Source organism: Vibrio thalassae, from assembly GCF_900089835.1.
GTDB classification, from domain to species: domain Bacteria; phylum Pseudomonadota; class Gammaproteobacteria; order Enterobacterales; family Vibrionaceae; genus Vibrio; species Vibrio thalassae.
Genome location: NZ_OANU01000029.1, coordinates 1 through 57671 on the forward strand (window position 1 = coordinate 1; position 57671 = coordinate 57671).

General features: G+C 44.6%; 51 protein-coding genes, 3 tRNA genes, 2 pseudogenes and 1 riboswitch (1 of these 57 running past the window's edge). Of the genes and pseudogenes, 25 read left to right on the forward strand and 31 right to left on the reverse strand.

What is annotated here, in order from left to right:
• A pseudogene (locus VTH8203_RS25680) lies at positions 1–112 on the reverse strand (IS982 family transposase); the annotation flags it as partial.
• 484 nt (positions 113–596) lie between these two features.
• Here VTH8203_RS25680 and glpT point away from each other — a divergent pair.
• Positions 597–1967, forward strand: a complete 1371-nt coding sequence (gene glpT / locus VTH8203_RS10930; protein ID WP_096993714.1) for a glycerol-3-phosphate transporter — start codon at positions 597–599, stop codon at positions 1965–1967.
• Between the two features lie 39 nt (positions 1968–2006).
• Here the strand turns inward: glpT and VTH8203_RS25685 are convergent.
• A pseudogene (locus VTH8203_RS25685) lies at positions 2007–2177 on the reverse strand (IS982 family transposase); the annotation flags it as partial.
• Between the two features lie 539 nt (positions 2178–2716).
• The gene (locus VTH8203_RS10940) at positions 2717–2905 is read right to left on the reverse strand and encodes a hypothetical protein (RefSeq protein ID WP_096993715.1); all 189 of its coding nucleotides are present in this window, start codon (positions 2903–2905) and stop codon (positions 2717–2719) included.
• 355 nt (positions 2906–3260) lie between these two features.
• Between VTH8203_RS10940 and VTH8203_RS10945 the strand changes: the two genes are divergently transcribed.
• Entirely contained in the window at positions 3261–3725 is a 465-nt protein-coding gene (locus VTH8203_RS10945; RefSeq protein ID WP_096993716.1) for a low molecular weight protein-tyrosine-phosphatase, read from the forward strand.
• 50 nt (positions 3726–3775) lie between these two features.
• On the opposite strand, the gene ansA is transcribed toward VTH8203_RS10945, so the two are convergent.
• Both ansA and sppA read right to left on the reverse strand, forming a co-directional pair.
• Positions 3776–4789 (reverse strand): asparaginase, encoded by a 1014-nt coding sequence (gene ansA, locus VTH8203_RS10950; RefSeq protein WP_096993717.1) that lies wholly within the window; start codon positions 4787–4789, stop codon positions 3776–3778.
• A gap of 113 nt (positions 4790–4902) precedes the next feature.
• Positions 4903–6756 carry a signal peptide peptidase SppA gene (sppA, locus tag VTH8203_RS10955; RefSeq protein ID WP_096993718.1) on the reverse strand — a complete coding sequence of 618 codons (1854 nt, stop codon included), beginning with the start codon at positions 6754–6756 and terminating at the stop codon, positions 4903–4905.
• Between the two features lie 298 nt (positions 6757–7054).
• On the opposite strand from sppA, the gene VTH8203_RS10960 reads away from it, so the two are divergent.
• From VTH8203_RS10960 to VTH8203_RS10970, 3 genes are all read left to right on the forward strand, one after another.
• Positions 7055–9058, forward strand: coding sequence for an NADPH-dependent 2,4-dienoyl-CoA reductase (locus tag VTH8203_RS10960; RefSeq protein WP_096993719.1), 2004 nt, complete (start codon positions 7055–7057; stop codon positions 9056–9058).
• A 91-nt stretch (positions 9059–9149) separates the two neighbouring features.
• A complete protein-coding gene (locus VTH8203_RS10965; protein WP_096993720.1) occupies positions 9150–9698 on the forward strand; it encodes an NAD(P)H nitroreductase in 549 nt (182 codons plus the stop codon).
• Between the two features lie 99 nt (positions 9699–9797).
• Positions 9798–11750 carry a DNA topoisomerase III gene (locus tag VTH8203_RS10970; RefSeq protein WP_096993721.1) on the forward strand — a complete coding sequence of 651 codons (1953 nt, stop codon included), beginning with the start codon at positions 9798–9800 and terminating at the stop codon, positions 11748–11750.
• 18 nt (positions 11751–11768) lie between these two features.
• Here the strand turns inward: VTH8203_RS10970 and VTH8203_RS10975 are convergent, their stop codons facing one another.
• Positions 11769–12455, reverse strand: a complete 687-nt coding sequence (locus VTH8203_RS10975) for an SDR family oxidoreductase (RefSeq protein WP_096993722.1) — start codon at positions 12453–12455, stop codon at positions 11769–11771.
• Positions 12456–12509: 54 nt separating this feature from the next.
• Between VTH8203_RS10975 and VTH8203_RS10980 the strand changes: the two genes are divergently transcribed.
• From VTH8203_RS10980 to VTH8203_RS10990, 3 genes are all read left to right on the forward strand, one after another.
• Positions 12510–13439, forward strand: a complete 930-nt coding sequence (locus VTH8203_RS10980) for a histone deacetylase family protein (protein WP_096993723.1) — start codon at positions 12510–12512, stop codon at positions 13437–13439.
• Entirely contained in the window at positions 13436–13924 is a 489-nt protein-coding gene (locus tag VTH8203_RS10985) for an NUDIX domain-containing protein (RefSeq protein ID WP_096993724.1), read from the forward strand. Before VTH8203_RS10980 ends, VTH8203_RS10985 begins: the two co-directional genes overlap by 4 nt.
• A 186-nt stretch (positions 13925–14110) precedes the next feature.
• Positions 14111–14299: a DUF2986 domain-containing protein gene (locus VTH8203_RS10990; protein ID WP_096993725.1), complete on the forward strand. Its 189-nt coding sequence runs from the start codon at positions 14111–14113 to the stop codon at positions 14297–14299.
• 609 nt (positions 14300–14908) lie between these two features.
• Here VTH8203_RS10990 and VTH8203_RS10995 read toward each other — a convergent pair.
• From VTH8203_RS10995 to VTH8203_RS11010, 4 genes are all read right to left on the reverse strand, one after another.
• Positions 14909–14999 (reverse strand) — tRNA-Ser (locus VTH8203_RS10995).
• A 160-nt stretch (positions 15000–15159) separates the two neighbouring features.
• Positions 15160–15236: transfer RNA gene (locus tag VTH8203_RS11000), tRNA-Pro, on the reverse strand.
• Between the two features lie 63 nt (positions 15237–15299).
• Positions 15300–17123, reverse strand: coding sequence for a DUF3413 domain-containing protein (locus VTH8203_RS11005; RefSeq protein WP_096993726.1), 1824 nt, complete (start codon positions 17121–17123; stop codon positions 15300–15302).
• A gap of 26 nt (positions 17124–17149) precedes the next feature.
• Positions 17150–17377: a YejL family protein gene (locus VTH8203_RS11010; RefSeq protein ID WP_096993727.1), complete on the reverse strand. Its 228-nt coding sequence runs from the start codon at positions 17375–17377 to the stop codon at positions 17150–17152.
• A gap of 84 nt (positions 17378–17461) precedes the next feature.
• Between VTH8203_RS11010 and yejK the strand changes: the two genes are divergently transcribed.
• From yejK to asd, 3 genes are all read left to right on the forward strand, one after another.
• Complete coding sequence (gene yejK / locus VTH8203_RS11015) at positions 17462–18460, forward strand: nucleoid-associated protein YejK (RefSeq protein WP_096993728.1); 999 nt, start codon at positions 17462–17464, stop codon at positions 18458–18460.
• A gap of 254 nt (positions 18461–18714) precedes the next feature.
• Positions 18715–19917: a chemotaxis protein gene (locus VTH8203_RS11020; protein WP_096993764.1), complete on the forward strand. Its 1203-nt coding sequence runs from the start codon at positions 18715–18717 to the stop codon at positions 19915–19917.
• Between the two features lie 173 nt (positions 19918–20090).
• A complete protein-coding gene (gene asd / locus VTH8203_RS11025) occupies positions 20091–21209 on the forward strand; it encodes an aspartate-semialdehyde dehydrogenase (RefSeq protein WP_096993729.1) in 1119 nt (372 codons plus the stop codon).
• A 68-nt stretch (positions 21210–21277) separates the two neighbouring features.
• Here the strand turns inward: asd and VTH8203_RS11030 are convergent, their stop codons facing one another.
• Positions 21278–22123, reverse strand: a complete 846-nt coding sequence (locus VTH8203_RS11030; protein ID WP_096993730.1) for an ion transporter — start codon at positions 22121–22123, stop codon at positions 21278–21280.
• 135 nt (positions 22124–22258) lie between these two features.
• The gene (locus VTH8203_RS11035) at positions 22259–22897 is read right to left on the reverse strand and encodes a YchE family NAAT transporter (RefSeq protein WP_096993731.1); all 639 of its coding nucleotides are present in this window, start codon (positions 22895–22897) and stop codon (positions 22259–22261) included.
• Positions 22898–23556: 659 nt separating this feature from the next.
• On the opposite strand from VTH8203_RS11035, the gene adhE reads away from it, so the two are divergent.
• Complete coding sequence (gene adhE / locus VTH8203_RS11040) at positions 23557–26256, forward strand: bifunctional acetaldehyde-CoA/alcohol dehydrogenase (protein ID WP_096993732.1); 2700 nt, start codon at positions 23557–23559, stop codon at positions 26254–26256.
• A 115-nt stretch (positions 26257–26371) separates the two neighbouring features.
• Here adhE and VTH8203_RS11045 read toward each other — a convergent pair whose 3' ends face one another.
• The 3 genes from VTH8203_RS11045 to sodB all read right to left on the reverse strand — a co-directional run bounded on the left by VTH8203_RS11045 (position 26372) and on the right by sodB (position 28466).
• Positions 26372–27046, reverse strand: a complete 675-nt coding sequence (locus tag VTH8203_RS11045) for an SDR family oxidoreductase (RefSeq protein WP_096993733.1) — start codon at positions 27044–27046, stop codon at positions 26372–26374.
• A 209-nt stretch (positions 27047–27255) separates the two neighbouring features.
• Entirely contained in the window at positions 27256–27759 is a 504-nt protein-coding gene (locus VTH8203_RS11050; RefSeq protein WP_096993734.1) for a VC2046/SO_2500 family protein, read from the reverse strand.
• A 122-nt stretch (positions 27760–27881) separates the two neighbouring features.
• Entirely contained in the window at positions 27882–28466 is a 585-nt protein-coding gene (gene sodB / locus VTH8203_RS11055; RefSeq protein WP_096993735.1) for a superoxide dismutase [Fe], read from the reverse strand.
• A gap of 300 nt (positions 28467–28766) precedes the next feature.
• Between sodB and VTH8203_RS11060 the strand changes: the two genes are divergently transcribed.
• Positions 28767–29105, forward strand: coding sequence for a Grx4 family monothiol glutaredoxin (locus tag VTH8203_RS11060; protein ID WP_031493434.1), 339 nt, complete (start codon positions 28767–28769; stop codon positions 29103–29105).
• A gap of 93 nt (positions 29106–29198) precedes the next feature.
• Here the strand turns inward: VTH8203_RS11060 and VTH8203_RS11065 are convergent, their stop codons facing one another.
• Positions 29199–30524, reverse strand: coding sequence for a Na+/H+ antiporter family protein (locus VTH8203_RS11065; RefSeq protein ID WP_096993736.1), 1326 nt, complete (start codon positions 30522–30524; stop codon positions 29199–29201).
• 26 nt (positions 30525–30550) lie between these two features.
• Positions 30551–31204 carry a ribonuclease T gene (rnt, locus tag VTH8203_RS11070; protein WP_096993765.1) on the reverse strand — a complete coding sequence of 218 codons (654 nt, stop codon included), beginning with the start codon at positions 31202–31204 and terminating at the stop codon, positions 30551–30553.
• Between the two features lie 299 nt (positions 31205–31503).
• Here rnt and motY point away from each other — a divergent pair, with 299 nt between their 5' ends.
• Positions 31504–32388: a flagellar protein MotY gene (gene motY / locus VTH8203_RS11075; protein WP_096993737.1), complete on the forward strand. Its 885-nt coding sequence runs from the start codon at positions 31504–31506 to the stop codon at positions 32386–32388.
• 71 nt (positions 32389–32459) lie between these two features.
• Here motY and gloA read toward each other — a convergent pair whose 3' ends face one another.
• The 9 genes from gloA to VTH8203_RS11120 all read right to left on the reverse strand — a co-directional run bounded on the left by gloA (position 32460) and on the right by VTH8203_RS11120 (position 40088).
• Positions 32460–32876, reverse strand: coding sequence for a lactoylglutathione lyase (gene gloA, locus VTH8203_RS11080; RefSeq protein WP_096993738.1), 417 nt, complete (start codon positions 32874–32876; stop codon positions 32460–32462).
• A 17-nt stretch (positions 32877–32893) separates the two neighbouring features.
• Positions 32894–33535 (reverse strand): endonuclease III, encoded by a 642-nt coding sequence (gene nth / locus VTH8203_RS11085; protein ID WP_096993766.1) that lies wholly within the window; start codon positions 33533–33535, stop codon positions 32894–32896.
• 95 nt (positions 33536–33630) lie between these two features.
• Positions 33631–34320 carry an electron transport complex subunit E gene (locus VTH8203_RS11090; protein WP_096993739.1) on the reverse strand — a complete coding sequence of 230 codons (690 nt, stop codon included), beginning with the start codon at positions 34318–34320 and terminating at the stop codon, positions 33631–33633.
• Entirely contained in the window at positions 34317–34949 is a 633-nt protein-coding gene (rsxG, locus tag VTH8203_RS11095) for an electron transport complex subunit RsxG (protein WP_096993740.1), read from the reverse strand. Before rsxG ends, VTH8203_RS11090 begins: the two co-directional genes overlap by 4 nt.
• Before the next feature lie 5 nt (positions 34950–34954).
• Positions 34955–36001 carry an electron transport complex subunit RsxD gene (rsxD, locus tag VTH8203_RS11100; protein WP_096993741.1) on the reverse strand — a complete coding sequence of 349 codons (1047 nt, stop codon included), beginning with the start codon at positions 35999–36001 and terminating at the stop codon, positions 34955–34957.
• Positions 36001–38589, reverse strand: a complete 2589-nt coding sequence (rsxC, locus tag VTH8203_RS11105; RefSeq protein ID WP_096993742.1) for an electron transport complex subunit RsxC — start codon at positions 38587–38589, stop codon at positions 36001–36003. The genes rsxD and rsxC overlap by 1 nt, the downstream gene beginning before the upstream one ends.
• 8 nt (positions 38590–38597) lie before the next feature.
• A complete protein-coding gene (gene rsxB / locus VTH8203_RS11110; RefSeq protein ID WP_096993743.1) occupies positions 38598–39179 on the reverse strand; it encodes an electron transport complex subunit RsxB in 582 nt (193 codons plus the stop codon).
• Positions 39179–39760, reverse strand: a complete 582-nt coding sequence (rsxA, locus tag VTH8203_RS11115; RefSeq protein ID WP_096993744.1) for an electron transport complex subunit RsxA — start codon at positions 39758–39760, stop codon at positions 39179–39181. The genes rsxB and rsxA overlap by 1 nt, the downstream gene beginning before the upstream one ends.
• A gap of 252 nt (positions 39761–40012) precedes the next feature.
• Positions 40013–40088, reverse strand: a tRNA-Asn gene (locus tag VTH8203_RS11120).
• Positions 40089–40562: 474 nt separating this feature from the next.
• Between VTH8203_RS11120 and uvrB the strand changes: the two genes are divergently transcribed.
• From uvrB to luxU, 3 genes are all read left to right on the forward strand, one after another.
• On the forward strand, positions 40563–42593 hold the full coding sequence (uvrB, locus tag VTH8203_RS11125) for an excinuclease ABC subunit UvrB (protein ID WP_096993745.1): 2031 nt from the start codon (positions 40563–40565) through the stop codon (positions 42591–42593).
• Between the two features lie 132 nt (positions 42594–42725).
• Positions 42726–44123, forward strand: a complete 1398-nt coding sequence (luxO, locus tag VTH8203_RS11130) for a quorum-sensing sigma-54 dependent transcriptional regulator LuxO (protein ID WP_096993746.1) — start codon at positions 42726–42728, stop codon at positions 44121–44123.
• Positions 44120–44467 (forward strand): quorum-sensing phosphorelay protein LuxU, encoded by a 348-nt coding sequence (gene luxU / locus VTH8203_RS11135; protein ID WP_096993747.1) that lies wholly within the window; start codon positions 44120–44122, stop codon positions 44465–44467. The genes luxO and luxU overlap by 4 nt, the downstream gene beginning before the upstream one ends.
• 52 nt (positions 44468–44519) lie before the next feature.
• Here luxU and yvcK read toward each other — a convergent pair whose 3' ends face one another.
• A complete protein-coding gene (yvcK, locus tag VTH8203_RS11140) occupies positions 44520–45404 on the reverse strand; it encodes a uridine diphosphate-N-acetylglucosamine-binding protein YvcK (protein WP_096993748.1) in 885 nt (294 codons plus the stop codon).
• Between the two features lie 171 nt (positions 45405–45575).
• A riboswitch (molybdenum cofactor riboswitch) is annotated at positions 45576–45713 on the forward strand.
• Here yvcK and moaA point away from each other — a divergent pair.
• From moaA to moaE, 5 genes are all read left to right on the forward strand, one after another.
• Positions 45702–46691, forward strand: a complete 990-nt coding sequence (gene moaA / locus VTH8203_RS11145) for a GTP 3',8-cyclase MoaA (protein ID WP_096993749.1) — start codon at positions 45702–45704, stop codon at positions 46689–46691. Its footprint overlaps the riboswitch before it by 12 nt.
• Before the next feature lie 44 nt (positions 46692–46735).
• Complete coding sequence (gene moaB / locus VTH8203_RS11150; RefSeq protein ID WP_006072950.1) at positions 46736–47248, forward strand: molybdenum cofactor biosynthesis protein B; 513 nt, start codon at positions 46736–46738, stop codon at positions 47246–47248.
• 16 nt (positions 47249–47264) lie between these two features.
• Entirely contained in the window at positions 47265–47744 is a 480-nt protein-coding gene (gene moaC / locus VTH8203_RS11155; RefSeq protein WP_096993750.1) for a cyclic pyranopterin monophosphate synthase MoaC, read from the forward strand.
• Positions 47741–47986, forward strand: coding sequence for a molybdopterin synthase sulfur carrier subunit (gene moaD, locus VTH8203_RS11160; protein ID WP_096993751.1), 246 nt, complete (start codon positions 47741–47743; stop codon positions 47984–47986). The genes moaC and moaD overlap by 4 nt, the downstream gene beginning before the upstream one ends.
• Before the next feature lies 1 nt (position 47987).
• Complete coding sequence (moaE, locus tag VTH8203_RS11165; RefSeq protein WP_096993752.1) at positions 47988–48446, forward strand: molybdopterin synthase catalytic subunit MoaE; 459 nt, start codon at positions 47988–47990, stop codon at positions 48444–48446.
• A gap of 41 nt (positions 48447–48487) precedes the next feature.
• Here the strand turns inward: moaE and VTH8203_RS11170 are convergent, their stop codons facing one another.
• Positions 48488–49291 (reverse strand): Cof-type HAD-IIB family hydrolase, encoded by an 804-nt coding sequence (locus VTH8203_RS11170; protein ID WP_096993753.1) that lies wholly within the window; start codon positions 49289–49291, stop codon positions 48488–48490.
• Between the two features lie 512 nt (positions 49292–49803).
• Here VTH8203_RS11170 and VTH8203_RS11175 point away from each other — a divergent pair.
• Positions 49804–50790, forward strand: coding sequence for a glycosyl transferase family protein (locus VTH8203_RS11175; protein ID WP_096993754.1), 987 nt, complete (start codon positions 49804–49806; stop codon positions 50788–50790).
• A gap of 49 nt (positions 50791–50839) precedes the next feature.
• On the opposite strand, the gene VTH8203_RS11180 is transcribed toward VTH8203_RS11175, so the two are convergent.
• Together VTH8203_RS11180 and VTH8203_RS11185 are read right to left on the reverse strand one after the other, a co-directional pair.
• Positions 50840–52207: a TrkH family potassium uptake protein gene (locus VTH8203_RS11180; protein WP_096993755.1), complete on the reverse strand. Its 1368-nt coding sequence runs from the start codon at positions 52205–52207 to the stop codon at positions 50840–50842.
• On the reverse strand, positions 52204–52866 hold the full coding sequence (locus tag VTH8203_RS11185) for a potassium channel family protein (protein ID WP_096993756.1): 663 nt from the start codon (positions 52864–52866) through the stop codon (positions 52204–52206). The genes VTH8203_RS11180 and VTH8203_RS11185 overlap by 4 nt, the downstream gene beginning before the upstream one ends.
• Positions 52867–53130: 264 nt before the next feature.
• Here VTH8203_RS11185 and VTH8203_RS11190 point away from each other — a divergent pair, with 264 nt between their 5' ends.
• Positions 53131–53874 carry a phospholipase A gene (locus VTH8203_RS11190; protein ID WP_244181197.1) on the forward strand — a complete coding sequence of 248 codons (744 nt, stop codon included), beginning with the start codon at positions 53131–53133 and terminating at the stop codon, positions 53872–53874.
• Positions 53875–53951: 77 nt separating this feature from the next.
• Here the strand turns inward: VTH8203_RS11190 and VTH8203_RS11195 are convergent, their stop codons facing one another.
• The gene (locus tag VTH8203_RS11195; RefSeq protein WP_096993758.1) at positions 53952–56456 is read right to left on the reverse strand and encodes a molybdopterin oxidoreductase family protein; all 2505 of its coding nucleotides are present in this window, start codon (positions 56454–56456) and stop codon (positions 53952–53954) included.
• Between the two features lie 426 nt (positions 56457–56882).
• Between VTH8203_RS11195 and cobA the strand changes: the two genes are divergently transcribed.
• Positions 56883–57671 carry the 5' portion of a uroporphyrinogen-III C-methyltransferase gene (gene cobA, locus VTH8203_RS11200; RefSeq protein ID WP_244181198.1) on the forward strand. Its footprint extends 18 nt past the window's final position, so only the first 789 of its 807 coding nucleotides appear in the window; it begins with the start codon at positions 56883–56885; the stop codon falls past the right edge of the window.

Genomic DNA, 57671 nt, shown 5'->3' on the forward strand with positions numbered 1-57671 from the left:
CTTTGCGATTACGCTTCCGTACGCCGCTCTCAAGCTGAAGTTTTTGCCACTGGGGTAGAAAAGCCTGACAAAAGTCATCGACATGGCAAAATAAGTCCACTAATTTGTGCATAGCTGGTTCCTTGTGATAAGTCTCTCTTGGTCGAAAGATCTGATCGCAGAACCAGCTTTTAGTTCCCTTCTTTTTTTATCCCGAGTTCAGGTTAATTAGGTATTGCTTATTGTCTTTGTGCCATACTTTCTTGGATGAGTCATGGCGTCCGCCATTACGACAAAGCCACAAAACTATCCCGAATTCGTAAAAAACACGCTCTAATACCCAATCTATTTAGTCAGAATTACATGAGGTATTATATTTTGGTGTTCGAATTCACACATTAAATGAGTGTTTATTTTTCTAAAAAACTGGTTTAATGAAAAATAAATGGTCAAAATTTATCATTAATGTGGAGTTTCATAGTATATATTTGCTATATATTAAGAATATTTGTCGATAAAATATCATCTAATGCATATAATATCCCAGCTTTCGAATGTGCATCAATTTTTTCGTTCGAGCATTTATTCTTTCCTTAGCCCAATACTATGAGGTTCCGATGTTTGGGATATTTAAACCTATGGCGCATATCGACCGTTTATCTTCAGATAAGATCGATAGCACTTACACACGACTACGATGGCAACTGTTCATCGGTATTTTTGTTGGCTACGCGGGTTATTACCTAGTCCGCAAAAACTTTAGTTTGGCAATGCCCTATATGATTGAACAGGGTTTCAGTCGCGGTGAGCTGGGGGTGGCTTTGGCTGCTGTTTCTATTGCTTATGGCTTATCTAAGTTTTTGATGGGGAGCGTTTCTGACCGCTCTAACCCACGTTATTTCTTAAGTGGCGGCTTGTTAATGTCAGCGCTCGTCATGTTCTGCTTTGGTTTCATGCCTTGGGCCACCGGCAGTATTACCGCGATGTTTATCCTTCTTTTCCTGAACGGCTGGTTCCAGGGTATGGGTTGGCCAGCATGTGGACGAACTATGGTGCATTGGTGGTCACGTAAAGAGCGTGGCGAGATCGTATCCGTATGGAACGTTGCTCACAATGTGGGTGGAGGATTGATTGGTCCAATGTTCATATTGGGTCTGTGGGCTTTTAACGACGATTGGCGCACCGCCTTTTATGTTCCTGCATTTTTTGCCATTCTCGTCGCTATTTTCATCTGGTTTACGGTAAGAGATACCCCTCAATCCTGTGGTCTACCACCTATTGAAGAATACAAAAACGACTACCCAGATGATTACAATAAATCTCACGAAACCGAGATGACAGCGAAAGAGATCTTCTTTAAGTATGTATTCAATAACAAACTGTTGTGGTCTATCGCTATTGCAAACGCGTTCGTTTACCTAATTCGTTATGGTGTGCTTGACTGGGCACCTGTTTACCTAAAAGAAGCGAAAGATTTCTCAGTGGACAAATCTTCTTGGGCTTACTTCTTGTATGAGTGGGCAGGTATACCGGGCACGTTATTGTGTGGTTGGATCTCAGATAAGTTATTCAAAGGTCGCCGCGCTCCTGCTGGTATCTTGTTTATGGTTCTGGTCACCATTGCAGTTCTGGTTTACTGGTTTAATCCTGCAGGTAACCCAACCGTTGATATGTTAGCTCTTATTGCGATTGGCTTCCTAATTTATGGGCCAGTAATGCTTATCGGTCTGTACGCACTTGAACTAGCACCTAAGAAAGCTGCGGGTACGGCGGCTGGTTTAACGGGTTTGTTCGGCTACTTGGGCGGTGCGGTTGCAGCTAACGCAGTACTTGGCTTCATGGTTGACCATTTCGGCTGGGATGGTGGATTCTCTATCTTGGTTAGCGCTTGTGTCGCCTCAATCATCTGTCTGCTGTATGCGTTAGTCGGCGAGCGCAAGCACCATAAAGAGAAAAGCCTCGAGCGAGAGAAAGAAGCACTAGCCTGAGACCACCACTTTTAACTTTCTTATTAACCTCAGATCTGGTTAAGCCAACACTAGGTAATTACTTTCTAACAGCTCAAATTCTTGAGCTGTTAGAGCCAAGTGAGGTGCTTCATCTATCAGGCAGTAGGCAATGAGCACTCCCATCAGATTCAAGATAAATCCGTGCATGCTGCGGTGTCGGGAGTGTTCGTTGTACGAGATATGTTCAATCGCGTGACTCCGTAACGAAGAACGGCTCCCAATCGAGAGCCGTTTTTCCGTCTAAATCTGAGTGCGCATAAAACTTAAGTTAAATGTTGAATGATCACAAATGTTGAATGATTGGACTCCAGCCAGACTGGACAGTTCATTAAGCGACATTTTGCTGTTCAAAGTTAACTGGGTGGGTATCGTTATTTAGTTATATAGAGACCTCGAACTTGTTTACTATTCACAAGCACCTGCTTTATAGACTAAAATTTTTGTATCCTTGACGTGATAATTGGCCAAAATTAGGTGTTAACTATATGAATAATAAAAATAAACCATCGATTCTAGTTGTGTGCATGGGCAGCACAGCTGGTTCTATTAACTGATTGAAAAATATAAGTAAACTTACGTTTCCAAAATTGCTCCAATGGAAGTTCTCCAAAATGTGAGAGTGTTTTTGGTGTGCTTCAAGGGTGTTATAGGTGGCTAAGTATGAGTTACTGGGTCACGTATAGTTTTCGAAGACATAAAGCCTCTAACCTTTTACCGCTAGATTTTTGCTAGAGATAGTGTGGAAACCGATAGCTTTGAGTTTGGTCTTGGTAAAATACCCAGTTTGGTTCATGGTTTGACTCCTTGGTGTTAACGCCAGGTTCGATGGTGCTTCCGATAGCTTCGTAACTGCGCATTTTGGTTACCAAAAACAAACCAAAGATGACTAAAGCCAGTAAAGTAAAAATGCCGCTCATACTTCCTCCCCTTGCTTGGATTGAGATAAGTTGGAGAACACTCTGCTCCTTTCATCGCTGATGCTAACACCCAGCCAAGCGCCAAGAGTCCGTTTGGTGATTACTTTTTGCTCTTCAAGATAAATAAAACTGACAAGCAGCCTTGTGCACGCGTTGAAATTTATAATGTACTATTTTTCAATTAGTTATGTGAAATTGAGTTTGTTGGGAGGGTTTTCACAGCGATACTGAAAGGTCGTTTTGAGGGCAAATTCGCTCCAAAATCCCTCCAAAACTATTCACAAGTACCTGATTTATCGACTAAAATTTTTTGTATCTTTGACGTGAAAATTTGCCAAAATTAGGTGTTAACTCTATGAATAATAAAAAGAAACCATCGATTCTAGTTGTATGCATGGGCAATATTTGTCGCTCGCCAACGGGCGAAGCGGTATTACGCTCTAGAGCCGCGAATCAAGGAGTTGAGGTCCTTATCGATTCAGCAGGGACGATTGGCTACCATCAAGGTGACGCCCCTGATAAGCGAGCTCAGGGCGCTGGCGAAGCTCGTGGTTACTCGTTTTCTGGAATAAAAGCGCGACAAGTGACAGATGAAGACTTTGAGATCTTTGACGTGATTCTAGCCGCAGATAAGGATAACTTGGCCGACCTTAAACAACGTTGTCCTCAACATCTCAAGTACAAACTTTCGTTATTTCTTAGCCATGGCTCTTCATCCTATAGTGAGATCCCAGACCCTTATTATGGAGGAGAGCAGGGCTTTGAGTTGGTGTTGGATCTCATTGAAGAAGCGGCCGATGCAGTGTTAGCCAAAGTCTAATGGCAAAAACGCAGCTTAACTGCGTTTTTAGAATGATCAATAGTAAGGATTTATTTGCTCATTTCGCCACGTAGCACTTCTAACATTTTCGCTTTGACTTCTTCGTAGCCCAAGTTTTGGCTAAGTAGATAGTGTAGCTTGGCTAGAGCCGCTTCTGGGGTCATGTCAAAACCGCTGATAACTCCGGCATCGGCTAGGGCACAGCCAGTAGCATAACCGCCCATATTGACTTTACCTGCTAGACATTGGGTGAGGTTGACCACAATCACGCCACGTTCAGAAGCTTCTTTTAGGTGTGCAAGAAGTTCGGGGTTTTGCGGGGCATTACCAACACCAAAAGTGAGCAATATCATAGCGTTAACAGGTTGAAGTAGCGTGTTACGAATCACTTCATGTGAGATGCCTGGGTACATAGTAATGACCCCAATAGGCTGTGGTGTAATGTCGTGTACTTTAAACTTGCCCTCAGGCATTTTGTTCAGTTCTACACCACTACCTAACTGAATATTGATACCCGCTTCTAAGATCGGCGCCATGTTTGGAGAGGTAAACGCGTTAAAACCATCGGCGTGAGATTTGGTACTGCGGTTACCACGCATGAGCTGGTTGTTGAAAAATAGCGTTACTTCATTAATGGGATAATTTGCGGCAATGTGCAGGGCATTTAGAAGGTTAGCTTGTCCATCTGAGCGAAGCTCCGCCAACGGTATTTGCGAGCCAGTGACAATAACAGGTTTGCCTAGATTTTCTAGCATAAACGACAGTGCCGACGCGGTATAAGCCATGGTATCGGTACCATGTAAAATCACAAAACCGTCATAGTGGTTGTAGTTATCGCGAATATCGTCCGCAATCTGCTGCCAATCCGCAGGTGTCATGTCTGAAGAGTCAATCAACGGCTCGTATTCGTGAATCGTGAACTCTGGCATTTCGGGGCGATGGAATTCCGGCATACTAGCCAGTTGCTTTTCCATAAAACCCGCGACTGGAATATAGCCGTGATCGGACTTTTGCATGCCGATGGTGCCACCAGTGTATGCAATATAGATGTGTTTTCTTGTCATGCCAGGAATCGCTTTGTTATCAAAGGGAACAGATGCTGGCGATTATAACCAAAACCAACAAAAGAGCCACCGATTGGTGGCTCTGGATAAGGGAATTTGTTAGCCCGTGATACTTACTCGATGTTACAGGTCAAACACAGCACGTATTGACCTTTCGGATCGTTGAAGCTTTCTAGCAAACTAGCGTGTTGCTGCAATTGAGTCGCAACTGGCAGTAAGCTCTGTGGAACCCAAGCGGATAGGTCGAGTCCAAGACTCACTTTTACTTGCTGCATGATATCTTGCACGAATTGTTGTGCTGGGCTGAGCGGTTCTTCCACCCAATAGATATCGTATTTCTCCATTCCGCCGAGCTCAGCGGCAAGAGCGACCGCATCGTCAAAGTCACCAATCTTGTCTACAAGGCCACGTTCTAACGCATCTTTACCAGTCCAAACGCGCCCTTGAGCGACAGAGTCGACATCCGTGACCGACATGTTGCGGTTATTTGCAACTAACGTAATAAAGCGCTTATAGCCATTTTCTATGCCCATTTGGAATGCTTTAGAAGCACCTTCACTGATGCCAGTGGTAACGCCAACGCCTGAGAATGGGGATGTACCCACACCATCGGTATTAATCCCAATATTGTTTAACCCTTTCTCGAACGTTGTCACCACACTAAAGATTCCGATAGAGCCGGTAATCGTTGTCGGCTGAGCCATAATCTTGTTCGCGTTCATAGAAATCCAATAACCGCCGGAGGCAGCAACACTCGACATAGACACCACAACAGGCTTACCTGCGTCGCGAAGTGCTTGGACTTCGTTGCGAATCACTTCTGAGGCAAAAGCACTTCCCCCAGGGCTATCGACACGCAGTACAACCGACTTCACTGAGTCATCTTCACGTGCCTGTTTGAGAAGGGCTGCAGTACTGTCGCCGCCGATAGTTCCTCGTGGCTGCTCACCATCCATGATGGTGCCACTTGCGACGATGACGGCGACTTGGTTGTCTGATTGTTCAGGTAAATCGTAAGGCATGGAGGCTAAATATTCATAGTAGCCTACTGCATTGAAACCACCCTCACCGTCGCTACCGAACGCTTCTACCATCGCCTGATTTACTTGCTGTTTAGTGACAAGCTCGTCGACCAACCCAAGTCGTTTGGATAGCGCAGCTAAATCGCCGTCAGCAGCTTCAAGCTCTTTGAGGAATTCATCCATGGTTGGCGTCAAAACACTGGTTTCGATTTGACGGTTAGAGGCAACATCATCAACGTAGGCTCCCCACAGCTGAGAAACCCAGCGAGTGGCGGATTCTTTTGCTGCCTCTGACATATCATCACGAAGGAAAGGTTCTACCGCTGATTTATAAGTACCAACTCTAAAGACGTGCGTTGTCACATCGAGTTTCTCGAGTAACGTCTTGTAGTACATTGAGTAAGCGCTGTAACCTTTGATGAGTACCGCGCCATCAGGAGCGAGATAAACTTTGTCGGCATAACTGGCGATATAGTATTGGCTTTGGTTGTAAAAAGCGCCGTAAGCGTAAATTGGCTTGCCTGTCGCTTTGAACTCGTTCAACGCTTTAGCGATGTAGCGAAGCTTAGTTAAACTGGTTTCTGGCATGTCCCTTAGGGACAGAACCAATCCTTTAACAGAATCGTCGGTGGACGCGTGACGAATTGAGTCTACGATGTCAAACAACACGTTTTCTTTTGGCAGATCACGCCCAAATAGTGAACCCGTGACTGAGTCCATAGGGTTAACATAGCTACTTTGCTCAACGATAGGTCCAGAAATATTCAGGACAAGCGCGGCCTCTTTTTGGGCCGCTTCTGGTGTTGGTTCTACTTGCGTGAAGGCAAAATAGAACATTGCGAGCACAGCGAAGAACAGCAAATTAATAATGGCGAGCCTGGTAAAGTTAATGACTTTCCAGATGCCTTTGAAGATCAAACCGATAAACCGAAATACTTTTTTCATCATCTCTCCACATCACCAAAAAGGTGAGTGTTTTTGTCCCTAAACATCAACTACTAGTGTAGCGTTGGCGTGGCAGATTCACTGTATCAATAATGTAATTGTACGTGTATGTTGCCACTATCACTCAATCAAGGTTTTAAGTGAATAAAAATTAAAGACTTAACATACTAGATTAAGTTCAAAGATTCAGAAAAAATTTTCTTTAATGTTGAGAAAATGTAAACGCCAGTTTGATTTTTTAACCTTTACATAATATTCTGGTCAGACCACAACTATAACAACGGAAGTGAAGTCTGCTATGTACCCGAACTTACTGAAGCCTCTCGATTTAGGATTTACCCAATTATGTAATCGTGTGTTAATGGGATCGATGCACACAGGTCTTGAAGAACACAAGGAAGGACTGCATAAGCTCGCTGCGTTTTATGAAGAGCGAGCGAAAGGTGGCGTTGGACTGATTGTCACCGGTGGCTTTGCGCCAAATTTGCGTGGACGTCTCGCCCCATTTGCAGCGGAATTTAGCAAACCAAAACATGCTAAAGCGCATAAGGTCGTGACAGAGGCGGTTCATAAACATGGCGGCAAAATCGCATTGCAAATTCTTCACGCTGGTCGTTATGGTTACCATCCGTTTTCGCAGAGTGCTTCAAAAATCAAATCGCCAATCTCACCGTTTGCGCCCAGTGACATGAGCAGTCGCCAAATCTGGAAGACTATCGACGCCTACGCTAACAGTGCTTCGCTGGCACAAGAAGCTGGGTATGACGGTGTGGAAATCATGGGCTCGGAAGGGTATCTCATTAACCAATTCATCTGCAAGCGCACCAACGTTCGTTATGATGAGTGGGGTGGCAGTTATGAGAACCGTATTCGTTTACCGCTAGAAATAGTGAAAGCGGTCAGAGCGGCAGTGGGTAAAGAGTTCATTATTATTTTCCGACTCTCAATGCTAGATCTTGTTGAGCAAGGCAGTACTTTCGAAGAAGTTGTTCAGCTTGGGCAAGCGCTTGAGCAGGCGGGTGTGACAATTATTAATACAGGCATCGGTTGGCATGAAGCCAAAGTGCCGACGATTGCTACCCAAGTGCCTCGCGGCGCGTTTACATGGGTAACCGAAAAAATCCGTCCTTATCTGAATGTGCCTGTGATCACGACTAACCGAATAAACACGCCAGAAGAAGCAGAGCGAATACTCTCTTCTGGACAGGCTGACATGGTTTCCATGGCAAGACCTTTCTTGGCCGATCCAAACTTTATCGCGAAGGCAGAGCAAGGTAAGTCGCAGCTTATCAATACGTGTATTGGTTGTAACCAAGCTTGTTTAGATAATGCATTTAAAGGCAAGCGCGCCACTTGTTTGGTCAATCCTCAAGCGTGTTATGAGACGGATTTAATCGTCAAGAAAGCGGTAAACAGCAAGACCATTGCTGTGGTAGGTGCAGGGCCGGCTGGATTGGCATGTGCGACTATGTTAGCGGAGAAAGGCCATTCAGTGGACCTATTTGAAAAGAGTGACCGCATTGGTGGTCAGTTCCGTTTAGCGATGCAAATTCCGGGTAAACAAGAGTTTAGAGAAACTATCCGCTACTTTGCTAACCGTATTGATGAAACAGGCGTTAAGTTGCATCTTGATACTGAAGCTACCGCTGACCTTTTACATGAATATGACGAAGTCGTTATGGCGTCAGGTGTTCAACCTCGAATGCCTAAACTTGAAGGTATTGATAACCAAAATAAAGTGATCGACTATCAAACCTTAATTCGGGATAAAACGCCTGTCGGCGACAATGTAGCGATTATGGGCGCTGGTGGTATTGGTGTTGATGTGGCAAGCATGATTACTGAACCGCATGGTCAAACGCTTGATGACTGGTTGCACGAGTGGGGCATAGATAAAACGATCGAACATCCTGGTGGATTGTTCCCATTCCCAGAGGAAGTGACCGATACCAATGTCTGGGTTATGCAGCGTAAAGAGGGGCGTGTCGGTAAAGGGCCTGGTAAAACGACAGGTTGGATTCATAAGAAAACCTTAGAAAAACGCGGTGTCCATCTGCTAGGCGGTGTGACCTATAACAAAATCGATGATCAAGGCTTGCACATTACTGTTAAAGGTAAAGAGCAGCTAATACCGGCAGATAAAGTCGTTATCTGTGCGGGGCAGGAATCAGTGAAACCGTTTGAAGACCAATGGCAAAGCTTTGGCGATAAATTGCATGTGATTGGTGGTGCTGACTATGCGGGTGAACTGGATGCCGTTAGAGCGATCCGCCAAGGTGTCGAGTTAGCCGCGAAATTATAATGCACATTGAGAATGGTTCTTGCTTTTGCTGTCATGACGTTAACGTTTTGTTATAATGAGCGTTATTACAACAAACAAAAAGGGAAGTGTTATGGATGCCCTAGAACTGTTACTCAATAGACGTTCGATTGCTCGACTTGCTGAGCCTGCTCCTGAAGGAGAAGCGCTAGAAAACATAATTAGAGCGGGGCTGCGTGCTCCCGATCATGCGGGGCTTACTCCGTGGCAGTTTGTTCTAGCGCAAGGCAATGGCAGGCAGAAATTAGCTGACATCTTAAGCGATGCTGCGATCCGAGCCGGTAGTGATGAGGCAGTGATTGAAAAAGCCAAGAAAGCGCCGTTTCGCGCCCCGATGGTGATCACTGTCATCGCGAAAGTCACGCAACATGACAAGGTGCCAGCGATTGAACAACATCTTTCTGCTGGCTGCGCAGTCCAAGCGATGCAAATGGCGGCAGTGGCACAAGGTTTTCAAGCATTCTGGCGTTCAGGTAAATGGATGTTTGATGAACATGTTCGTCGAGCGTTTGGCGTTGAAGGTGATGATCAAATCGTGGGTTTTCTCTACGTTGGCACGCCGGGTTGTACACCGATGAAAGCACCTGAGCGTGATTTAAATAAATACGTTAAGTTTCTCTAACGAAACTTTTAACTGGCTATTTATACAGTTTTTCTTGATTCCTAAAGGTAAGCTTAGTTAAGCTTACCTTTATTCTTTAGATACCTGTGACTCTTCTCTATGACTCGTCTTTTTATTGCAGAAAAACCCAGTTTAGGGCGCGCCATTGCCGCCGCTCTGCCAAATCCTCAAAAGAAAGGCGACGGATACATCCAATGTGGGAACGGGGATGTGGTCACTTGGTGTATTGGTCACTTGCTTGAACAGGTAGAGCCTGATGCCTATGATGAGCGTTATAAAAAGTGGAACCTCAATGATCTGCCTATCGTGCCAAATCAGTGGCAGCTTAGACCTCGAAAAAGCGCTTCCAAACAGCTTACCGCGGTAAAAAAATTGCTAAAGACAGCGACCAATATCGTTAATGCTGGCGACCCAGATAGGGAAGGGCAACTTCTGGTAGACGAAGTGATCGATTACTGTAAGGTTCCGAAAGCCAAGAAAGACGCTGCACAACGTTTGTTGATCAGTGATTTAAACCTTCCTGCGGTAAAAAAAGCACTGAACTCTATGCGTATGAATCAAGAGTTTATTCCCCTCTCGGTATCAGCACTGGCGCGTTCGCGAGCAGATTGGCTTTATGGCATGAATATGTCTCGGGCCTACACGCTTCTGGGACAAAAAGCAGGTTATCAAGGGGTGCTGTCGGTTGGACGGGTACAGACTCCTGTTTTAGGATTGGTGGTTCGCCGTGATGAAGAAATCGAGAACTTTGTTGCCAAAGACTATTACACCTTACATGCCTTGATTCCTTATCAAGATTCGCAAGCTGCATTTGATATCCGCGCCAAATGGAAACCAAGTGAAGCCTGTCAACCTTGGCAAGATGAAGAGGGAAGAGTACTGAATAAAAAGCTGGTGGAAAATGTCGCCAGTCGTATTCAAGGACAGCCTGCAAAAGTCACTAAATCAGAGCATAAGTCGACAAAGCAAAATGCGCCGCTGCCTTATTCTTTATCTGCATTACAGATTGATGCAGCCAAGCGTTTTAACATGAGCGCTCAACAGGTGTTGGATGTGTGTCAGGCTTTGTATGAGAAACACAAGCTGATTACTTATCCACGCTCTGACAACCGATATCTCCCTAAAGACCACTTTTATCAAGCGAATGATGTGCTAAGCGCAATAAAGAACAACAGCAAAGAGCATGCGCGAGCCGTTGATGGAGCGGATAGCAGTCGTAAATCTAAGGCATGGAACGACAGCAAAGTGGATGCTCATCACGCGATTATTCCGACGCCAAAGAAAATCAGCAGCGTGCTTTCCGGGTTTGAAGAGAAAATCTATGGCTTGATTGCTCGACAATATTTAATGCAGTTTTATCCAGCCGCCGTCTATGCCGAAGCCATGTTAGAGTTTGATATCCAAGGTGGCTGCTTTATTGCTAAGGGTAAGCGATTACAGCAACCGGGATGGCGAGTGTTACTAGGTAACGCTGCCGATGAGCAAGAGGATGGCGTAGACGCTGTTCCGCCTTTAGAGGTCGGCACAGAGTTGATCTGCCGAGAAGGTGTGATTGCGGAGAAGAAAACCGAACCACCAAGACATTTTACCGAGGCGACATTATTACAGGCGATGACTGGAATCAGTCGCTTCGTTGAAGACAAATCGTTAAAGAAAATCTTACGTGAAACTGATGGTATTGGAACCGAAGCGACACGTGCTGGTATTCTTGACACTTTATTTAAACGCAAGTTGCTTAATCGTCAAGGGAAATCAGTGATGAGTACGTCTGCGGGGAGAGGGTTAATTCATGCACTACCCGATGAATCGACTTATCCGGATATGACGGCTCATTGGGAATTTCAACTGCAAGGTATGGCCGAGAGAACGCAATCCTATACACCGTTTATGGCAGAGCTCAATCATCGCCTTGAACAGCTGATGCAACAAGTGAAGTCAGGGCCTGTGCCTGACTCTCTTAAGAACTTACCTAAAGTTGAAAGGCCCGCCTTTAAGAAACGACGCTTTAGTAAAGGCAAAAAAGCGCCGAGCAAAACGAAAAGCCGCGGTTAACATCAGGCGAGGATTGACCTACCAAGGAAGAGGTTGACCGTCGAAGTTAATAAACTGACCAGAGTGGGCCGTGTCGGCGTTTTCGATAACCTTGAACAAGCCAGATGCTGACTCTGTGGTTGAGATAAGCGCATTTGGCCCGCCCATTTCGGTTTCCACCCAACCCGGATGTAAGGCTAACACTATGATGCCTTCTTGGCTTAAATCGTTACTCAAACTCTTAACCACTGAATTTAGGGCGGCTTTCGAGGAACGATAGATGTATCCGCCACCAGACGTATTTTCTGTCATGCTACCGACCTTAGAAGATAAACAAGCGACCTTCTTAACCGCAGAGCGTTGAATTTTGGGATACAGCGCTTCTACTAATTTAAGTGGAGCGATGGTGTTTATCTCTAATACTTTGCGCCATTCATTGATGTCTGTATTACCGAAACCGTAGCCTTTAGGGCCATAATAGCCAGCGTTATTGATCACAATATCCAGGTTTGGTAGTTGTGCGACGAGTTGTGGGTAGGTCTGATAGTCGGTGACATCAAAGCAGTACGTGGTCAGATTTGATTCACTGACTTCTAACAACAACAGCTCTCTCGCGCTGCTGGCACTTCGATAAGTCGCATGAACTTGATAGCCTGATTGAAGGTATCTTTTGGTAAGAGCTAGCCCAATGCCTCGATTTGCCCCTGTAATGAATACGGTTTTCATATGCGCTTCCTGACGATAAGATGCCTCTATTATAAATGAAAACCAGAGTGTCTGATGCACAACAACGTTGTTCCTTTGATTTATCATCCTATCTATTCGGAGTTACCGTTGCCGGAAGGACATCGTTATCCTATCAACAAATACCGTTTGCTGTATGAAGAGGTTGAGCGAAAGTATTTACGCTTGGCTGAATCCCCTTTTGTCATAAAAACACCTAGCCCGTTAACGGTAGAGCAAGTGCAGCAGGTTCACTGTAAAGACTACGTCGAAGGTTTGCTCACAGGCAACTTACCTGCTGCTAAGATAAGAAGAATAGGCTTTCCGTGGACAGAACAGCTTATTCAACGCACACTGACCTCAGCGGGTGGAACGTGTTTAGCTGTGCAGCAAGCAATGGAGTATGGGTTAGCGATTCACCTAAGTGGCGGTTATCACCATGCCCATTACGATTTTGGTAGCGGTTTTTGCTTGTTCAATGACCTCATTATTGCCGCACAAAATGCTCTAGAGCAGGGAGCAGAAAAAGTACTGATTGTTGATAGTGACGTTCATCATGGTGATGGGAGTGCGACCCTAGCTTCAGGTACTGATCAAATAGTGACCCTATCACTTCATTGCGATAAGAACTTTCCAGCACGCAAACCGTTTTCTGATATGGATGTGCCTTTAAGTCGCGGTGCGGGTGACCAAGAGTTCTTAGCAAGTTTCAAACAAGTGGTTGAACTGGCAGTGAGGCTGCATCAACCCGATCTTATTATTTATGATGCGGGTGTAGATATTCACGAAGACGATGAACTTGGCTATTTAAACGTGAGCTTGGATGGAGTCCGCCAGCGAGACTTATGGATGCTGGACTACTGCCAGAGTGAAACTGTTCCTCTAGCATGCGTCGTTGGTGGCGGATATCGAACAGAGCATAGTGACTTGATTCCGATTCATATGTCACTTATCGACGCGGCATATCAGCAAAGGAGTGGAAAATGAAGCACAGGATAAGAGCAGCGGGCATTGCCTTACAAGATAATAAGATATTGATGCTTCGGGTGCGCGACCAATATTCAGGGGAATATTGGATACCACCCGGCGGTGGTCTTGAGGATTCGGATGTGTCTTCTAAACAAGCGTTAGTGCGAGAATGTCGCGAAGAAACGGGGCTAGATGTGACTGTCGGGCCTTTGCTGTGTGTGCGGGAGTTCCATGAAATCTCGACTGATCGCTACCATGTTGAACTGTTTTATTTGTTAGAGTCATGGAGTGGCACACTGTCTTTAGACAACTTAGCAGGGCTAAATGACTCGGAGTATATTCAGCAAGTCGCCTGGGTAGATATTGAAGCGCTCAATCAATACAAAGTCTTTCCTGCCGATATTGCATCTACGATACTTCCACTTATTAAAACTGAGCAGTTTGCGACACATCTAGGAAGCTACGTTCAAGGCAGCAATGACGATGTGAACTATCTAGACTAAAGTTGGTGATGACAAAGCGGAGTGAGATGTAACGCAACGTGAAGAACGAGATTGTGTGGTGGATAAGTTATTAAGGACGCATTGAATAGCGCCCTTAATGACCAGAGATTTGAATATAAGTTGTCGTAGATTAAACGCAATAACCTCTGTATGATGCACGGCCACAACGACTGACGAGTACCTGCGATGAACCGTAAGAAAAAAATCAACCAGATCCATAAAGCGCGAATGAAAAAAGCGAACGCTAAAAAGAATGGCGCAGGGAAGAATAAACCGCGTTATATTTCTAAAGCAGAACGTGCCAAGATGGAAGCGGAGCAGGAAATTCAGAGCAGTGATACCTTAGAGGTTGCAGAGCAAAGTTCAGTCTCTTGAACACAGATAGCCTAAACAGTCATTCATAGTGGTGAGTGACTGTCATTACCTCAAAAGCCACTGCGATTTATTCGTTAGGTAGCCAACCTGATGATGTGCTCATCCCAATATACTTGCCTTTAGCTTAAAGATTCCCCTCTACCTAAATATTCCTCTCACACAGAACAGAATAATGATATTAAACGAGAAGCGATGTAGTCACTATTTGTGGTTTCAGTGTTATTTTTATCTAGTTAGGAGAACTACTTAATGGTTGAAAGGTATTCTTGCTGAATTGCCCCCTAACATCGATGATCACATCATCAAGAGTGGGCTTAAAATCCTTAAAGTGAACTGTAGAGGGGAGAGTGTGGATGGTAGGGTGTAGTTTTGCGATTAAAGCAGCATTGCGTGAGACAGCAATAGCACGTTCTTTTGCACACAAAGATATTTTTACGTCAAAGGGGAAGTCCTTGCTTCTTAAGTATTTAGGGAAGCATAGACGAGTGTAGTAAGTGCCGGATGGCGATTTGAGTAAGTACATTGTCTCAGTCAATCCTATTTTGATTGAGCAAGTGCACCTAGATACAAAAAAACCGTTGATAATCAACGGCTTTTTTGTTTTGAATGTGGCGGAGAGATAGGGATTTGAACCCTAGATACGCTATTAACGTATGCCGGTTTTCAAGACCGGTGCTTTCAACCACTCAGCCATCTCTCCGTGTTGATGCGCATAATAATGGGCATCTTACTGTTTGTAAACCCTTATTTTAACTGTTTGCTGCAATTATAAGCATTTGAATTAAAAATTAGGATTGGGTGTCTATAAACTAAACATTTCTTTAGTAAAAAGCCCCTAGTCGTAACTAGGGGCTTGAATATGGTCGGACTGACTGGATTTGAACCAGCGACCCCCGACACCCCATGACGGTGCGCTACCAAGCTGCGCTACAGTCCGATGGGATTAATCTAAACCAGTCGATTTTGTAGGTCAAGAGCTATTAAGCATTAAATACTTGATTTACTGACTTTTTGCGTAAAAACGCTGCAGTTCAGTAAAACCTTGCATAAGTATCGGTAGTTTTGGATTTTTGTCGTCAAGTATTCGATAGTTATGATCATACAAACTGTAGTTACCAAACTTATCGACTACTGTTGTGTCTGTTGTGGTAATTAGGGCTAACTCGCGCGTATCACCAGCGATAATCCATTGGCGCTTGCGCTCATCGAAGAGGTTACGGCCGCTACTGTAGCTTTTAACATTGGTTGATACGCCACTCAAGTCTTGCATGATAGTGCCGGTCAGATCTAAATGGCTTGTCATATGTGTATAGTCAGCGGCTAACTTGCCAGGCCAGTGAATCACCATAGGGACGCGCAGTTGATATTGGCTATAGTTGCTATTCGAGCCCCAACTGCGAGTCTTAGTCTCGTTAAACTCAATACCGTGGTTTGATGTAAGAACAACAACGGTATTTTTCATTAAACCTTGATCAGCAAGAGTTTGCAGTATCTTGGCAAACTCGCTATCGGCTGCTGTCGCAGCCGCAGAGTAGGCTGCTACAAACTGCTGTTCGGCAGATAGGTCTGAGCCTTTAGGCTGATACGCATCAAAGTTATCTACGGTCGTTAGCTCAATATAGCTGAACCATGGTTGTCCTTTGCCAGACTGGATGTCTTTTTGCCAGCGTTCAATTGCGGTGTTGTCCGACACGACAGTAGGCACTGTTTCACCTTCAGCGGCGACCGTTAAATCCACCATAGGGTAGTTACGGAAAATAGTGTCGCTATAAAGGTCATCTGTGAAATTGTCGCCACTGTATAGCTTGAAGCTATAACCTTGGTCTCGCAAAATTGACATAAACAGTGGATTTGTCCCTTGTGCTTTGATGCTACTAGCGTAGCTACTAGGGAGACCATACATCAAACCGAATACCCCAAAGTCATCGTTGCTTGAGCTATAGTGGTTTGTGAAATTTAGATTATTTAAAGCAAAGCCATAGCTTACAGGCATAGTTTGTGCCGTTAGCATATCGCTTCGCAAATTATTAATGCTGACAATCAGTACATTTAAGTTTTCCGAGCGGCGATTAAATTCGATTTCAGTTAACGGATAGCTAACCAGGTCGACGGCGCCTTCGTTGTCTTTCAGTTTCTTTAGGTATTCTTCGCGGTCCAGAAGACCATGTTTTTCCATAAATGACTTGGCTGTCATTGGATATGACAGCGGGAAATTCGCTTTCTGTACCGTTACTGGATTATAAAAATAAGCATCCGCCCAAATGAAGATCAGATGACTAGAGATAAAACAAAGGAAGAATACGGCCGCTAGTGGTCGCCCCACATGTTTATGAGAAAGTTTACGCTGTTTTTTCCACACCCATTCAGATAGCGCTAATTGGGCGAGAAAGATCGGAGGTAAAAGGATAAATAAGTGTTGCAGATCGGCGCTGACCGTCGTGCTTTCATCGTTAAAGAGTAAGTCCCAGACAACAGGGGACAAGTGCAAGTTGATAGACTGATAGGCTTGCGCATCGATCAGTAATACCGTGAGACCAAATGTCGCAAAACAAACGGCCAGTAGGCGAAATAACTTACGTGATGGGACAATAAAGGTCAGAGGGAAGAGTACCAGAAGGTACAAAGCGAAAACCAAAAAACCGAAATGACCAATCCATGAGGTGAGCAGATAGAGCTGTCCCAACAAGGTATCTGGCCAAGGTGATGCCGCAATATAACGTGTGCCAACCAACATAGCTGCGATAATATTGAAGAACGCAAACCAATGTCCCCAACCAACCAGCCGTGAGACTCGTTCACCATATGAATTTTCGCTATCTACCATCTGCCGCTTTTTCTATCCGTTGTTGATTAGTGTTGGTCTTTGGTTTCTAGTGAAGAAATCAGAGCCTTAGAGAATTTTTCCGCAATTGCTTGGCGTTGTGAAGGAGCAACGTTCTGATTTAAGACATTGGTTGCGATATTGCCTGCAATCATAAGTGAAAGTTCTGCTCCAGCGCCATGCTTGTCTAGCACTGCTGCAATTTCAGAAAGGATATCTTCAACTTGTTGATCGGTATATTTAGATGTAATTGGCATAAAGACTCTGCTAATGATAATGAAAGCGGCTTATGATACCCTACTCTGCATCACAAACGAAACAGCAACGATAATAATTTCACTATGAGTTTGAACCTATCTAACGTTATTTTACACCAGTTAGCGATAAATGAGCAGGAAGAACTGATTGTTCATTACCGTGAGGCGCTATTACCTAACGATCATTCCACGGAAAGCCTAGTTGCTGAGCTCCATAGAGTCTTTAATTCGAAAGCAGGAAAAGGGTTTGGTTCCTTTACTCAAGAAAGTGACTTCCAGATTTGGTTGAATGAATTGCTAAAAAGCGACAAAGACTTTTACACTTTTTCTCAAGACAGCGCTGAGCGACTAAAAACCGAGCTGGCAAAGTACCCATTTGCGGAAGCTGGGACTTTGGTCATGGCGCAATATCAATCGTTGGCAACGGACTATCTCTTCATCGGTTTGCTACCCTCGTACAATAGCCTACAGATCACTGAAGGGTTAAATATTGGATCTATTGATTATCTAGACATTGCCAAAATGGACATCGCGGCAAGAATTGATTTAACCAGTTATGATATAGATAAGAGTTCAAATCGTTACCTTACTTACATTAAAGGGCGTGTTGGCCGTAAAGTCTCTGACTTTTTCCTCGATTTCTTGCAGGCACAAGTTGGTCTTGATACCAAACAACAAAACACGATATTGATGCAAGCGGTTGAAGATTACTGTGCGGATGCCCAATTAGATAAAGACGAAACCGTCAGTTACAAAAAGCAGGTATTTGATTACTGTAGCGACCAATTGAAATCCGGTGATGAGGTTCAAATTAGAGAACTTTCTGGCGAGTTACCGAGTAATGAAGGAACCAGCTTTCTAGATTACACTCAAGAGCAAGGCTATGGTCTTGAAGAGAGTTTCCCTGCAGATCGCTCCACGGTTCGTAAGTTGACAAAATACGTGGGCGCGGGTGGTGGGCTGAACCTAAGCTTTGACAGCTTGTTGCTCGGTGAGCGAGTATTTTATGATCCAGAAACCGACACGCTGACGATTAAGGGAACGCCTCCTAATCTCAGAGATCAGCTGACTAGAAATCGATAAAATTACAAAAGCGCTGTCGAATACAGCGCTTTTTTGATCGAAAAGGCCGCCAAGCAATGTACTTCAATTCGAAGAATCATCTACGAACTGCTGCTAGGGTTATATTGGCTAAAGGATGAGAATAGCGCGGTCCTGCGCTCTAAGAAAGGAACGAGTTGATTTCCGCGAATGTACAGTCAGTTAAAGAGAAGTTTGGATTTTGGCAGTATAATAACGTCGTTATGCATATTACCCTAATATCAGAGGCTTACTTGATGAACGCATTGCGCACTTTTCGCAATTTCCTTTTAATGACAGTATCGGTTGTTCTTTCCGGTTGTTCCCTTCTTGAAGTTCAACTAGATAGTCAAACCATCCCTTTAACCAAACAAGAATTGAATATGCGTTTAATGACTCGCGAATACAGTCGTGAGTTTTTTAGCCAAGTAGAATCGGCAGCCGATTCAATTTCAGCCCAATATCCAGAAACTGATGTGATAAACCAATCCTACGTATTGTTGTGGAAGATTCATGCCGAAGAAGGGTTGCAGCAAGCGGCGTATCAAGTATCACCGACAGCGGGGCTGATCGACTCTTGGGTGTTTACTGTCCAAATGAAGAACTTCTTTAAGGACGGCAAAGGGCAGACTTTGTTTATAGGCGATGAAGCGAAGGACGTGTCTCAGAAGCTCAATGACGAGATCGAACAATTGGCCAAGTCACTGTTTAAAGGTAACCGCTATAAAAGCAGTAAAGAGTTTGTTGAAAAGTTTGCGGCTTTACATCCATTTGACAATCTTACCTTTTCTCGAACACCGGCGTATCGTGAATGGCTAAAAGCGCAGGGAATTGATGAAAGTGAAGTGACGACAACGCTAGGAACTATGCCGGAGGCGTTATCGGATGTCTCGGATCGACTTTCTTTAATGTCAGAACAAACACCGAAGTTAATGACATGGAAAGCGCAGTTGATCGCGTTAAATAGTAATGTAAACGGTGAGGACATTAGAGGCGCTATCCAAAGCTTTCAAATGAGCGCAGACGCGTTCCAAGACTTTGTTAAGAATAACCCTGAGTATATGCGTGATCTTGCACAGCAAATGGCGATTGAGTTACAGCCATTGTTGAATGATCTTGATGCCAAAACACAGGATAAACTGACCCAGCTAAGCGCTGAAAGACAAGCTCTGGATGACATGGTAGCGCGAGAGCGAGACGAGCTGGTTAAGATGGTGGAACGCGAACGTAAAGAGATCGCCGTAATTGTCAACCAAGAGCGTGAACTGTTTGCTCAAGACCTAGATAAGATTTCTCAAGATGTTGTGACACTAGCTATAGATAAGCTCATTCAGCTAGTTAAGAGTACAATTGTGTACTTTATCTTGTTTATTTTAGTGATCTTTTTTGCTCCTTTAGGGCTTGGTTATATCCTTGGTAAGAAGGTTCAAGCGAGAAAAGAGATAAAAACAAGCGCATAGAAAATATTAAGCCCCGAGTTGGGGCTTTTTTACAACTTAACATTGAGATTTATACAAAACTGGTAGGGTTAGTTAAAAAAAGACACACATATTGTTACTTAGCTCTTGTGTTATGCCTCGGAAAAATTTATAGATGGGGGAGCCTTTTTTAAATTCACACGGAGAGTAATTCAATGAGAGTAGGTTTAGTTGGTTGGCGCGGCATGGTAGGTTCGGTATTGATGCAGCGTATGGTTGAAGAAAAAGACTTCGACGTCATTGAGCCAGTATTTTACAGTACCTCTCAAGTAGGTATTCCTGCCCCAAACTTTGGCAAAGATGCCGGTATGCTTCAAGATGCTTTTGACATTGAAAGTTTGAAACAACTTGATGCTGTTATTACCTGTCAAGGCGGTAGCTACACTGAGAAAGTCTATCCAGCATTACGCCAATCTGGTTGGAAAGGTTATTGGATTGATGCAGCTTCTACTCTTCGCATGGAAAAGGACTCCATCATTACCTTAGACCCTGTGAACTTGAGCCAAATTCAAGATGGTTTAGTCAAAGGAACCAACACCTTTGTTGGCGGTAACTGCACCGTTAGCTTGATGCTATTAGGACTCGGCGGTCTATATGAAAAAGGTTTGGTGGAATGGATGAGTGCCATGACCTATCAAGCAGCTTCAGGAGCAGGCGCACAAAATATGCGTGAGCTGATTTCACAAATGGGCGTTGTAAACGATGCTGTGTCCTCCGAGCTGGCGAATCCAGCAAGTTCTATCCTCGATATTGACCGTAAGGTTGCCGAGACGATTCGTTCTTCTTCTTTCCCTACGGACCAATTTGGTGTGCCTCTCGCTGGCTCTTTGATTCCGTGGATCGATGTAAAGCGCGATAATGGTCAAAGTAAGGAAGAGTGGAAAGCTGGTGTTGAGGCTAACAAGATCCTTGGTACTGATGGAAATCCAATCGCTATCGATGGTACCTGTGTGCGTATCGGTGCGATGCGTTGTCATGCTCAAGCACTCACAATTAAGCTTAAGCAGGATGTGCCTATGGATGAGATTGAAGAGATCATAGCCACCCATAACGATTGGGTTAAAGTGATTCCTAACGAGCGTGATATTACCGCAGCGGAGCTAACCCCGGCTAAGGTAACAGGAACGATGTCTATCCCGGTTGGCCGTCTAAGAAAAATGGCAATGGGTAACGACTTCCTAAACGCGTTTACTGTTGGTGACCAATTACTTTGGGGAGCGGCGGAACCATTGCGTCGTACATTACGCATTATTCTTGCAGAGAAAGCCTCTTAAGCTCTCGTAAAAGGCAATAGACTGAATCTAAAAAGCCCTCATTTTGAGGGCTTTTGTCATCTACAAAGTCAGATGTCTGACTGCTCGGTAATCCTTTCGTCAGGGGGAGCTAGTTCACTACCACAATGCTTACAGTGTAAGGCGTCACTCTCGTGTCCAGATTTTGAACAATTTGGACATTTGACCAGATTTCTATGGGTCTTCATTTCCTGATTAAGTTCAGCGGTGATAATGCCTGTCGGTACGGCCAAAATCGAATAACCAAGAAGCATAGTTAACGATGCCAGTGCTTTCCCTAACGGAGTACTAGGCACTAAATCACCGTAACCAACAGTAGTGATGGTCACGATAGCCCAATAGATACTCTGTGGAATACTGGTGAATCCATTTTCAGGGCCTTCAATCACAAAGATCAGTGCGCCAAAGATGGTCACTAAGATAGCGACAGTACTGAAAAAGACAAAAATCTTACGACGTGACATGAGCAACGACCGTAACAAAATATTCGAGTCTTGAAGGTAGCGAACCAATTTAAGGATTCGAAAAATCCGCATGACGCGCAGTAACCTTATTACTCCCATAAATGATGCAGAAGGGAATAATAGAGCCAGATAGGTAGGCAGAATAGCCAACAAGTCGACAACGCCATAAAAGCTGGTGGCGTAGGCTTTTGGTTTAGGGGAACAATAGAGCCTCAGTAAGTACTCAACCGTAAATAACGCGGTGAACACATACTCGAGTATTTGAAACTCGTGATCCCACTCGGTAGCAAGCCCTTCGATCGAGTGAAGGATCAGCACAGTAAGCGAGAGAAGAATGGCAACAATAAGCGCGATATCAAACGCTTTACCAGCGCGAGTATTGTGACCAAAAATGATGACGTAAAGCTGATGCTTTAACCGATTGTTTTCCATAGCAAGATACATTTCGTTTACGACTAAAGGTCAGTATATACCTAAGTCGGTGTGAGCGGCAGGTCTTAGGTGAGGGGGAGAAGGGCACGGCATTAGAAAAAGCCCCACTATACCAATAGTAGGGCCGAACACTGATTAGGCTAAGCCTGGGAACAGAGCTTTAAGGCCATTAGCCATAAACTCAATACCGAGAGCCCCTAGAATCAGGCCCATAATACGAGTGATAACGTTAATTCCGGTTTGTCCTAAGAATCTTACGATTAATGGTGCAGAACGATAGAGTAACCATGAGCACAATACAAAAACAATAATTGTAATGATGATACCTGCGGTCTCTAACATACCTGGGTAGCGCGCACCGTAAACGATAGTAGAGCTGATTGCACCTGGCCCAGCCATTAGGGGCATTGCCAGTGGCACCACGCCTACCTGTTCTTTGCTTACATACTCTGATTTTTCTTGCTTGTTCTGCTTATCTTCACCAAGTTTTCCCGACATCATAGAGAAAGCGATGCTTAGCAGTAGTAATCCGCCAGCTACGCGAAAGGAGTCAAGTGAGATACTAAACATATCCAGAAGCACTTGTCCCGCCAATAACGAAATGATCAAAATGACAGCAACAGCAATGTTGGCTGTTGCCGCTGTCTTATGTTTATCTTCAGGCGACATGTGTCCGGTTAGTGAAACAAAAACCGGCATAATACCAACGGGGTTAACTGCAGCAACTAAGCCCAAAAAAAATTGTAAATAAATAGCGAATTCGATACTACTCATTTCTCGATACTCTATGCGAAAGAGGTGGATAACATGGGCTGAGGTGCCCAATTTTAGGACGCTAATGTACGCTAACATTTCCTTAGAAGCGAATGAAAAAATCTAACGATATGTCACTCAATAACCACAAAAAATCTAATGGGTAATGACGGCGATCTCACTTATGAATAGTATGTGAAAATAAATTTCAATACTCACAACGAACTGAACTGGACCTTGTTTCATATTTGTTATCGTCAACACGTTTTTGATAAAAAAGTGTGACGCTGGTGGTTTTAAAGATAGCGAGGGATATACTTGCTGTAGCACGTGCGGGGTGATTTACGTAATTTATCTGTACAAAAATGAAACTTTTTTACAGCAATTTGTAGTTTATTTAAGAATTTTGTCTGTTTGCTGCATTTTTGAGCTATGCGTTTTGAATGAATTAGTTGTTGTAAAACAACAGGTTAAATCACATCGCCCTTAATGGTTACTACTAAGTGGGTAAATTAATTTTCATAACTGATCTGAGTCAATTTTTTTCACGTCTCGAAATATTATACTCAGCCATGAAAGCAATTTACTAAGTTGTGTTGAGTTACTGTAAGGACGACCGTTAGTAGTAAACAGCTGACTTACTAAAAAGTTTTTAGTTTTTTTATTTTAGGAGATTCATTATGCCTGTAACAAATATGGCTGAACTAGATGCAATGGTTGCTCGCGTTAAAGCGGCACAAGCAGAATTTGCAACTTATTCTCAAGAGCAAGTTGACAAAATTTTCCGCGCAGCGTCTCTAGCAGCTAACCAAGCTCGTATCCCACTTGCACAGCAAGCGGTTGAAGAGTCTGGTATGGGTATCGTTGAAGACAAAGTAATCAAGAACCACTTTGCATCTGAGTTTATTTACAACAAATACAAAGATGAAAAGACGTGTGGCATTCTTGAAGAAGACGACAACCTAGGCACAATGACTATCGCTGAGCCTGTAGGCATCATCTGCGGTATCGTACCAACAACTAACCCAACTTCTACTGCAATCTTCAAATCTCTAATTTCTTTGAAGACTCGTAACGGCATCATCTTCTCGCCACACCCACGCGCTAAGAACTCTACTAACGATGCAGCGAAACTAGTTCTAGATGCAGCAGTAGCAGCGGGTGCTCCAAAAGACATCATCGGTTGGATCGACCAACCATCTGTAGAGCTTTCCAACGCTCTTATGAAGCACGACGACATCGCTCTTATCCTTGCAACTGGTGGTCCAGGCATGGTTAAAGCAGCTTACTCTTCTGGTAAGCCAGCAATCGGTGTAGGTGCAGGTAACGTTCCTGTAGTTATCGACGAAACTGCTGACGTTAAACGTGCAGTAGCTTCTATCCTCATGTCTAAAACATTCGATAACGGCGTAGTTTGTGCTTCTGAGCAGGCTGCAATCGTTGTTGACTCTGTATACGACGAAGTTAAAGAGCGTTTCGCTTCTCACAAAGCATACGTTCTAAGCAAAGCTGAAGCTGAGAAAGTACGTAAAGTACTTCTAATCGACGGCAACCTTAACGCTAAGATCGTAGGTCAACCAGCTCCAGCAATCGCTGAGATGGCAGGCGTTAAAGTTCCAGCTGACACTAAAGTTCTAGTTGGTGAAGGTCTAGGTAAAGTGTCTTACGATGACGCATTTGCTCACGAGAAACTATCTCCAACTCTAGGTCTATTCCGCGCTGACGATTTCGAAGACGCTGTTGCTCAAGCAGTAACTATGGTTGAAATCGGTGGTATCGGTCACACATCTGGTCTGTACACAAACCAAGACGTTAACGCTGACCGCATCCGTTACTTCGGTGACAAGATGAAGACTGCTCGTATCCTTGTAAACATCCCAACTACTCACGGTGGTATCGGTGACCTTTACAACTTCAACGTAGCGCCTTCTCTAACTCTAGGTTGTGGTTCTTGGGGTGGTAACTCTATCTCTGAGAACGTAGGTCCTAAACACCTAATCAACAAGAAAACTGTAGCGAAGCGAGCTGAAAACATGTTGTGGCACAAACTACCTAAGTCTATCTACTTCCGTCGTGGTAGCCTTCCAATCGCTCTTAGCGACCTAGAAGGTAAGAAGCGCGTATTCCTAGTAACTGACCGTTTCCTATTCAACAACGGTTACAGTGATGAAGTAGTGAAGCTTCTTAAAGCTCAAGGCATGGAAGTTCAAACTTTCTTCGACGTAGAAGCGGATCCAACGCTATCTGTTGTTAAGAAAGGTGCAGAAGCAATGCAAAGCTTCCAACCAGACGTAATCATCGCTCTAGGTGGTGGTTCTCCGATGGATGCTGCTAAGATCATGTGGGTAATGTACGAGCACCCAGAAACTCACTTTGAAGAGCTTGCAATGCGCTTTATGGACATCCGTAAACGTATCTACAAGTTCCCTAAAATGGGTCAAAAAGCTGAGCTTGTATGTATCACTACAACATCTGGTACTGGTTCTGAAGTTACTCCATTCGCAGTTGTTACAGACGACGAGACTGGTGCTAAGTACCCACTAGCGGACTACGAACTAACTCCTAACATGGCTATCGTTGACGCGAACCTTGTTATGAACATGCCTAAGTCTCTAACAGCATTCGGTGGTTACGATGCAGTAACTCACGCTCTAGAAGCTTACGTATCAGTTCTAGCGAACGAATACTCTGACGGTCAGGCTCTACAAGCACTTAAGATGCTTAAAGAGTACCTACCTTCAAGCTACGCGAACGGTGCAAACGACCCAATCGCTCGTGAAAAAGTACACAACGCGGCAACTATCGCTGGTGTTGCATTTGCGAACGCATTCCTAGGTGTTTGTCACTCAATGGCTCACAAGATTGGTGCTGAGTTCCACCTACCACACGGTCTGGCGAACGCACTACTAATCTCTAACGTTGTTCGTTACAACGCGAACGACAACCCAACTAAGCAAACTGCGTTCTCTCAATACGACCGTCCACAAGCACGTCGTCGTTACGCCGAAGTCGCTGACCACCTAGGCCTAAGCCAAGCTGGTGACCGTACTGCTCAGAAGATTGAACGTCTACTAGCATGGATGGAAGAGCTTAAGCAAGATCTAGACATCCCAGCTTCTATCCAAGCTGCAGGTGTTGCAGAGTCTGACTTCCTAGCGAAGCTTGACGAACTAGCGGTTGAAGCGTTCGATGACCAATGTACTGGTGCGAACCCACGTTACCCTCTAATCGCTGAGCTAAAAGAAGTGCTAAAAGCTTCTTACTACGGTAAAGCTTTCGTTGAAGGTGAAACTTTCGAAGGTACAACTGTAATCAAGAAGAAAGAAGACCAAGAAGCTAAGCCTGCTGCTAAAGCTAAAAAAGAGAAAGCGGAAGCTTAATTCAGTTGTAGATTTTCGCTAGCACGAAATCTAAATCGGGAAAAATGACAAAGCCCCTTCAGAAATGAAGGGGCTTTTTTTTGTTTGGTATTTTGTCTGTAAAGGTGTGTCTGCGTTAGGCCTCAGTACTGACTACTCTGCCGCTAAAATAATCATTGCTAACAATGTATTCTGTTGTCCTTGTCAGCTCATCTTGCATTTGCGACCAATTGGCTGAAACATGATAGCTATGTGTGGTGACAGGAATGACGCCGCCCACCCTGACGTTATGGGCCTTTAGCTCTTTGGCCCAGCTCTTAGTAAAGCCAGTGACCATTGATGTTGTGTTGTCTAAATCGCTTTGGTATTGGTCGGGATCTTGGGCAACTACATTAACAATAACGCCGGATTGGTGCTGCGCCATACGTTCTGCAGCGACTTGGCCAAACATGAAGAGGCTGGAAGCGAGCATAGAAAACTGTTGGATAAAGTTGGAGCTTGACAGGTTACCAGTCAACGATTGTAAAGGAAGCGAGGTCCAATGATTCACTAATACATTTGGGGAACGACCAAGCTTTGACTCAATGGCATCGAATAACGACTCCACGGAGGGCAAAGTTATATCTTTAATCTCTACCATATCCACAAGCTCCGTTACCTCTCGACAGCGCCGATAGCTGGCGAGTAACGAAGATGGGTTTGTATCGCAAAGTACGACTTGTGCACCCAGCTTAGCAAAGTGCAGTGCAATCATTGTTCCTAAACTTGTACCTGCCGAAGTGATAAGAACGACTGAATTTTTAATGATCATAGTTACCCCGAAAGTGTCGGTTCCGGATAGATTTAGCCTTAAAGGCATTCCCCTGAATTAATAACTTGGTAGAAAAACTGTGAATCAAATGTGAATAAGATCAAAATTTTTTAGAAAAGTAGTAATCGGAAGGGTTATTTCTGTTACATGTCACATTGTGTACGGAAAAATTGGACAAGATTACATTAGAAACCACTTATAGATTGTGGTTAAGTGTGAATGGATAACGTATCTTTGCGGTAAGCAGTAGAAAGGCGGTTATATAAATAATCAACATTAGGTCTATCAATAGAACCTTGGGTCAATTGTCGACGAGTATGCCCTGATAGGTTTTGATAAATCTCTTCACTAAAGCCAAGCGTGTTTTGTGGCTGATAGTCTAAAGGCTCTGGAGTACTGTAATGCTGGAGCTTTGCACTCGCCATTCCCCCTTGGTGAAATTGATGGGCAATAGTAGCAGAGGTTTGGTAGTCATCGAGATCACCTTGTAGCTTTTGTACGTTGGGTACATTGAAGCGCTGACGCAATACCGCTTCGTCTGATACTACACTATTTATTTCCTCAACGACACAGGTCTCTCGACAATCATGGCTAAACATCGACAGCATTAATGCAAAATCCGCGCGTCGACCTTGTTCTACGGCACGATTAAGCGACGTACCACATTGTAGTTCGTTGATAAAATGTGCTTTGTCTAAGCTATGAATTTGCATATGTACCTCTCATGACTCACCTTATATCGGCCTAAAGAAAAGAGGCTTTAGCGCTAATTGACGTTTACCATAAAAAAAGGCCTGCGAAAGCAGGCCTTTAAGGTAATTCGTTTATAAGACGATTACTTAGCTAGGTTTTCTTCTACGAATGCCCAGTTAACTAGAGCCCAGAAACCGTTCATGTAGTCTGGACGTAGGTTACGGTAATCGATGTAGTAAGCGTGTTCCCACAGGTCTACAGTTAGCAGTGGAGTAACTCCGTCTTCTGTTAGTGGGGTCGCTGCGTTTGAAGTGTTCACGATATCTAGAGAACCGTCAGCTTTCTTAACCAACCAAGTCCATGAAGAACCGAAGTTGTTGATAGCTGAATCAGTGAACTTAGCTTTGAACTCTTCGAATGAGCCAAATGCAGCGTTGATTGCATCAGCAACGGCACCTGTTGGTTCGCCGCCAGCGTTAGGCGCTAGGCAGTGCCAGTAGAACGTATGGTTCCAGATCTGTGCTGCGTTGTTAAAAACACCGCCGGTTGAAGTCTTAACGATCTCTTCTAGTGTTTTACCTTCAAACTCAGTACCTGGAATCAGACCGTTTAGTTTTACAACGTAAGTGTTGTGGTGTTTACCGTGATGGTAGTCCAGTGTTTCTGCTGAGATATGTGGTTCTAGAGCATCTTTTGCATAAGGAAGTGCTGGTAGTTCGAATGACATTGCTCGCTTCTCCATTGATTATTAGAGGGTTTTCACCCTGGTTGCTTCCGAGATATTTATTATTGAGTCGAGTTTGACTGACTGAGTGCTATTTTAGCAAGTTTTTACTTTATTAAAAGGGTCGGCATGAAAAATTATTGTTATGATGTACGTAAAGCGGCTTGAATAACCGTTGATATCTTAGTCGTTTACATCACATAATAGCTACAATAGTATAACCACAATATTAATGTGCTTTATATTCTGTGGCGATTCGCTAGAATGTGACGATATCCGCAGTAACAGCATTTCGAGGAAGCAATGGAAACTATCGATAAAATCAAACAACAAATTGAAGAAAACGCAATTCTTCTATACATGAAGGGTTCACCTAAATTGCCTAGCTGTGGCTTTTCATCTCAAGCGGCTCAAGCGCTAATGGGTTGTGGCGAAAAATTCGCTTATGTAGATATTCTACAGAACCCAGATATCCGTGCAGAGCTGCCTAAGTACGCACAATGGCCGACTTTCCCACAGCTATGGGTTGAAGGCGAGTTGATTGGTGGTTGTGATATCATCATGGAAATGTTCCAGAAGGGCGAGCTACAACCTCTGATTAAAGAGGCCGCTGCTCGCAACGCTGGTGAAGAAGAAGCGTAATCTACACGTTTCACTCTCGTCTCTTTATCGAAGGGCGAAAGGAATAAAAAAGGCTTGGGTCATTGACCAAGCCTTTTTCGTATTTGGAGGCGATTACAGCACCATTGCGGCAATCCAACCAAAAATAATCAGTGGAATGTTGTAGTGAATAAAAGTTGGGACGACGGTTTCCCAAATGTGTTCATGCTGACCATCGGCATTCAGTCCAGAGGTTGGGCCTAATGTCGAGTCCGAAGCTGGCGAACCTGCATCCCCAAGCGCCGCCGCAGTACCAACTAAAGCGACAGTGGCCATTGGCGAGAAGCCAAAAGCAAGCGCTAAAGGTACGTAAATAGTTGCGATAATTGGGATGGTAGAGAATGAAGAACCGATACCCATGGTAACGAGTAGACCAACGACCAACATAAGTAATGCAGCCAAAGGCTTGTTATCGCCAATGCTTGTTGATAGTGCAGCGACCAGAGACTCCACGCCACCTGTTTGTTTCATTACCGCGGCAAAACCAGCAGCCGAGATCATAATGAAACCAATCATTGCCATCATGTGTACGCCTTTAGTAAACACGTCTTGTGTTTCTTTCCACGCAATAACACCACCAAAGGTGAATACCATGAAACCCGCTAGTGCACCGATGATCATAGAGCCAGAGGTTAGCTGAACGGCAAGCGCTGCAACGATGCCTGCGATAGCGACAACGATGTTTTTCTTGTGGATGTGGGTTGGTTCTTCATCAATTTGGGTCATCTCTGTTTCCGCATACTCGCGTGGTTTACGGTAACTAAAGAAGATCGCGAGTAAAAGACCCGTTACCATGCCCGCAGCTGGCAGCAGCATCGCCATTGGCACTTGAGCTGCCGTCACAGATTCCAAACCATTTTCATGCAAATTCTTAAGCAGAATATTGTTGAGGAAGATACCACCAAAACCTACAGGTAATACCATGTATGGTGTAACAAGACCGAATGTGAGTACACAAGCTACTAAGCGGCGGTCGAGTTTGAGTTTCGCAAATACCCCCAATAACGGTGGAATCAAAATTGGGATAAAGGCGATGTGAACAGGGATTATGTTCTGCGAAGACATAGTGACAAGAATGAGTGCCACTAATACCGCATATTTTAAGCCAGTCGTCGAGGCAGAGTTTTCTTTGCCATGGATACGCTTAATTACACTTTGAGCTAATAGGTCAGTAATACCAGACTTTGAAATAGCCACAGCAAAAGTGCCAAGCATGGCGTAGCTTAATGCGATAGTCGCACCGCCACCTAAGCCACCTTCAAAAGCACTTACGGCTTCAGTTAGCGACATTCCAGACACGACACCACCTACGATGGCACTGAATGTTAACGCAACGACAACGTTAACTCGCATCAAGGCCAGAATCAGCATGATGCAAACGGAAATAACGACAGGGTTCATAATCATCTCTAAAAAGTTGTGTTTAGTTATTCTTGGGCTTGTTCATCAACAATCGGCCAGCCACCAAGCGCTTTCCATTTGTTGACAATTCGGCAAAACAGCTCAGCCGTCTTTTGAGTATCATAAAGAGCAGAATGTGCCTCTTTATTATCAAACTCCATCCCCGCGGCCTTACAAGCTTTTGCCAATACTGTTTGCCCGTAAGCTAGGCCACTTAATGTGGCAGTATCGAAGGTAGCGAACGGGTGGAAGGGAACGCGCTTAAGTTTAGCTCGCTCATTCGCTGCACTAACAAAACTATGATCAAAGTTGGCATTGTGGGCTACCATGATAGCTCGGCTGCAATCATGTTGCTTTTGCTCTTTGCGTATGACTTTATAGATTTCTTTAAGTGCTTCTTGTTCAGGGACTGCGCCACGAAGTGGACTAAATGGGTCGCGAATCCCAGTGAACTCGAGCGCTTCTTTTTCAAGATTAGCGCCTTCAAATGGCTCAATATGAAAATGTAAGACGGAAGCAGGTAACAGATTTCCTTGTTCGTCCATGGTTAATGTGATGGCGCAAATCTCTAATAACGCATCAGTGTTAGCATTGAAACCTGCGGTCTCAACGTCAACGACGACGGGAAAATAGCCACGGAATCGCTTTTTTAGGGTGAGTGCTTCGTTTTCTACGGTCATTTCAGAGTTTTCTAGTGTGACGAAGCCAGCATTATTGCAGATTATATGACGATAAAAAACCTGACGAGCCATTTAATTTTTACAGACAATGGTTGAATAATCATGCATGGCTATAAATAAAGATTCGATATGAAAGCTTTGTTGATATTTGAGACCTAAACTGATTGTTGAAGTGATTTATATCCGGTTCAATTGCAAAAATGGCGAGATTTTTGCAATGATCAGTGCGGAGATCCATCTAGCACGGGCAGCGGCAAAACTGTGCCGTTACGTGTATTGCAAAAGAGCTACTTAACCGTATGAATTTAAAAGCCTTACTGACATTATCACTATTGCCTTTTGTGACGGCTACCGCGGCAAATGCGGCAATAGAGAAACGTTATGTGGCAACGCCAACGCAGTCGCAATGGGAAATGGTCAGTAACACGCCATTGGAATGTAGGTTGGTTCATCCCATACCTAATTTTGGCGACGCTGAATTCGTTGCTAGAGCAAGTAAAAAGATGAATTTGGATTTTGAATTGAAAATGCGCCGTTCAATGGGGGAAACTCGTAATGTAAGCTTAGTTTCCCTGCCACCGCCTTGGCGACCAGGAGACAGCGCCGACCGCATTACCAATCTACAGTTTTTCAAACAGTTTGATGGCTATGTTGGAGGACAGGCGGCTTGGAGTATCCTCAGTGAGCTAGAGAAGGGGCGTTATCCGACATTCAGTTATCAAGACTGGCAAAGTCGAGATGAGCGAATCGAAGTTTCCCTCTCTTCTGTTTTATTTCAAACCAAATACAACGTGTTTAGCGACTGTATCGCTAACTTGTTGCCTTACAGCTTCGAAGACATCTCATTTACAATTCTTCATTATGACCGCAACAGTGAACAACTGAATAAAACATCACAGCATAGGCTTCAGCAAATCGCCGAGTATGTTAGATATAATCAAGATATTGATTTAGTGCTCGTGTCGACCTACACCGACTCGTCGGACTCTAAAGGTGAAAGCCAGCAACTATCGGACAAGCGAGCACAGATTCTACAAGATTACTTTCAGTCCCTTGGCTTACCGAAAGATAGAATACAAGTGCAAGGTTATGGCAAACGTCGTCCTATTGCGGAGAATGCTTCACCCATAGGCAAAGCGAAGAATCAACGTGTTGTCATCTCATTTGGTCGTACCGAGGTTTAGTCGCCAATGAAACAAAAACGCCAACATGATGACATGCTGGCGTTTGTTTAGATTTCAAGTGAGGCGTTGGCTTAACCCTCTAAACCTGCACTGGCCTGCTTGTTCTGAATAAGCTCAATCATATAGCCGTCAGGATCTTTAACAAAGGCAATTTGAGTGGTTCCACCTTTGACTGGACCTGGTTCACGAGTAACGTTGCCGCCGGCTGCTTTAATGACATCGCATGTGGTATAGATATCATCCACACCGATGGCAATATGGCCATAAGCGCTCCCCAGGTCGTATTCAGTAACGCCCCAATTGTACGTTAATTCTATGACCGCGCCTTCAGACTCGTCACCAAATCCTAAAAACGCTAAGGTGTATTTGTATTCCGTGTTTTCGTTTTTACGCAGTAATTTCATTCCAATCACATCAGTATAGAAAGAAATCGACTTGTCTAAATCACCCACGCGTAACATGGTGTGAAGGATACGACCATTAGACATAACATTGCTCCTTTGTTTTAATTCTCTGGATAAACTTTTTCTTTAAACTCACAAAGATCTTCGATGATGCAACTGCCACATCTTGGTTTTCGGGCGATGCATGTATAGCGTCCATGAAGAATCAACCAGTGATGGACATCGAGTTTGAACTCTTTTGGCACCACTTTAAGTAATTTGTGCTCCACATCATCCACCGTTTTTCCTATCGCGAACTTAGTGCGGTTTGATACTCGATAAATATGAGTGTCGACGGCGATGGTTGGCCAACCAAATGCTGTGTTGAGGACGACGTTGGCCGTTTTACGCCCAACGCCAGGTAGCGCTTCTAGTGCTTCGCGGTTCTCTGGAACTTCACTGTTATGCTGGTCAACCAGTATTTGGCAAGTCTTTATGACATTCTCAGCTTTTGAGTTGAACAAACCGATAGTTTTGATGTACTCCTTGACACCATCGACACCCAACGCAAGCATGGCTTCTGGTGTATTAGCGATGGGATACAACTTATCTGTCGCTTTATTGACGCTGACATCGGTTGCTTGAGCAGACAGTAAAACAGCAATCAGTAACTCAAATGGTGAGTTCCAGTTGAGCTCGGTTTCTGGTTTTGGGTTGTTTTCTCGAAGTCGTTCGAGTATTTCTCTTCTTTTTATATTGTTCATTGGCTGACTTAGCTTTTCCCAAGCGTATTGGCTGCTTCCAGTGTTCAAAAACCCAAGATCCTGCATAAGGTCTTGGGTTTTTAATTGCGGTTTGATTAGTTGGTTACACGAGCTCGTTCAATCTGTTGTTTTTGTTGCTTTGGCTGACGAAGCTCTATTTGCTTATCAATAACATTTTTCAGGGCGATGAGAAAGCCCACACCGATAAATGCGCCAGGAGGTAACAAGGCGAGTAAGAACTGACTATCAAATTGGAATACCTGAATGCGAAGTGCTGCTGCCCATGGTCCCAATAACAAATCAGCGCCGTCAAATAAAGTCCCGTTACCGATAAGCTCTCGCATGGCTCCAAGTATTACCAATACTGATGTCATTCCAAGCCCCATCCAAAGACCATCAAGGGCAGCGGGCAGTACCGCATTTTTGGAAGCGAACGCTTCCGCTCGTCCAATGATAATGCAGTTAGTAACGATAAGTGGGATAAAAATACCCAGCGAAAGATACAGTCCATAAGCGTACGCGTTCATTAATAACTGCACACATGTCACTAACGCCGCAATGATCATAACAAAAACAGGGATGCGGACTTCTTTTGGCACATAGTCTCTGATAACAGAAATTGTTACGTTTGAACCCACTAGCACCGCCAATGTCGCAAGACCAAGACCTAATGCATTGGTCACTGTTGATGACACTGCAAGAAGAGGGCACAGGCCAAGTAGTTGGACTAGGGCTGGGTTATTATTCCATAAACCATTTTTTAACAGTTCTTTAGACGTTGTCACTCTTCACCTCCACAGTTTAGTGGCTGGTTTAATATCTCATTACGATGGGTGTTCACGTAGCTTACGGTATTCTTGACCGCTTTCACAACAGCGCGAGGCGTGATGGTCGCGCCTGTAAATGAATCAAATTGACCGCCATCTTTGCGTACAGCCCATTGTGATTCATTTTCATCGGTCACTTGTTTGCCGGTAAAACCAAGTACCCAATCGGTAATCCTTAGGTCAATTTTATCACCAAGTCCAGGAGTCTCTTGGTGAGCTAAAACACGTGTACCGAGGATAGTGCCTTCAATATCCATGCCTACGATGATCTTAATGGCGCCATTGTAGCCATCAGGTGCGACAGATTCGATAGCCATGGCTTGCGGCTGATTATTTATCGTCGCAATATAGACTGGTTGTGGCTGTGATGTCCCAAGGGCAGGGTCACTTACCAAAGTACACGAAGCAGACAGTTCATTGTCATGCAGTTCGTGGGGGATAACTTCGTTTAGCGTTGCTTGAAGCTGCGCTCGTTCTTGGCGAACGATCTGATCTTTAGTCAGATATTGCGTAACAGCGACTACCCCTGTTGATGCACAGGCAAAGATAGCCAAGGTTAAGCCATTTTTTCTAATTGCATTCAACATGGTGATTAATGTCCATAAGTTCGTGGTTTAGTGTAATAGTCTATGAGCGGAACGCACATATTCGCTAGCAGAACAGCGAAGGCGACACCGTCAGGGAAGCCACCCCAAGTACGGATTACGAAGATCATCACACCGATGAACGCACCAAATATTAATCGTCCTTTCACCGTTGTTGAGGCTGATACTGGATCAGTAGCAATAAAGAATGCCCCTAACATGGTTGCGCCAGACAACAGATGTAAGATTGGTGATGCCGTTGCGCCTGGTGTAAACAGCATGAACAGACCGCTAATCACGGTTAACGAGGCAAGAATTGCAACAGGAATGTGCCATTGAATGATTCGTAGCTTAAGTAAGATAAGCCCACCAGCTAAATAGGCGAGATTTACCGACTCCCAACCAATACCAGCTAAACCACTAAAGATAGGCTGCTGAACAACCTCTGCAATGGTATTGCCATTTTTAATACCCGTTTTGAAGGCATCAAGCGGCGTTGCCATGGTTATACCATCAATACCGGTGCGAATTTGCTGTAATGAATATCCATCGGTATTAAAGCCAGAGAAAATCAGCGACAACGCGTCGGAAAACGTCACAGGTTCACTGGAAAGCGAGTGAGGAGTGATCCAACTGGTCATTTCAACTGGGAAGGAAATTAATAAGACAACATAAGCGACCATCGCGGGGTTGAATGGGTTTTGTCCTAAACCGCCATATAAATGTTTAGCAATAATGATGGCGAAAACCAAGCCAATGACTAAGACCCACCAAGGAGAAAGTGGCGGTATGGCAATGGCTAATAACCAAGCGGTGACCAGCACACTGTAGTCGCGAAGGGCCGAAAGTGGAGAGCGCTTGCGAAACAGCATGACGATCGCTTCTAGCAGCAAACCAACAACAATCGCTAAACACAGTTGGATAGCGGTACCCCAGCCAAAAAAGTAGGTTTGCGCGGCCAGACCTGGCAGTGCACAAAGTGCCACACCCTTCATAAGGTCTGGCGTGCGTTTACGATTGTGAGCATGTGGAGAGCTAGCAATAAAGAAAGACACTAGTTGTTCTCCTTGTTGTTCTGTTCGTTTTCAATTTTTCTCGCTTTAGCGCGTGCAATTGCTGCTGCAACCGCCGCTTTTTTGGGATCTTCTACCACAGGCGTCTCCGCGTCCTGAGTGTCAGTAGCTGCTTGCTTACGTGCTTTAGCTCGTGCAATGGCAGCGGCGACAGCAGCTTTCTTCGGGTCGTCTTCAGAAGGCGTCTCTACGTCCGGAGTGTCAGTAGATGGTTCAGCGGCTGCTTGCTTGCGTGCTTTAGCTCGTGCAATGGCAGCGGCGACCGCAGCTTTCTTCGGGTCGTCTTCAGAAGGCGTCTCTACGTCCGGAGTGTCTGTAGATGGTTCAGCGGCTGCTTGCTTGCGTGCTTTAGCTCGGGCAATGGCAGCGGCGACCGCGGCTTTCTTCGGGTCGTCTTCAGAAGGCGTCTTTACGTCCGGAGTGTCAGTAGATGGTTCAGCGGCTGCGTGCTTACGTGCTTTAGCTCGGGCAATGGCAGCGGCGACCGCAGCTTTCTTCGGGTCGTCTTCAGAAGGGACATCTACGTCCTGAGTGTCAGTTACTGTATCAACCGTTTCCTGCTTACGTGCTTTAGCCCGGGCAATGGCAGCGGCGACAGCAGCTTTCTTCGGATCACGTTCAGCGGGTGCATCGCTATCTTGGGAGCCGGCTTCTGAGATTGCTTGCTTTTTGGCTTTGGCTCGAGCAATTGCTGCTGCAACCGCGTCTTGTTTCGATGGTTGAGAGCTTTCAACAGACGCGGATTCCGTTGACGGTTGTTGCGCCGCTTTTTTCGCTTTTGCTCTCGCTAAAGCGGCAGCAATGGCCGCTTTTTTAGGATCTTGCTCAACAGAAACGTTAGGCTCTATTGGCGTAGTGTTGCCAGTCAGTCGGTTTGCTTTGCGCTCTCTCGCTAGGCGCTTACGTTCTTCACGTAACTTAGCCATTTCAGAATTGTCTGGTTCCGCTTGGCCTTGTTGTGCGGCTTCGGCTTGTTTGGCCTTGGCACGAGCAATAGCGGCAGCGACTGCTGGTTTGACTTCGTTGGAAGCTGCGGCGGATTTTTGAGCTTTAACGCGTTCTATAGCAGCAGCAATAGCATCGTCACCGCCAGATGATTTCATTTGCTGACGGCGGTCGTCCGCTGCTTTCTTAAAGCGGTTTTCACGCTCTGCCTTGTCTCGCTCAAGACGTGCTTTCTTTTCTTCGAATCTAACTTTAGCGCGTTCGGCTGCTTCAGATTCTTGCTTGCGGGTGCGAATCTCTGCTTTTGCTTGACGATAATAATGGACCAGTGGAATCTCACTTGGGCACACGAACGCACAAGCGCCACATTCTATGCAGTCCTTAAGATTGAGTTCTTCGCATTTATCGTATTCTTGAGATTTTGCGTACCATTGCAGCTGTTGAGGCAACAACGAAGCTGGGCAAGCTTCTGCACATTGACTGCAACGAATGCACGACATTTCGTACGAACGAGGATCAATCTCACGATAAGTTGGCGCCAAGATACAGTTGGAAGTTTTGGTAATTGGCACATTTGCGTGCGGCAAAGTAAAGCCCATCATCGGGCCGCCCATGATCAGACGTGGGGACTTTTTATCGGCCTTATAACCAAATTGGTCCAATAAAGATTGCACAGGTGTGCCAATCAAGGCCCAAACATTACAAGGTTGTTTAAATGTGTTCCCAGTCAAGGTCACAACACGCTCTATCAGAGGCTCACCATCGCATACTGCACGTTTTATCGCGTAAGCAGAACCCACGTTTTGTACCATCAAACCGATATCAGCAGGAATGCCACCAACAGGGACTTCTAAGTTTGTAAGTATTTTGATGAGCTGCTTTTCACCGCCCGATGGATATTTGGTAGGAATGACACGAATGACGATGTCTTCATCTTTCGCAGCCAGCTCCAGTGCTTTGATCGCATCAGGTTTGTTGTCTTCAATACCAATGATGGTCAATTTTGGCTTGAGAATATGGTTGAGGATCTTGATGCCTTCAATGACTTCCTGTGCCTTATCTTGCATCAGACGGTCATCTGCGGTGATGTAGGGTTCACACTCCGCGGCATTGAGGATAAGAATCTCAGTACGTTGTAAGCCAGACTGAATTTTCTTGGCGGTCGGAAATCCTGCGCCGCCCATACCAGAAATACCCGCTAATCGAACTCGCTCGATTAGAGATTCTGGTGTCTCATCGAGATAGTTGACACAAGGGTTGAGCTCGAACCATTCATCGTGTTGATCGGCCTCGATGACGATACATAGATCGCTAAGACCCGATGGATGAGCAATAGTTCGCGGCTCTATGGCCGTGACTGTTCCTGATGTTGGCGCATGAATCGGCAACATGAAGGCGGCATTGACTTGGCTCATAGGTTGTCCCTTAAGGACTCGTTCACCCACTGTGACTAGAATATCACCAGGCTTACCAATGTGTTGTTTGAGTGGAATGATCAACTCGTTTGGAATGCTTGCTTTGACGATAGCACTTTGGTTTGATTGTTTCTTATTGTCTTGCGGGTGCACGCCACCTGGAAAATCCCAGAGAGAACCAGATTTGATTTGTTCAATAAGTGATAACATGACGCTCCCTACTCACCGCTAGCTTGTGTTTGAGTTTCGGAAATATTGACGACTGGAATAGCGTCTAGCTGCCATTTCCAAGTATCAGCGGTTGTTTTTACAGGAATCATTTCAATACAGTCAGTAGGGCATGGTGCAACGCATAGGTCACAACCAGTGCATTCGTCTTTAATAACAGTATGCAGTGCTTTTGTTCCGCCAACGATGGCGTCTACTGGGCAGGCTTGGATGCACTTAGTACAACCAATGCACATGTCCTCATGAATAAAAGCCACTTTCTTTATTGATTTCTCAGCATCATGGGCGGAGTCTTCGACCTCAACACCCATTAGGTCAGCGAGCTTCTCGATAGTTGGTTGCCCACCGGGAGGGCACTTGTTTATTGCGTCACCGTTGGCGATAGCTTCCGCATAAGGGCGACAGCCTGGATAGCCGCATTGTCCGCACTGCGTTTGCGGCAGAATACCGTCGATTTGGTCAACAATTGGGTCCGCTTCTACTTTGAATTTAATCGAAGCAAACCCAAGAACGGCCCCAAAAATGGCCGCTAAAAGAACAAGAGCAATAATTGCGATAAGAATTGTCGTCATTACAGTTTCACCAAACCAGTGAACCCCATAAACGCAAGAGACATCAGCCCCGCGGTGATCATGGCTATAGAGGCTCCTTTAAAGGGAGCTGGCACGTCAGCAGCGGTAATACGTTCACGCATTGAAGCAAATAGAATAAGAACTAAAGAAAAACCAACTGCGGCCCCGAAACCGTAGATGATGGATTCAATAAAGTTATGGTTTTCGTTAATGTTTAGCAACGCTACGCCTAACACGGCGCAATTCGTGGTGATCAAAGGTAGGAATATACCTAGCAAACGATAAAGTGTTGGGCTGGTTTTATGAACCACCATCTCGGTGAACTGCACCACCACGGCAATAACCAAGATAAAACTCATGGTTCGCAAGTATTGAATACCCAAAGGTACCAAGACGTAGCTTTCTACCAAGTAAGCGCATACCGATGCGAGTGTCAGCACGAAGGTCGTCGCTAACCCCATGCCTATTGCGGTCTCGAGTTTTTTTGACACGCCCATGAAGGGACATAACCCAAGGAATTTTACCAGTACGAAATTGTTGACGAGGACTGTTCCCACCAACAATAAGAAATATTCGGTCATAATAATAAGTGTAAAGAGCTCCGATCCCGTTATTATCCTGCTTTGCGTAATGAATAACAACCAGTGAAACATAAGGTTTTGTTTGTTTATACGAAAAGTATAGGTATTAAGTCTAAAACTAGGAAAGGGAAGTGTTGGCTCTCCAGCGAGGGTTGTACGAGAGCGGCGAACTCAGCAACATAAAACTCGGTACGAGTTTCGTCGCATTGAAATGCAAAAAGCCGCGTCTTTCGACACGGCTTTTTTAGAATTTGGCTCCCCCTGCGGGACTCGAACCTGCGACATACGGATTAACAGTCCGCCGTTCTACCAACTGAACTAAGGGGGAAATGCTTTAAGCGCCGCGAATTTTAGCTATCCCATCTATCAGAGTCAACGATTTTCTTCAAAAAAAAGCAGAAAAATAACTTTACTTTTCTGCATGCCTTTCTGGATATAAGGTCTTTTTACTTATCCACCAAATTTGTGGATAAATGTGTTAATTACACGGTATCAAATACATCGCCAATACAATGATCGTTATCATGGGTGTGAATAAGTTTTGGCTTTGTTTTCTAAACTAATGATTAATAACAGATAAAATGTAAGTGTGAATTTAATGTCAGAATTGAGATTGATGTGAATAACGTGTTTTCGCCGTAGGATTGGGGAAAAGTAGTGGATTAATTAACGACAATTTTGTGGCGATGATGCCGAGCAGGACGAAGACTATATCAAAAAGTTAGCCTGATAGCGAGCTTTCGGTTGCAAATTACCTCCGCTAGAGTTGAAATATGAGGTTCGTTAATAAGGGAGTCGCAATATGGCAAAACACTTCGAATTGGTTTCGGATTATCAACCATCAGGAGACCAACCTATGGCCATCGCGCAACTGGTCGATGGGCTGGATTCTGGTCTAGCACACCAAACATTGTTGGGTGTGACGGGGTCAGGTAAGACGTTTACGCTTGCGAATGTGATTGCGCAATCTCAGCGACCGGCAATTCTGCTCGCCCCAAACAAAACGCTCGCGGCACAACTTTATGGTGAAATGAAAGGTTTTTTCCCAAATAACGCGGTCGAGTACTTTGTCTCTTATTATGACTACTACCAACCAGAAGCATATGTTCCTACCACTGACACTTTTATTGAGAAAGACGCGTCAGTCAACGCACATATTGAACAAATGCGCTTATCGGCGACCAAAGCATTACTAGAGAGAAAAGACGCCATAATAGTTGCTTCGGTATCTGCCATTTATGGTTTGGGTGACCCTGATTCTTATCTAAAAATGATGTTGCACGTGACTCGAGGTGCGGTTATCGACCAGCGAGATATTTTACTACGCTTAGCTGAACTGCAATATTCTCGCAATGATGTTGCTTTTGAACGTGGTCAATTTCGAGTTCGAGGAGAGGTCATTGACATTTTCCCGGCAGAATCTGATCAAGAAGCAGTTCGGTTAGAAATGTTTGATGATGAAATCGACTGCATCAGCCTTTTTGATCCACTTACCGGCGTGATTACAGAACGAGATATCGCTCGCTATACAATCTACCCTAAGACGCACTATGTAACGCCTAGAGAACGTATCTTAGATGCGATTGAACATATCAAAGTGGAGTTAGTAGCACGCCAAACTTATCTCAAAGATAACAATAAATTACTTGAAGAACAGCGCATTTCTCAACGTACTCAATTTGATATCGAGATGATGAATGAGCTCGGTTTCTGTTCTGGCATTGAAAACTATTCACGTTATCTCAGTGGTAGAAGTGAAGGTGAGCCGCCTCCGACATTGTTTGATTATCTTCCTGCAGACGGCTTATTGATTATTGATGAGTCCCACGTCACTGTGCCTCAGATCGGTGCAATGTATAAAGGTGATCGCTCAAGAAAAGAAACGCTGGTGGAGTATGGATTCCGTTTACCTTCAGCACTGGATAATCGTCCTTTAAAGTTTGACGAATTTGAGATGATCGCGCCACAAACCATTTTTGTCTCTGCGACGCCAAGTGCTTATGAATTGGAAAAGTCGGGTGGCGATGTGGCTGACCAAGTTGTTCGCCCAACGGGTTTGTTGGACCCAGAAATAGAAGTGCGTCCGGTAGCGACTCAAGTTGATGATCTGTTATCGGAAGTGCGCGCACGTTCAGCGATTGATGAGCGAGTGTTGGTAACGACATTAACCAAACGTATGGCAGAAGACCTCACCGAATACTTGAGTGAACACGGCGTAAAAGTACGTTACTTACACTCTGACATTGATACTGTTGAACGAACTGAAATCATCCGCGACTTGAGATTGGGCGAGTTTGATGTGTTAGTGGGTATTAACTTACTACGAGAAGGTTTGGATATGCCGGAGGTATCACTGGTCGCCATATTAGATGCTGACAAAGAAGGCTTCTTGCGTTCAGAGCGTTCGCTCATCCAGACCATAGGTCGTGCTGCACGTAACTTAAAGGGTAAAGCGATACTGTATGGGGACCGTATTACCAACTCCATGAAAAAGGCCATTGATGAAACCAATCGTCGTCGCGAGAAGCAGCATGCTTATAACGTTGAAAACGGTATGGTGCCGATGGCCTTGAAACGTAATATCAAAGATATTATGGAAATTGGCAGTGTGGCGAAAGGTGGTAAGCCGAAGAAAGGGAAGCAGGTACCTTTGTCGAAAGTGGCTGAGCCTTCCCAAGCTTATGTAGCGTTATCACCTCAAGATCTCGAGAAACAGATTCTAAAACTTGAAGCAGAGATGTATCACCATGCTCAGAACTTAGAATTTGAACAAGCTGCAGAAAAACGTGATGAAATTGAAAAGCTTAGACAACATTTTATCGCTAATAGTTAACAGTGATGACGGAGTTTGATAGCCTGCTGTGAACATAAACAGCAAAAATATAATGGTCTTTATTAGGTAAATATTGCAAAATGCGAATATGCTTATAAGAGCCAAATAATAAACAACAGTTAGCTAGGTTTTATGCAACAACTAATCGACGAGCCAAAGTCTCGCTATTTACTTATGGTAGAAGACACGGCCTCCGTTGCTGCGCTGTATCGCTCATATCTATCCCCACTGGGTATAGATATTAATATCGTTGGAAACGGTAGAGATGCAATTCAAAGTTTAGCGCACCGGACGCCTGACCTTATTTTACTGGATTTACGACTTCCCGACATGACGGGGATGGATGTATTGGACGCAGTAAAAGATTTCAACCCGGACGTACCGGTCATCTTTATGACTGCTCATGGTTCTATCGATATTGCGGTAGATGCGATGCAACATGGCGCTCAGGACTTCTTGATCAAACCGTGCGAAGCCGATCGACTTCGTGTGACGGTAACAAATGCCATTCGAAAAGCTTCGAAGCTTCGCAATGAAACCAACGATTCCAATAGCCAAAACTACCAAGGGTTTATCGGTAGTAGCCAACCGATGCAGGCGGTGTATCGCACTATCGACTCTGCGGCCTCCAGCAAAGCCAGTATCTTTATCACCGGAGAAAGTGGGACGGGTAAAGAGGTATGTGCAGAGGCAATTCACGCGGCGAGCAAACGTGGTGATAAGCCATTTATTGCGATTAACTGTGCTGCAATACCAAAAGATCTCATCGAAAGTGAGTTATTTGGTCACGTCAAAGGTGCCTTTACGGGAGCGGCGAGCGATCGTCAAGGCGCTGCGGAACTTGCCGATGGCGGTACACTATTTCTCGACGAATTGTGTGAGATGGATTTGGACCTGCAGACCAAGCTATTACGTTTTATTCAAACGGGTACTTTCCAAAAGGTAGGGTCTTCCCGTATGAAAAAGGTTGATGTACGGTTTGTGTGTGCAACCAACCGTGACCCTTGGAAAGAAGTTCGAGAAGGTCGATTTAGAGAAGATTTGTACTATCGGTTGTACGTCATTCCACTCCACCTACCACCGCTGCGTGACCGCGAAGAGGACGTGATTGAAATTGCCTATTCCCTGTTAGGCTTTATGTCACATGAAGAAGGGAAGAGTTTTGTCCGTTTTGCTCAAGATGTGATTGATCGCTTTATTCAATATGAGTGGCCGGGTAATGTTCGCCAACTGCAGAATGTGTTGCGCAACGTAGTGGTGTTAAATCAGGGAAAAGAAATTGAATTGAGCATGTTGCCACCTCCATTGAATGAACCCGTGGTAAAGCCAACCGCTATCGCTAACGTGATATCAGTGTCGTTTGGCCCGCAAGATATTCAACCGTTGTGGAAAACGGAAAAGATCACTATCGAGCAAGCCATCAAAGCGTGCGATGGAAATATTCCGCAAGCGGCAAAATATTTGGACGTTAGTCCCTCGACACTTTACCGCAAAATACAAGCATGGAACGCAAGTGAGAATAAAGCATGAAATTCATGAATCGAGACAAATTAGAGCAGCTCACTCGTGAGATTGGTCAAGATAATATTCCGACTCTTTTGGGCATTTTCACTGGAGAGCTAGTGACTTATCAGACTCAGTTAAGTAAGGGTGATCTCGCTGAAAAAATGACATACATGAAAGAAATCTGTCATGCACTAAAGAGTAGCGCCGCCAGTTTCGGTGCAGAGTCACTTTGCGAGTTTGCTATTGATATCGACGCTCAGGTCAAAGGTGGTAAGCTGCAAGAGGATCAATCAAAAGTAGACCGTATGCTTGAGAATTTGTCTGAGACGCACACTTGTTATCTCGAATTTTTAGAGTCCATCAAGTAACTGCGCTGTAAAACAAGGGGTCCATTTGGAGCCCTTGTTTTAAGATTCATAGTTAAAGCAACGATTCGATAGCGTGTTTGAGTTTTACCCGATCGTGACGCCAATCTCTATTCGGTGAAGCAAGAGGAAGAGTGACGCAATTCCATTGATTGCAAATCTCAGAGTGTGCTTCTTCTCCCAAAATAACGTCCAGTTTTCTGCCCTGAAGGGCTCGTTCACACCACAACAGCTTTTGTTCCAATGTCATTCGACCTGCGGGACCATATTCAGGCGATAAGTTTTCCACAAATACGACTTTGGCAGTTTGATTTTGACAGATCGCTTGGCTTAAATCAGCGAGCAGTAATGGTGGCATAATACTGGTTAAGAAGCTACCTGGCCCAAGAATAATACAATCAGCTTGGGTGATTGCCTCTATGGCCTCTTTGGTGGCTGGCACGATTGGGTCAAGGTCGAGCCTTTGTAAATCCTGTTCCATCTCATCAACTGAGGTTTCGCCGGTAACCCATTTGCCGTCGACTGAAAGTGCTGTCAGGTCGGATGGATGCTCCGACATTGGGATGATGTTGACATCAACCGCGAGCAGTTTGCGAATTAGATGAATAGCTTCAAGGGGACGAACGGAGAGGTTATCCAACGCAGTCAGCATTAAGTTGCCAAGGTTATGACCGTTGAGATCGCCAGAGCCTTTGAAGCGATACTCAAACATCATTGAGCCTATTGATGGGTCAGTAATAAGCTGATTGATACAGTTGCGAGTATCACCCCACGCGATGCCGCCCTGACATTCACGAATTCGACCAGTGGACCCTCCATTGTCTGTGGTTGCTACAATTCCAGTGGCATTACCGCCAAATTCTTTTAAAGCCGCTAGCATACGACCTAGCCCGTGACCACCACCAATGGCCACAACTTTCTTTGATGAATATATGCTCATCTTATACTTCTTTGGAGTTATCTGAACTTTGTAACATAGGGTAAATTGTCCATTTTGGATACTCAACTATAGTAAAATTGACGAATAAGTAAGGTTTTTTGACATGAAAGCTGGAAAACCATACCGTTATTGAGTATTTTACTCAAAAGCTGTTATCAACTCATTATGTGGTAACTGCCATAACTCCGAGCTCTACACGCTAAGTCGAAATAAAGATAAGCTTCTAGAGCCAGTGACAAATTGTCACAAGGGCATGATTGGAAATGATTATGCCTCCCGTGTTTGGAAAGGTGTTCCGTGGCGCAACAATTCGAAGATAAATTTAATCGCAAGTTTTATTACTTGCGTCTTTCAGTTACAGATGTATGTAACTTCAAGTGTACATATTGCCTCCCTGATGGCTACCAACCGCCTGGTCATAAACGACCTGCCTTTTTGACGCTTCCAGAAATCAAACGCGTTGTGACGGCGTTTGCGGATTGCGGTACGTCCAAAGTACGTATCACTGGTGGTGAGCCAAGTTTGCGCAAAGATTTCCCTCAGATCATTGAAACGGTGGCGAATACTCGTGGTATTACTAAAGTCGCAACGACGACCAATGGTTATCGAATGACGAAGCAAGTGGATACGTGGCGTCAAGCTGGCCTTACTAATATCAATGTGAGTGTAGATAGCCTCGATCCAAGAATGTTCCACCAAATTACCGGTGAGAACAAATTTACCGAAGTCATGTCTGGTATCGATCGAGCATTTGAAATCGGTTATGAGCAGGTCAAAGTCAATGTGGTATTGATGAAAGACCTCAATGCCAAAGAGTTACCCGCCTTTCTTAACTGGATCAAAGATCGTCCAATCCAACTGCGTTTCATCGAGTTGATGCAAACGGGAGAAATGGACGAGCTGTTCAACAAACATCATGTATCTGGCACTGATATTCGTAACCAACTGATTGCTAACGGTTGGATCTTAAAAGCGCGTAGTCAAAATGATGGCCCCGCTCAAGTGTTTGTTCATGCAGACTACAAGGGCGAGATTGGCCTCATTATGCCATATGAGAAAAACTTCTGTGAAAGTTGCAACCGACTTCGCGTTTCAGCAATGGGCAAGCTGCATCTTTGTCTGTTCGGTGACCACGGTGTAGAGTTGCGCGACTTACTTCAAGAAGACGCTCAAGAAAGCGCGTTGATCGAACGAATTCAAGCACAATTGCAGACCAAATCAGTCAGTCATTTCCTGCATGACGGCAATTCAGGTATGACGCCGCATTTGGCATCTATCGGCGGCTAACAGACCGCAAAAAAATACGTAAAAATTTTATAGGGTGAATAATCATGGGTCACGCAGAAAGTAAATTCGTGCCTGCGAACATCGCAGTGCTAACCGTATCTGACACACGTACTGAAGAAAATGACACGTCTGGTCGCTTCTTAGTAGAAAACCTACAAGAAGCAGGTCACACACTAGCGGATAAGCAAATCGTGATTGACGATATCTACCAAATCCGTGCGGTCGTATCGAAATGGATCGCAGACGAGAGTGTGCAAGCGGTAATGATCACTGGTGGTACAGGCTTTACTTCTCGTGATAGCACACCTGAAGCACTTGTTCCGTTATTCGATAAGCAAGTAGAAGGTTTTGGTGAGCTATTCCGTGCCGTTTCTTACGAGGAAATTGGTACTTCTACAATCCAATCTCGCGCAATCGCTGGTTTTGCAAACCACACGGTTATTTTTGCGATGCCAGGTTCGACTGGTGCATGTCGTACTGGCTGGACTAAAATCATCAAGCAGCAACTTGATGCTAGCCACCGCCCATGTAACTTCATGCCTCATCTAAGCAAGTAATCATCTAGGGAAAGTCATGTCCGAATTTACCCATATTAACGCTTCTGGCGAAGCAAACATGGTCGATGTGTCGGCTAAAGCAGAGACGGTACGTGAAGCAAGAGCCGAAGCTTTTGTTCACATGGCACCAGAAACACTGCAGATGATTACGTCGGGTAATCACCACAAAGGTGATGTATTTGCTACTGCTCGTATTGCAGGCATTCAAGCGGCAAAGAAAACATGGGACCTTATTCCTTTGTGCCATCCGTTGTTACTGTCTAAAGTGGAAGTACAACTGGAAGCGATGGAAGCGGAAAATAAAGTACGCATCGAGTCTGTTTGTAAGCTAGCGGGTAAAACTGGCGTAGAAATGGAAGCACTGACGGCGGCGTCTGTAGCAGCGTTAACCATTTACGATATGTGTAAAGCGGTCCAAAAAGACATGGTTATTGAAAACGTTCGCTTACTTGAAAAAACGGGCGGAAAATCAGGACACTTCAAGGTGGAATCATGATTAAAGTACTTTTCTTTGCACAAACGCGTGAATTGATTGGTCAAGACAGTATTGAGCTTGCCGCTGAATTTGCCACTATTGAAGATATTCGCGCTCATCTGGCAGCGCAGCAAGGTAAATGGGAACTTGCACTTGAGAGTGGCAAGTTACTCGCTGCGCTTAATCAAAATATCGTCGCTATGGGTGAAAAAGTTCAAGACGGCGATGAAGTGGCTTTCTTTCCGCCAGTAACGGGAGGTTAAGATGACTTTAAGAGTATCCGTTCAACACGAAGACTTTTCGGTGGGTGCTGAGTACGAGGCATTAGCGCAAGGCACTGCGTCGGGCGCAATTGTTACGTTTACCGGCAAAGTTCGCGATATGAACCTAGGCGACAACGTTACAGGGTTATCGTTAGAACACTATCCTGGAATGACAGAGCGTTCGTTAGAAAAGATCTGCGATGAAGCAGAAGAACGTTGGATGCTCAACGGTATTCGTGTCATTCATCGTGTGGGTGATATGGATGCGGGTGATCAAATCGTATTCGTAGGTGTGTCCAGTGCTCATCGTGGCTCTGCGTTTGAAGCTTGCGAATTCATCATGGATTACCTTAAAACCAAAGCGCCATTTTGGAAGAAAGAGCGAACCACAGAGTCCACTCGCTGGGTCGAGTCAAGAGACTCTGACGCTGAAGCCGCTGCGCGCTGGCAACAAAAATAGTCTGAATAAAAAGAGCATGTCGATGACATGCTCTTTTGCTCTTACTCTATGCTCGCTAAATAGTTGTCGATCACGGTTAGCACGCCTGCTTTATCATTACTTGGAGCAATAAAGCGGCTCAGTTTCTTTATCTCGGGGTGAGCGTTGTCCATGGCGTATGAGTGATAACTCTCTTTTAGCATTTCGACGTCATTAAAATAATCACCAAAGCTCATCGTTTCTTCAAACTTAAATCCTAAATGCTGTTGTAAGAAACGAATGGCAGCACCTTTTGACGCTTCCTTATTCATCACATCCAACCATATATTGGCGCTGACAACCACTTGATATTCGGCGCCGAAGCGAGCATTGATGGTCGGGAATACATGCTCCTCCGCGCCTTCAAAGTTACAGATAGCCACTTTGATAAAATCGTCTTCGACGGAGAGTAGATCCTCAACATATTCGCATCGATGGTAGTATTTACGGATTTCCTCCAGCGCTTTAGGGTCTTGAGTTTCGATATAAGCGGAGCGTTTGCCGCACAGAACCATATAGGTATTCTCTAAAGCGCGAGTGGTTTTGATGATCTGTTTCGCTGCAGCCGTATCTAACGTACAACTATAAAGCTCCTCATCGTTTTGCATCACTAACGTACCGTTTTCAGCAATAAAAATCAGTTCATTTTCAATACGAGAAAACATGTCTTTAAGGCTGTAGTACTGACGACCAGAAGCGGGAGCGAAGTGAATACCTTGCTTCTTAATACGCTCATAGAGCGGGAAAAAATCCGGAGTCAGTTGACCGTTAGGGTCTAGCAGTGTGCCATCCATGTCCGTTGCTATAAACTTAATTGTGCTGTGCATATGTTATCGCTTGTTCAAATGGTAAGAGACGTGTGCAGTATACGTAAATCGACGCGGTGGTGAAGTAAATAACTGGAATCTAAGTTAACTCGCGGTTTTAACTTAGTGATTCCACTTTAAATGTATGGATCGCCTCAGCGGCATCAAAATCAAGGTAGTGGGTATACGCATTACGAAGCTGGTAATTATCGTCATTACTCCCAAAATTAACAATCACAGTATTGGTGCAATTGCTTGATGATAGAGCATTACATAGCGTTAAAACCCAAAGGAATGATTTTAAGTAATTGATATTATTATGACTTTGTGTTTTGGCAATGTTCTTGCTTTAGTAGGGATGCTTCCAAATAAAAACCGTGACCTAAAGTGTCTCACTAATAATCAGTTGGCGACGGTGCGTTCTCATTCATTTGAGGCGCACCTTTTTTCTATGGAGGCCAAGGATATATCGTGGCGAGGGTTCATTCTTGGATTACAATGGGGTGAGTCTGTACATATAAAAAGGAATAAGTTTGTCGATTATAAAAGAGTGTATTCGCACGGTTGGTCGTGGGTCTCGTGGACGTGGTCCGTTAACTCAAGAACAAGCTAAGCAAGTGATGGAAGAGTTTGTTGAGGGACAGATTGGCGATGATCAAATGGCAATGTTGATGATGCTTATCCGTGTGCGCGATGAAACTCCTGAAGAAATTGCCGGCTTTGTGGAAGGTTTGAAACCTCATTATCCAGATATTAGCGCTGATTTTGACTGGCCATTATATGCGGGTAAAAGAGTAGGGCAATCATCGGGGAAACCTTGGCACCTTGTTGCTGCAAGCATTTTGGCAGAACATGGTGTACGGGTGGTGCTACATGGCGACTTAGATAAAGAGAGTGACCGCTTACATGCAAAAGACTGTTTGAGTGCACTGAATATCTCCAAAGCGGAGGATTTAACCCATGCACAGCAGCTTCTAGATCGTGATAATATCGCCTACTTACCGTTGAACCATTTCTGTCCAATCGCCAAGAAAATGTTGGATTGGAAGCATCGCTACGGTTTAAGAACGCCCATTAATACCGTTATTCGTGCCCTGAATCCTGCTAATGCACCTTTTGGTATGCGTGGAAGTTTTCACCCGGGTTTCCAAGAGTTGCATGCCAAAGTTGAACATCTTCTTGCTCGACATGGGCGAGATAACAATGACTATCAACGAATGCTATCGTTTAAAGGTCAAGGCGGTGAAACGGAATACAATCCGAAAGTGAGTCAAACGGTATGGTGGGTTGAATCCGATACGATTCATTCTGAGTACGTTGAAGAAAGTATGGCCGAGTTAGTGCTTCCATCATGCTGTCCATTACAGACACCGCAAGAGGAAATGCAGTTGATGGCAAATACGGTGGTCTCTACCTTGACCGCTGCGTTGTTCTCAATTTGTGGGGATTGGCGACAGGCGTCCGAGAAGGCACATCAATACTGGAATGGTTACTGCGAGACTCCACACTTAAGTTGTTAAATAACTAACAGGCGCAGTCATTGACCGCGCCTGTTTTAGTTTACCGTTATTAACCTGTCAGGACGTTGTCTTCAGGGTATTTTAGTAACGTTGGTTTTGGTCTGGCGAGCATATACGCCAAAGTCAGTGGGCCGACACGACCAATGATCATCACGACAATCATAATCCATTTGCCTTCAGTGTTTAGCTGAGCGGTTAAGCCTGCTGTCAATCCGACGGTAGCAAATGCCGATATGGTTTCAAACACTACTTGTTCAAATTTGGCCTGTTGGGTGACCATAAGTAAGAACATAGCGACAGTTAAAATAGCGCCACTCACCACTATGATTGCCAGTGATTTGGTTACGGTTTGCCAACTCACAGTTCGATTAAAGATTTCCACGTATTGCTTTTGTCTCAAGAATGCCCACGTCGCATAAAAGGCAACCGCAAATGTTGATACCTTAATACCACCACCAGTCGATGTAGAGCCGGCCCCGATCAGCATTAAGATGATCATAATCAGCAAGGCAGGTTGCCCAAATTGAGCAATATCAACGCTATTAAAACCAGCCGTACGAGCACTCGCTGACTGGAAAAATGCAGAGAGCCATTGCCCCCCAAGAGGCAGAGCTCCTAGAGTCTCTGGGTTATTGCGTTCCAACAAGAAGAAAAATAGCGTGCCGCCTAATAATAAGATAGGGGTGGCTGTGAGCATGATTTTGGTGTGCAGCCCTAGTCGAGAAAAGCCTTTCTTACCGTTGATAGCAAGATCACTGACCACGGTAAAGCCCAATCCGCCAAAGATGAATAAACCGGACAGAACGAGCAGAACCACAGGCTCTGATGCGAAACTCATCATACTGTCTGAAAACAAGGCAAAACCGGCGTTATTAAAAGCGGAAATCGCATGAAATATTGAATAAAACACACCTTGTGACCATCCCATCTCAGGGACCCAACGCATAGCTAAGATGGCTGCGCCGATAGCTTCGGCAATCAAAGCAAAAATGATGATCTTCTTTACCAGCCCTTTGATGTTAACACGGCGATCTTGACCAAGTGCATCTTGAGCCAAGGCTTGCTGTTTTAGGCTTAACCTAACACCAAACATGTAAAGTAATACCGCAGACAGCGTCATTTGCCCAAGTCCGCCAATTTGCATCAACAGCATCAGCAGAATTTTGCCTGACGTAGTGAAATGCTGCCCCGTATCAACCACGCCGAGTCCAGTTACACTGATTGCGGACGTTGCCGTGAAGAAAGCATCGCTAAAGCTTAAACCAGTGACAGAAAAGACGGGCAAGGTTAGCAGCAAAGCCGAAGGGACTAAAACCGCCAGAAAGCTAGCGACAATAAGATAAGGCTCTGATGGTACGGCTGATTTCTTATTGAGTTTTATCGGGTAAATCAGACCTTTTTGAAAACGGCGGTTCATGACAATCTGATCTTTTCGTGCAGGTCTTTTTCCGGGCCAGCAACAATGATCATATCACCAATTTCTAACGTTTGACTCATCTGAGGGTTGGCGTCTAGCTCCGGTCCGCGCTTAAACCCAAGTACTTTAATGTTACTCGCTTGGCAAAGAGCGATATCAGCCAAGGTTTTACCCATTAACTTGTTGCCAACAACGATTTCGGTTAACGCTAAGCCACTTCCTAGCTCATTGAAAGCAATCACTCGGTTATCGATCATACGTTGCGCTACTCGGATACCCATATCTCTTTCAGGCATGATGATTTTATCCGCCCCTATCTTTTGCAAGATTTTGTACTGGAACTTGTCATTCGCCTTAACCCACACTTTCTTCACTTTGGCTTCTTTAAGCACCAGTGTGGTGAGAATACTGGCATTGATGTCATTACCAATGGATACCATCACCATGTCGAACTCATTCAGTCTGAGCTCTTCAACGGTTTCTTCTATCGTACAGTTGGCAACGATGCCTTGTTCGACGATTTTAGACACTTCCTTTACACGATCTTCATTGATGTCGATAGCAAGAACTTGAGCACCGGCTTCAGATAACTCTTTACAGATGCTCATGCCAAAACGCCCTAAACCAATCACGGCGTATTGTTTAGTCACTGCTTTCATAATATCTACCTGCTTACTTTGTTTTTATGCATTTGGATCTTAACGCTAGGCGGCTGTCGTTTAAATATAGTATTAATTATCGGATAAACATTTTAGTGTTGTTTGACAATAGGTCATGTAAACCTATTCCAGGCGTGTCGAGAGCGAGAGGCTACAGACTTGTGATATGTGGACAAATTTCTGAATCTAATAGTAACTATTATGCTGTTTAACACACAACGTACTACATTTAGAGAACTGTTCATGAGAGAAGGAACCATCTTGATGAAGATAAAGTTGTTAGTGGTGTCTATTTTGATGACTCCACTTGGTGCTCAAGCGACATTAGATAGCCATAAAGATAGCTATTTTTTGCCGTATTACCACGAAGATAATGTCAACCAACAGCGATTTGCGCCTCTAAATCCTAATGGAGGAGATACAAAAAATACCTTCATACAATTCCAAATTAGTCTAAAATATCCTTTAATTTCAACAGATAATAGTCATCTTTATTTGGCTTATACCCAGAAATCAAATTGGGAAGCCTATGATAAGTCGGCCTATTTTCGAGATAATGACTTTAACCCAGAGTTGTTTTATATCTATTCCTTTTCTGAGCAGTTTGATATTGCCATTGGGGCTGAGCATCAATCAAATGGCACTGGTGGAACGGACGAAGTAAGTTGGAATCGTGGTTATATCAATGCTGAATACCATTTTAGCTATGGTACGGTTGGGCTTAAACCGTGGTTTAGGTTCGACGATACTAACGACTACAACCCAGATATTGTTGATTATTTGGGCCATGGCGAGCTAACGGTGGTCTTATTTCCCAATGATATTTTAAAAATGAAGGGGTTGGCTAGGAATGTGTTTAAAAACCCGTACTATTCCTTGACGCTCGAGTTTCCAATCTATCAGGGGCTCAAAGGATACGCGAAATACGAAAATGGGTATGGTAGCACCATTTCAAACTACGACTTTAAACTACAAGCTTATGGTCTAGGATTGGCCTTCGATTTATAGTTATAAGCTAAGTCACCGCGAAGATTGGTATTAAAAACGTTACCCCTGAATGATCTTTGCTTTAGGATTATTTCTCACTAGATTTCAGGGACAGCGTTTTTATTCATAAAGCGGCTTCGAAGGTTATGAATTACCCGTTCCTGAAATAACCGATTAAGCCAATCCAAATCTTTTTGGGTAACGTCACTTTTCACGATAAAGGCGCAATGCACCATATCGGAATTAATCACCGCTTTACGGTGTTCCAATGTGGTCTCGTAGCTGTCGACTGATATTGTTTTATCACTCGCCGCGATGATTTCATTATTGAGCTGAAGAATCAGCGCCATAGTGTCGCTCTTAGCTGCTATCCGATATAAATATCCAGAGTCGACTTTCTGTTTGACCCAATAATCAAATTTACTTAAGTTGAGAGCGGTCCTACTTATCACTAACGCCTCACTGCCCTTTGACCAAGACTTTATTGAGACAGGTGTGTGTTTGAATTCTGGTTGTCCAGAGTAAGCATCTGTCTTGGTGGCAATAAGTTGGCAAGATTTAGCGTTGCTTGCCGTTGTTTTATTCCAATGAATTGGGACGAAGCCCTCCCCAAGTTTGATTCCTGAGTTTATGTCTACTCGCATTTGAAGCGTAAATTTAGTATTGCTAACGTCAGCAATCTGTCCATTAGTCAGTCCGAGTTCCAGTGCGGTATCGGGATGCAAACTGATGTAAGGCTCTGGCGAGTGAAGAGCAAGCTGAGGCGAAAGCCCAGTGCGACTCATTGTATGCCAATGATCTCGCGCCCGGCCACTGTTAAGCAAGATAGGCAGTGCATTGCTGGTTGTTTGTTGTGGGGCTTGATAACCCGTGGCGACAAAGTGTGCTCTTTGGTCAGCAGTATAAAACTGATGTTGGTTAAACAGCCGCTGGTTGACGATATCGGTTTGTAACGTTAACACTGGCCATTGCTGCGGAACCAGCGTGTTATAGCCTTTGTCATCTAACTGAGTTAATCCACTTAATGTCAGATCACGCTGTTGACCGCCCTCATTACCTAAGGTCGTCATGCGAGCATACTCGTTGAAGATTTGCCCCTCGTGTAAATAATCAAAAGCATTGGTGAACCCCATTTTCATTGCCACTTTGCTTACTATCCACCAATCTGGTTTAGCCATGCCAGGGCTGGGAAGCAATCGACGTTGTCTTGAAATACGGCGCTCAGAATTGGTGACGGTGCCTGATTTCTCGCTCCAGCCTTGCGCGGGTAAAAGCACGTTCGCGAGTTGGGCGGTCTCGGTCTCCTTAATACAATCTGAGACCACCACAAACGCGCACTTTTGTAGCGCTGATTTTATTTTTTCTGAGTTAGGTAGACTCACCATGGGGTTGGTTGCCATGATCCAAATCGCTTTTATTTTTCCTGCTTCGACTGCGTCAAACAGGTCGATCGCTTTAAGGCCAGGCTTAGTGGCAAGAGTGGAGGTTTGCCAAAACTTACTAATTAATGAGTGATGCTCTGGATTATCAAACTCCATGTGACTCGCTAACGTGTTTGCCAGCGCACCTACCTCTCTTCCTCCCATCGCATTAGGCTGCCCTGTGACCGAGAAAGGCCCCATGCCCGGTTTCCCGATGCGACCAGTAGCCAGATGACAGTTTAGAATGCTGTTGACTTTGTTCGAGCCACTGCTGGATTGATTAACACCTTGCGAATAGACGGTGACGGTTTTTGGGGTGTGAGCAAACAGAGAATAAAACGTCTCAAGTTGCGATTGAGTTAGCCCTGTGATGGAACCAACGTCGACCGTCTGCTTCGCAACGGCCAACGCGTCATCAAACCCTTGCGTATGGTGTTCTATGTAGTTTGCGTTGAGCTGTCCCGTCAGTGAGAGATGATTCAATAGTCCGTTGAACAGAGCAACATCACTGCCAGAATGAATCGCGAGGTGTAGATCGGCAAGCTCACACGTTGCGGTTTCACGAGGGTCGATCACCACCACTTTCATATTCGGATTATTCTGCTTAGCGATTTTTAGGCGTTGAAAAAGGACCGGATGGCACCACGCCAAGTTAGAACCAGTAATGATAACCAAGTCAGCCAGTTCGACATCTTCATAGACCACGGGGACAGTATCGCTGCCGAAAGCACGTTTATGGCCGACGACGCTTGAGGCCATACATAACCTAGAATTACTATCGATATTGGCGCTGCCGATAAAGCCTTTCATGAGTTTGTTGGCGACATAGTAGTCCTCAGTGAGCAACTGACCTGAGACATAGAATGCGACAGAATCAGGGCCATGTTGTTGAATGGTCTTCTGGAATTGCTCAGCGACAAGCGACGTTGCCTCATCCCAAGTCATAGACCTTTCCTCTAAAGCATCAATGCTGCGAGTACGATGGATTGGTGATAAAAGGCGACCGTCGGTAATGACCGTATCGCCAAGTGCGATTCCTTTGGTACACAGTTTGCCATAATTGGAGGGATGCTGTTTATCGCCTCTTATTTCCAGAAGACCGTTTGCTTTTGGTCTCGCTTCAACACCGCAACCGACTCCGCAATAGGCACATGTTGTCTTAATCCAGCCTTCTTTACTCATAACTTTTATCCTTGCTGATAATTTTCATTAATTGTTACTGAAAGCAAAACGCGCACCATCGCGTGATTGTGAGGTTAAATATGTATTTATCCAAAATATAGTCAACTAATACAGTTAGTTAACTTATATACCAATAAAGTGGTATATGGGATTTTTTGGCAAAATATCAGTCATTTGTTGTTTATTTGCACCGTTTTGGGGTTTATCGCACTAAAAGTGCTCAAAATCTTCTCTAATTGGTTTTTTGTGGGTGATGTTCTTGTCATTCTAAAATAAAGCTCTGATTTTTATTTAATTGTTTTTAAAGGGAATATTGAAAAAATCACAAGGCTATTATCATCGCTGGCATCCTTATTGCCTCTAAGTTGGCAAGCGAATAAAAAATTTCGCCTGGCTATAAGGAGAAATGCCATGCAAGGAAATAGTATGAGAAGTAATCATATCTCATTGGTGGGTGCTGGACCGGGCGATCCTGATTTGCTCACGGTTAAGGCTCTTCGAGCAATCCAATCCGCTGATGTCATTATCTTTGACAATCTCGTTAGCCAAGAGATCAAGGCACTTTTTCCCTCCAACAGCGAGCAGGTTTATGTTGGTAAAGCTAAGGGTTGCCATAGCTATACCCAGCAGCAAATTAACCAAACCTTAATCGACTATGCCCATCGAGGTGGACGAGTTTGTCGAGTTAAAGGGGGCGATGCCTTTATATTCGGTCGTGGCGGAGAAGAAATGCTATTGCTCAAAAAACAAGGCTTTGATGTTGATGTTATTCCTGGCATCACGGCTGCTTCGGGGTGCACCACGTACTCTGATATCCCGCTCACTCATCGCGGTTTATCTCAGGGATTTACTTTTATCACCGCCCATGCCGAAAAAGAGTTGGACATACATTGGAAAGCACTGGCTGACCTGAATCAAACTCTCGTTATCTACATGGGGTTAAGCAAAGCGGAGATGATTGCGAGCTCTCTTATAGGTGCAGGTTTATCGGCGTCCACTCCCGTTGCGTTAATTGAAAACGGCTGTTGCCCAACACAAAGAACGGTGCTTGGCAGATTGGATGAGCTTGTCGAGTTAAGAGATCACCACCAAATTCAGTCGCCCGCTCTCATCGTAATCGGCCAAGTGGTCAAAGTTGCTGAGCAAATGCAGTGGCTGTCACAACTCAACGAACGAGTATCGATGGACGCATCAAAACAAAACCAACAACACAAA

Excerpts from the sequence above, each read along its gene's own strand:
- glpT (WP_096993714.1), top strand. The coding sequence starts at position 597 with ATGTTTGGGATATTTAAACCTATGGCGCATATCGACCGTTTATCTTCA.
- VTH8203_RS10940 (WP_096993715.1), bottom strand. The coding sequence starts at position 2,905 with ATGAGCGGCATTTTTACTTTACTGGCTTTAGTCATCTTTGGTTTGTTT.
- VTH8203_RS10945 (WP_096993716.1), top strand. The coding sequence starts at position 3,261 with ATGAATAATAAAAAGAAACCATCGATTCTAGTTGTATGCATGGGCAAT.
- ansA (WP_096993717.1), bottom strand. The coding sequence starts at position 4,789 with ATGACAAGAAAACACATCTATATTGCATACACTGGTGGCACCATCGGC.
- sppA (WP_096993718.1), bottom strand. The coding sequence starts at position 6,756 with ATGAAAAAAGTATTTCGGTTTATCGGTTTGATCTTCAAAGGCATCTGG.
- VTH8203_RS10960 (WP_096993719.1), top strand. The coding sequence starts at position 7,055 with ATGTACCCGAACTTACTGAAGCCTCTCGATTTAGGATTTACCCAATTA.
- VTH8203_RS10965 (WP_096993720.1), top strand. The coding sequence starts at position 9,150 with ATGGATGCCCTAGAACTGTTACTCAATAGACGTTCGATTGCTCGACTT.
- VTH8203_RS10970 (WP_096993721.1), top strand. The coding sequence starts at position 9,798 with ATGACTCGTCTTTTTATTGCAGAAAAACCCAGTTTAGGGCGCGCCATT.
- VTH8203_RS10975 (WP_096993722.1), bottom strand. The coding sequence starts at position 12,455 with ATGAAAACCGTATTCATTACAGGGGCAAATCGAGGCATTGGGCTAGCT.
- VTH8203_RS10980 (WP_096993723.1), top strand. The coding sequence starts at position 12,510 with ATGCACAACAACGTTGTTCCTTTGATTTATCATCCTATCTATTCGGAG.
- VTH8203_RS10985 (WP_096993724.1), top strand. The coding sequence starts at position 13,436 with ATGAAGCACAGGATAAGAGCAGCGGGCATTGCCTTACAAGATAATAAG.
- VTH8203_RS10990 (WP_096993725.1), top strand. The coding sequence starts at position 14,111 with ATGAACCGTAAGAAAAAAATCAACCAGATCCATAAAGCGCGAATGAAA.
- VTH8203_RS11005 (WP_096993726.1), bottom strand. The coding sequence starts at position 17,123 with ATGGTAGATAGCGAAAATTCATATGGTGAACGAGTCTCACGGCTGGTT.
- VTH8203_RS11010 (WP_096993727.1), bottom strand. The coding sequence starts at position 17,377 with ATGCCAATTACATCTAAATATACCGATCAACAAGTTGAAGATATCCTT.
- yejK (WP_096993728.1), top strand. The coding sequence starts at position 17,462 with ATGAGTTTGAACCTATCTAACGTTATTTTACACCAGTTAGCGATAAAT.
- VTH8203_RS11020 (WP_096993764.1), top strand. The coding sequence starts at position 18,715 with ATGAACGCATTGCGCACTTTTCGCAATTTCCTTTTAATGACAGTATCG.
- asd (WP_096993729.1), top strand. The coding sequence starts at position 20,091 with ATGAGAGTAGGTTTAGTTGGTTGGCGCGGCATGGTAGGTTCGGTATTG.
- VTH8203_RS11030 (WP_096993730.1), bottom strand. The coding sequence starts at position 22,123 with ATGGAAAACAATCGGTTAAAGCATCAGCTTTACGTCATCATTTTTGGT.
- VTH8203_RS11035 (WP_096993731.1), bottom strand. The coding sequence starts at position 22,897 with ATGAGTAGTATCGAATTCGCTATTTATTTACAATTTTTTTTGGGCTTA.
- adhE (WP_096993732.1), top strand. The coding sequence starts at position 23,557 with ATGCCTGTAACAAATATGGCTGAACTAGATGCAATGGTTGCTCGCGTT.
- VTH8203_RS11045 (WP_096993733.1), bottom strand. The coding sequence starts at position 27,046 with ATGATCATTAAAAATTCAGTCGTTCTTATCACTTCGGCAGGTACAAGT.
- VTH8203_RS11050 (WP_096993734.1), bottom strand. The coding sequence starts at position 27,759 with ATGCAAATTCATAGCTTAGACAAAGCACATTTTATCAACGAACTACAA.
- sodB (WP_096993735.1), bottom strand. The coding sequence starts at position 28,466 with ATGTCATTCGAACTACCAGCACTTCCTTATGCAAAAGATGCTCTAGAA.
- VTH8203_RS11060 (WP_031493434.1), top strand. The coding sequence starts at position 28,767 with ATGGAAACTATCGATAAAATCAAACAACAAATTGAAGAAAACGCAATT.
- VTH8203_RS11065 (WP_096993736.1), bottom strand. The coding sequence starts at position 30,524 with ATGAACCCTGTCGTTATTTCCGTTTGCATCATGCTGATTCTGGCCTTG.
- rnt (WP_096993765.1), bottom strand. The coding sequence starts at position 31,204 with ATGACCGTAGAAAACGAAGCACTCACCCTAAAAAAGCGATTCCGTGGC.
- motY (WP_096993737.1), top strand. The coding sequence starts at position 31,504 with ATGAATTTAAAAGCCTTACTGACATTATCACTATTGCCTTTTGTGACG.
- gloA (WP_096993738.1), bottom strand. The coding sequence starts at position 32,876 with ATGTCTAATGGTCGTATCCTTCACACCATGTTACGCGTGGGTGATTTA.
- nth (WP_096993766.1), bottom strand. The coding sequence starts at position 33,535 with ATGAACAATATAAAAAGAAGAGAAATACTCGAACGACTTCGAGAAAAC.
- rsxG (WP_096993740.1), bottom strand. The coding sequence starts at position 34,949 with ATGTTGAATGCAATTAGAAAAAATGGCTTAACCTTGGCTATCTTTGCC.
- rsxC (WP_096993742.1), bottom strand. The coding sequence starts at position 38,589 with ATGTTATCACTTATTGAACAAATCAAATCTGGTTCTCTCTGGGATTTT.
- rsxB (WP_096993743.1), bottom strand. The coding sequence starts at position 39,179 with ATGACGACAATTCTTATCGCAATTATTGCTCTTGTTCTTTTAGCGGCC.
- rsxA (WP_096993744.1), bottom strand. The coding sequence starts at position 39,760 with ATGACCGAATATTTCTTATTGTTGGTGGGAACAGTCCTCGTCAACAAT.
- uvrB (WP_096993745.1), top strand. The coding sequence starts at position 40,563 with ATGGCAAAACACTTCGAATTGGTTTCGGATTATCAACCATCAGGAGAC.
- luxO (WP_096993746.1), top strand. The coding sequence starts at position 42,726 with ATGCAACAACTAATCGACGAGCCAAAGTCTCGCTATTTACTTATGGTA.
- luxU (WP_096993747.1), top strand. The coding sequence starts at position 44,120 with ATGAAATTCATGAATCGAGACAAATTAGAGCAGCTCACTCGTGAGATT.
- yvcK (WP_096993748.1), bottom strand. The coding sequence starts at position 45,404 with ATGAGCATATATTCATCAAAGAAAGTTGTGGCCATTGGTGGTGGTCAC.
- moaB (WP_006072950.1), top strand. The coding sequence starts at position 46,736 with ATGGGTCACGCAGAAAGTAAATTCGTGCCTGCGAACATCGCAGTGCTA.
- moaC (WP_096993750.1), top strand. The coding sequence starts at position 47,265 with ATGTCCGAATTTACCCATATTAACGCTTCTGGCGAAGCAAACATGGTC.
- moaD (WP_096993751.1), top strand. The coding sequence starts at position 47,741 with ATGATTAAAGTACTTTTCTTTGCACAAACGCGTGAATTGATTGGTCAA.
- moaE (WP_096993752.1), top strand. The coding sequence starts at position 47,988 with ATGACTTTAAGAGTATCCGTTCAACACGAAGACTTTTCGGTGGGTGCT.
- VTH8203_RS11170 (WP_096993753.1), bottom strand. The coding sequence starts at position 49,291 with ATGCACAGCACAATTAAGTTTATAGCAACGGACATGGATGGCACACTG.
- VTH8203_RS11180 (WP_096993755.1), bottom strand. The coding sequence starts at position 52,207 with ATGAACCGCCGTTTTCAAAAAGGTCTGATTTACCCGATAAAACTCAAT.
- VTH8203_RS11185 (WP_096993756.1), bottom strand. The coding sequence starts at position 52,866 with ATGAAAGCAGTGACTAAACAATACGCCGTGATTGGTTTAGGGCGTTTT.
- VTH8203_RS11190 (WP_244181197.1), top strand. The coding sequence starts at position 53,131 with ATGAAGATAAAGTTGTTAGTGGTGTCTATTTTGATGACTCCACTTGGT.
- VTH8203_RS11195 (WP_096993758.1), bottom strand. The coding sequence starts at position 56,456 with ATGAGTAAAGAAGGCTGGATTAAGACAACATGTGCCTATTGCGGAGTC.